The sequence below is a fragment of the Pseudomonas sp. SF2 genome (genome assembly GCF_036858055.1).
GTDB lineage: Bacteria > Pseudomonadota > Gammaproteobacteria > Pseudomonadales > Pseudomonadaceae > Aquipseudomonas.
Genome location: NZ_JAMBDI010000039.1, coordinates 61,627 through 119,297 on the forward strand (window position 1 = coordinate 61,627; position 57,671 = coordinate 119,297).

44 protein-coding genes are annotated in these 57,671 nt (G+C 63.3%); 30 read left to right on the top strand and 14 right to left on the bottom strand.

Annotation, left to right across the window (positions count from 1 at the left end; genetic code table 11):
* Positions 1–131: 131 nt before the first annotated feature.
* A complete protein-coding gene (locus M2S36_RS20580) occupies positions 132–1,091 on the bottom strand; it encodes a flagellar protein MotY (RefSeq protein WP_333957755.1) in 960 nt (319 codons plus the stop codon).
* A 130-nt stretch (positions 1,092–1,221) separates the two neighbouring features.
* On the opposite strand from M2S36_RS20580, the gene pyrC reads away from it, so the two are divergent.
* Positions 1,222–2,268, top strand: a complete 1,047-nt coding sequence (gene pyrC / locus M2S36_RS20585; protein WP_207832935.1) for a dihydroorotase — start codon at positions 1,222–1,224, stop codon at positions 2,266–2,268.
* A gap of 59 nt (positions 2,269–2,327) precedes the next feature.
* Positions 2,328–2,939, top strand: coding sequence for a ribonuclease T (gene rnt / locus M2S36_RS20590; RefSeq protein ID WP_243434194.1), 612 nt, complete (start codon positions 2,328–2,330; stop codon positions 2,937–2,939).
* A 159-nt stretch (positions 2,940–3,098) separates the two neighbouring features.
* Here the strand turns inward: rnt and M2S36_RS20595 are convergent, their stop codons facing one another.
* The gene (locus M2S36_RS20595; RefSeq protein WP_003254945.1) at positions 3,099–3,701 is read right to left on the bottom strand and encodes a peroxiredoxin; all 603 of its coding nucleotides are present in this window, start codon (positions 3,699–3,701) and stop codon (positions 3,099–3,101) included.
* A 224-nt stretch (positions 3,702–3,925) separates the two neighbouring features.
* On the opposite strand from M2S36_RS20595, the gene M2S36_RS20600 reads away from it, so the two are divergent.
* Entirely contained in the window at positions 3,926–4,144 is a 219-nt protein-coding gene (locus tag M2S36_RS20600) for a bacterioferritin-associated ferredoxin (protein WP_003254947.1), read from the top strand.
* A gap of 201 nt (positions 4,145–4,345) precedes the next feature.
* Positions 4,346–4,819, top strand: a complete 474-nt coding sequence (bfr, locus tag M2S36_RS20605; protein WP_063913140.1) for a bacterioferritin — start codon at positions 4,346–4,348, stop codon at positions 4,817–4,819.
* 57 nt (positions 4,820–4,876) lie between these two features.
* On the opposite strand, the gene grxD is transcribed toward bfr, so the two are convergent.
* Both grxD and M2S36_RS20615 read right to left on the bottom strand, forming a co-directional pair.
* Positions 4,877–5,212 (bottom strand): Grx4 family monothiol glutaredoxin, encoded by a 336-nt coding sequence (gene grxD, locus M2S36_RS20610; RefSeq protein ID WP_003254949.1) that lies wholly within the window; start codon positions 5,210–5,212, stop codon positions 4,877–4,879.
* 91 nt (positions 5,213–5,303) lie between these two features.
* Positions 5,304–7,412 (bottom strand): molybdopterin-dependent oxidoreductase, encoded by a 2,109-nt coding sequence (locus M2S36_RS20615; protein ID WP_207832937.1) that lies wholly within the window; start codon positions 7,410–7,412, stop codon positions 5,304–5,306.
* A 398-nt stretch (positions 7,413–7,810) separates the two neighbouring features.
* Here M2S36_RS20615 and argF point away from each other — a divergent pair, with 398 nt between their 5' ends.
* Positions 7,811–8,731: an ornithine carbamoyltransferase gene (gene argF, locus M2S36_RS20620; RefSeq protein WP_207832939.1), complete on the top strand. Its 921-nt coding sequence runs from the start codon at positions 7,811–7,813 to the stop codon at positions 8,729–8,731.
* Positions 8,728–9,837 (top strand): ABC transporter ATP-binding protein, encoded by a 1,110-nt coding sequence (locus M2S36_RS20625; RefSeq protein WP_207832941.1) that lies wholly within the window; start codon positions 8,728–8,730, stop codon positions 9,835–9,837. Before argF ends, M2S36_RS20625 begins: the two co-directional genes overlap by 4 nt.
* Positions 9,838–9,978: 141 nt before the next feature.
* On the opposite strand, the gene ybaK is transcribed toward M2S36_RS20625, so the two are convergent.
* The gene (gene ybaK, locus M2S36_RS20630) at positions 9,979–10,449 is read right to left on the bottom strand and encodes a Cys-tRNA(Pro) deacylase (protein ID WP_016488787.1); all 471 of its coding nucleotides are present in this window, start codon (positions 10,447–10,449) and stop codon (positions 9,979–9,981) included.
* Positions 10,450–10,752: 303 nt separating this feature from the next.
* Here ybaK and M2S36_RS20635 point away from each other — a divergent pair, with 303 nt between their 5' ends.
* From M2S36_RS20635 to glpD, 4 genes are all read left to right on the top strand, one after another.
* Positions 10,753–11,604, top strand: coding sequence for an MIP/aquaporin family protein (locus M2S36_RS20635; RefSeq protein WP_063913144.1), 852 nt, complete (start codon positions 10,753–10,755; stop codon positions 11,602–11,604).
* Positions 11,605–11,655: 51 nt separating this feature from the next.
* Positions 11,656–13,155 carry a glycerol kinase GlpK gene (glpK, locus tag M2S36_RS20640; RefSeq protein ID WP_207832943.1) on the top strand — a complete coding sequence of 500 codons (1,500 nt, stop codon included), beginning with the start codon at positions 11,656–11,658 and terminating at the stop codon, positions 13,153–13,155.
* A 244-nt stretch (positions 13,156–13,399) separates the two neighbouring features.
* Complete coding sequence (gene glpR, locus M2S36_RS20645) at positions 13,400–14,155, top strand: DNA-binding transcriptional repressor GlpR (RefSeq protein WP_207832945.1); 756 nt, start codon at positions 13,400–13,402, stop codon at positions 14,153–14,155.
* Positions 14,156–14,397: 242 nt separating this feature from the next.
* Positions 14,398–15,936, top strand: coding sequence for a glycerol-3-phosphate dehydrogenase (gene glpD / locus M2S36_RS20650; protein ID WP_233687098.1), 1,539 nt, complete (start codon positions 14,398–14,400; stop codon positions 15,934–15,936).
* A 43-nt stretch (positions 15,937–15,979) separates the two neighbouring features.
* On the opposite strand, the gene M2S36_RS20655 is transcribed toward glpD, so the two are convergent.
* On the bottom strand, positions 15,980–19,963 hold the full coding sequence (locus M2S36_RS20655) for an NEL-type E3 ubiquitin ligase domain-containing protein (RefSeq protein WP_333957757.1): 3,984 nt from the start codon (positions 19,961–19,963) through the stop codon (positions 15,980–15,982).
* A gap of 493 nt (positions 19,964–20,456) precedes the next feature.
* On the opposite strand from M2S36_RS20655, the gene M2S36_RS20660 reads away from it, so the two are divergent.
* From M2S36_RS20660 to M2S36_RS20690, 7 genes are all read left to right on the top strand, one after another.
* Positions 20,457–21,374, top strand: a complete 918-nt coding sequence (locus M2S36_RS20660) for a glutamate/aspartate ABC transporter substrate-binding protein (RefSeq protein WP_025340398.1) — start codon at positions 20,457–20,459, stop codon at positions 21,372–21,374.
* A 142-nt stretch (positions 21,375–21,516) separates the two neighbouring features.
* Positions 21,517–22,263, top strand: a complete 747-nt coding sequence (locus M2S36_RS20665) for an amino acid ABC transporter permease (protein ID WP_063913147.1) — start codon at positions 21,517–21,519, stop codon at positions 22,261–22,263.
* Positions 22,264–22,935 carry an amino acid ABC transporter permease gene (locus M2S36_RS20670; RefSeq protein WP_047595781.1) on the top strand — a complete coding sequence of 224 codons (672 nt, stop codon included), beginning with the start codon at positions 22,264–22,266 and terminating at the stop codon, positions 22,933–22,935.
* Positions 22,932–23,666, top strand: a complete 735-nt coding sequence (locus M2S36_RS20675) for an amino acid ABC transporter ATP-binding protein (RefSeq protein ID WP_003258023.1) — start codon at positions 22,932–22,934, stop codon at positions 23,664–23,666. The genes M2S36_RS20670 and M2S36_RS20675 overlap by 4 nt, the downstream gene beginning before the upstream one ends.
* 73 nt (positions 23,667–23,739) lie before the next feature.
* Positions 23,740–25,644: a sensor histidine kinase gene (locus M2S36_RS20680; protein WP_207832950.1), complete on the top strand. Its 1,905-nt coding sequence runs from the start codon at positions 23,740–23,742 to the stop codon at positions 25,642–25,644.
* On the top strand, positions 25,641–26,969 hold the full coding sequence (locus tag M2S36_RS20685; protein ID WP_013973972.1) for a sigma-54-dependent transcriptional regulator: 1,329 nt from the start codon (positions 25,641–25,643) through the stop codon (positions 26,967–26,969). The genes M2S36_RS20680 and M2S36_RS20685 overlap by 4 nt, the downstream gene beginning before the upstream one ends.
* Before the next feature lie 26 nt (positions 26,970–26,995).
* Complete coding sequence (locus M2S36_RS20690) at positions 26,996–27,331, top strand: GlpM family protein (protein WP_333957758.1); 336 nt, start codon at positions 26,996–26,998, stop codon at positions 27,329–27,331.
* 99 nt (positions 27,332–27,430) lie between these two features.
* On the opposite strand, the gene M2S36_RS20695 is transcribed toward M2S36_RS20690, so the two are convergent.
* Positions 27,431–28,426 (bottom strand): alpha/beta fold hydrolase, encoded by a 996-nt coding sequence (locus M2S36_RS20695; RefSeq protein WP_333957760.1) that lies wholly within the window; start codon positions 28,424–28,426, stop codon positions 27,431–27,433.
* A gap of 196 nt (positions 28,427–28,622) precedes the next feature.
* Here M2S36_RS20695 and metR point away from each other — a divergent pair, with 196 nt between their 5' ends.
* Positions 28,623–29,540, top strand: a complete 918-nt coding sequence (gene metR / locus M2S36_RS20700) for a transcriptional regulator MetR (protein WP_207832952.1) — start codon at positions 28,623–28,625, stop codon at positions 29,538–29,540.
* On the opposite strand, the gene M2S36_RS20705 is transcribed toward metR, so the two are convergent.
* Positions 29,524–29,937 (bottom strand): NUDIX hydrolase, encoded by a 414-nt coding sequence (locus M2S36_RS20705; RefSeq protein WP_207832953.1) that lies wholly within the window; start codon positions 29,935–29,937, stop codon positions 29,524–29,526. The genes metR and M2S36_RS20705 overlap by 17 nt on opposite strands.
* A gap of 228 nt (positions 29,938–30,165) precedes the next feature.
* On the opposite strand from M2S36_RS20705, the gene M2S36_RS20710 reads away from it, so the two are divergent.
* Both M2S36_RS20710 and M2S36_RS20715 read left to right on the top strand, forming a co-directional pair.
* On the top strand, positions 30,166–34,434 hold the full coding sequence (locus tag M2S36_RS20710) for a DEAD/DEAH box helicase (protein ID WP_333957761.1): 4,269 nt from the start codon (positions 30,166–30,168) through the stop codon (positions 34,432–34,434).
* 181 nt (positions 34,435–34,615) lie between these two features.
* The gene (locus tag M2S36_RS20715; RefSeq protein WP_333957763.1) at positions 34,616–36,235 is read left to right on the top strand and encodes an FMN-binding glutamate synthase family protein; all 1,620 of its coding nucleotides are present in this window, start codon (positions 34,616–34,618) and stop codon (positions 36,233–36,235) included.
* A 123-nt stretch (positions 36,236–36,358) separates the two neighbouring features.
* On the opposite strand, the gene M2S36_RS20720 is transcribed toward M2S36_RS20715, so the two are convergent.
* Positions 36,359–37,777, bottom strand: a complete 1,419-nt coding sequence (locus M2S36_RS20720; RefSeq protein ID WP_207832959.1) for an amino acid permease — start codon at positions 37,775–37,777, stop codon at positions 36,359–36,361.
* Positions 37,778–38,197: 420 nt separating this feature from the next.
* On the opposite strand from M2S36_RS20720, the gene M2S36_RS20725 reads away from it, so the two are divergent.
* The 3 genes from M2S36_RS20725 to M2S36_RS20735 all read left to right on the top strand — a co-directional run bounded on the left by M2S36_RS20725 (position 38,198) and on the right by M2S36_RS20735 (position 42,736).
* Positions 38,198–41,347 carry a transglycosylase domain-containing protein gene (locus M2S36_RS20725; RefSeq protein WP_207832962.1) on the top strand — a complete coding sequence of 1,050 codons (3,150 nt, stop codon included), beginning with the start codon at positions 38,198–38,200 and terminating at the stop codon, positions 41,345–41,347.
* An 89-nt stretch (positions 41,348–41,436) separates the two neighbouring features.
* Entirely contained in the window at positions 41,437–41,982 is a 546-nt protein-coding gene (locus tag M2S36_RS20730) for a PadR family transcriptional regulator (RefSeq protein ID WP_207832965.1), read from the top strand.
* Positions 41,975–42,736, top strand: coding sequence for a siderophore-interacting protein (locus M2S36_RS20735; protein ID WP_207832967.1), 762 nt, complete (start codon positions 41,975–41,977; stop codon positions 42,734–42,736). Before M2S36_RS20730 ends, M2S36_RS20735 begins: the two co-directional genes overlap by 8 nt.
* 46 nt (positions 42,737–42,782) lie before the next feature.
* Here the strand turns inward: M2S36_RS20735 and M2S36_RS20740 are convergent, their stop codons facing one another.
* Together M2S36_RS20740 and M2S36_RS20745 are read right to left on the bottom strand one after the other, a co-directional pair.
* Positions 42,783–43,418: a Pr6Pr family membrane protein gene (locus M2S36_RS20740; RefSeq protein ID WP_063913158.1), complete on the bottom strand. Its 636-nt coding sequence runs from the start codon at positions 43,416–43,418 to the stop codon at positions 42,783–42,785.
* 1 nt (position 43,419) lies between these two features.
* Positions 43,420–43,641, bottom strand: coding sequence for a VF530 family DNA-binding protein (locus M2S36_RS20745; RefSeq protein WP_003252112.1), 222 nt, complete (start codon positions 43,639–43,641; stop codon positions 43,420–43,422).
* A gap of 165 nt (positions 43,642–43,806) precedes the next feature.
* Here M2S36_RS20745 and M2S36_RS20750 point away from each other — a divergent pair, with 165 nt between their 5' ends.
* From M2S36_RS20750 to M2S36_RS20770, 5 genes are all read left to right on the top strand, one after another.
* Positions 43,807–45,852, top strand: coding sequence for a TonB-dependent receptor (locus tag M2S36_RS20750; RefSeq protein WP_333957765.1), 2,046 nt, complete (start codon positions 43,807–43,809; stop codon positions 45,850–45,852).
* 288 nt (positions 45,853–46,140) lie between these two features.
* Positions 46,141–47,475, top strand: coding sequence for a carbohydrate porin (locus M2S36_RS20755; protein ID WP_333957766.1), 1,335 nt, complete (start codon positions 46,141–46,143; stop codon positions 47,473–47,475).
* A 32-nt stretch (positions 47,476–47,507) separates the two neighbouring features.
* Positions 47,508–49,919, top strand: a complete 2,412-nt coding sequence (locus M2S36_RS20760) for a glucose/quinate/shikimate family membrane-bound PQQ-dependent dehydrogenase (RefSeq protein ID WP_063913161.1) — start codon at positions 47,508–47,510, stop codon at positions 49,917–49,919.
* 217 nt (positions 49,920–50,136) lie between these two features.
* A complete protein-coding gene (gene lon, locus M2S36_RS20765) occupies positions 50,137–52,557 on the top strand; it encodes an endopeptidase La (RefSeq protein ID WP_207832975.1) in 2,421 nt (806 codons plus the stop codon).
* Positions 52,558–52,727: 170 nt separating this feature from the next.
* A complete protein-coding gene (locus tag M2S36_RS20770) occupies positions 52,728–53,120 on the top strand; it encodes a protease inhibitor I42 family protein (RefSeq protein ID WP_207832976.1) in 393 nt (130 codons plus the stop codon).
* A gap of 6 nt (positions 53,121–53,126) precedes the next feature.
* On the opposite strand, the gene M2S36_RS20775 is transcribed toward M2S36_RS20770, so the two are convergent.
* Both M2S36_RS20775 and M2S36_RS20780 read right to left on the bottom strand, forming a co-directional pair.
* Positions 53,127–54,062, bottom strand: coding sequence for an alpha-xenorhabdolysin family binary toxin subunit B (locus tag M2S36_RS20775; protein WP_207832979.1), 936 nt, complete (start codon positions 54,060–54,062; stop codon positions 53,127–53,129).
* 1 nt (position 54,063) lies between these two features.
* Positions 54,064–55,254: an alpha-xenorhabdolysin family binary toxin subunit A gene (locus M2S36_RS20780; protein WP_207832981.1), complete on the bottom strand. Its 1,191-nt coding sequence runs from the start codon at positions 55,252–55,254 to the stop codon at positions 54,064–54,066.
* 214 nt (positions 55,255–55,468) lie between these two features.
* Between M2S36_RS20780 and cmoA the strand changes: the two genes are divergently transcribed.
* A complete protein-coding gene (gene cmoA, locus M2S36_RS20785) occupies positions 55,469–56,212 on the top strand; it encodes a carboxy-S-adenosyl-L-methionine synthase CmoA (protein WP_207832984.1) in 744 nt (247 codons plus the stop codon).
* Positions 56,209–57,165 carry a tRNA 5-methoxyuridine(34)/uridine 5-oxyacetic acid(34) synthase CmoB gene (gene cmoB, locus M2S36_RS20790; protein ID WP_207832986.1) on the top strand — a complete coding sequence of 319 codons (957 nt, stop codon included), beginning with the start codon at positions 56,209–56,211 and terminating at the stop codon, positions 57,163–57,165. Before cmoA ends, cmoB begins: the two co-directional genes overlap by 4 nt.
* 69 nt (positions 57,166–57,234) lie before the next feature.
* On the opposite strand, the gene M2S36_RS20795 is transcribed toward cmoB, so the two are convergent.
* Positions 57,235–57,438 (bottom strand): hypothetical protein, encoded by a 204-nt coding sequence (locus M2S36_RS20795; RefSeq protein ID WP_207832988.1) that lies wholly within the window; start codon positions 57,436–57,438, stop codon positions 57,235–57,237.
* Positions 57,439–57,671 lie beyond the last annotated feature (233 nt).

Below are 57,671 nucleotides of genomic sequence, written 5' to 3' on the forward strand. Positions count from 1 at the left end.
ATGTGGGAGCGGGCTTGTCCCGCGAAGCGCCGCGCGGGCGGCGCTCGATCTCACAGGCGCTGACAATGCTGTGGCGAACACCTGGTGGCCCCGATGCAATCCCCAGCCATGCCCACGGTGGCCAACCCGACTCAGGGCGCCTTCGCCCCCGGCGCGGCAGCAGGCGGACTGGCTGGCGCTGCCGCCGGAGCAGCAGGCGCTGCCTGCTCAACCGGCTTCTCCACCGGTTTCTCAACCACCGCCACCCGATCCAGTTCGATATTCACCCGCCGGTTACGCGCCCGATTGGCCGCACTGTTGTTCTTCGCCAACGGGTAACGTTCACCATGGAAGCGCACGGTAATCTGCTCTTCCGGCACGCCATGAGCCTTGAGGTAGTCGGCCACGGCCAGTGCCCGGCGGCGAGACGTGTCGCGATTGGTCAGGCGGTTGCCGCTGTTGTCGGAGTGGCCGTTGAGCTCGACATGGTTCACCGTCGGGTCGGCTTTCATGTAGTCGAGGATCACATCCAGCCGCGCCTTGGCCGCGCCATCCAGCTCGATACCTCCGCCGGGGAAACCCACCTGGGTCTGGCGCACCTGGTCGTAGTTCATCGGCAGCAGCTTGCCGGCACAGGCTTGGTAGTCGCTGTAGGCCTTGGCGAAACTGACCGGCAGCACACGCACTTCCATCGGCCTGCCCGCCTCGCCGGCGTAATTGCGCACCACCGTGCTGCGCCCGTCGAGCAGGCCGTTGATCAGGCGGCTGGCCTGGCCCTGGGACGAACTGAACAACACCCCGGTGCGAGCCAGGCGCACGCTGCCCAGGCTGATGTCGCTGCGCCCGGGTTGCCACGGCGCAGCGGCTGCCAGCAAAGTGGCCGTGCCCGCACCCAGTACGTTGCTGTCCGAGCGCAGCTGGAACACCGGCTGTTCGCCCGCGCGGCGTACGAACTCACCACTGCCAAAACCGTCGATCGGCTGGATCAGCCGGCATTCGAACTGGTCCCCCTCGACCTTCCAGGCAATGTTCTCCATGCGCGTCTGGAAAGTCAGTGCGCCGGCCGGCAGGCTGGCGAACAGGGTCAACAGGGCTAGGTAACGCTGGCGCACGGGCGGCTCCACAAATTCTGACGGCTTACCTGCAGGCTATCGGGCGCCTGCCGGAAAACTTGATAGCCGTGCTCCACCCAGGGTTTTCCGGTAGCATTGGGGCTTGAGTTCGACCCGCCTGGAATCCCCAATGTCCGATCGCCTGACCCTCCTGCGTCCCGACGACTGGCACATCCATCTGCGCGATGGTGCCGTCCTGCCCCACACCGTTGGCGACGTGGCGCGTACTTTCGCCCGTGCCATCATCATGCCCAACCTGGTTCCGCCGGTGCGCAATGCCGCCGAGGCTGGCGCCTACCGTGAGCGCATCCTGGCCGCCCGTCCGGCCGGCAGCCGCTTCGAACCGCTGATGGTGCTTTACCTCACCGACCGCACCAGCCCCGAGGACATCCGCGCGGCCAAGGCCAGCGGCTTCGTGTACGCCGCCAAGCTGTACCCGGCCGGCGCCACCACCAACTCCGATTCGGGCGTGACCAGCATCGACAACATCTTCCCGGCCATCGAAGCGCTGGCGGAAGTTGGCATGCCACTACTGGTGCATGGCGAAGTGACCCGCAGCGAAATCGATGTGTTCGACCGCGAGAAGCGCTTCATCGACGAGCACATGCGCCGTGTGGTCGAGCGCTTCCCCACGCTGAAAGTGGTGTTCGAGCACATCACCACCAGCGACGCCGCGCAGTTCGTCACCGAGGCCCCGGCCAACGTTGGCGCGACCATCACTGCCCAGCACCTGCTGTACAACCGCAACCACATGCTGGTTGGCGGCATTCGCCCGCACTTCTACTGCCTGCCGATCCTCAAGCGCAATACCCACCAGGTGGCGCTGCTGGACGCTGCCACCAGCGGCAGCCCGAAGTTCTTCCTGGGTACCGACTCGGCTCCCCACGCCCGTCACGCCAAGGAAGCTGCCTGCGGTTGCGCCGGTTGCTACACCGCCTACGCGGCCATCGAGATGTACGCCGAAGCATTCGAACAGCGTAACGCGCTGGACAAGCTGGAAGGCTTCGCCAGCCTGCACGGCCCGGCCTTCTATGGCCTGCCGGCGAACACCGACACCATTACCCTGGTCCGCGAAGAATGGACCGCCCCGGACAGCCTGCCGTTTGGCGAGCAGACCGTGGTCCCGCTGCGTGCCGGCGAAAAACTGCGCTGGCGCCTGCTGGAGGAAAACGCGTGAGCGAAGACCTCTACGAAGATGACCTGGACACCCAGGGCAGCAGCGGCTCGCGCCACCCGATGGCCGAGCGCTTCCGCGGCTACCTGCCGGTGGTGGTGGATGTGGAGACCGGTGGTTTCAACAGCGCCACCGATGCCCTGCTGGAAATTGCCGCGGTCACCATCGGCATGGACGAAAAGGGCTTCCTGTTCCCCGAGCACACCTACTTCCACCGGGTGGAGCCGTTCGAAGGCGCCAACATCGAGCCGGCAGCGCTGGAGTTCACCGGGATCAAGCTGGACCACCCACTGCGCATGGCGGTAAGCGAGGAAAGCGCGCTGACCGACATCTTCCGGGGCGTACGCAAGGCGCTCAAGGCCAATGGCTGCAAGCGGGCGATCCTGGTCGGCCACAACAGCAGCTTCGACCTGGGTTTCCTCAATGCGGCGGTGACGCGCAATGACCTGAAGCGCAACCCGTTCCACCCGTTCTCCAGCTTCGACACCGCTACCCTGGCGGGCCTGGCCTATGGCCAGACCGTGCTGGCGCGGGCCTGCCAGAGCGCCGACATCGACTTCGACGGGCGTGAGGCGCACTCGGCGCGTTACGACACCGAGAAGACGGCCGAGCTGTTCTGCGGCATCGTCAACCGCTGGAAAGAGATGGGCGGCTGGCGCGACTTCAACGACTGAGTCGAAAAAGCATTCGCGGGCATGCCCGCTCCCACAGGGATCGCACCATGGCTGAGGCCTGTGGGGCACCTGTGGGAGCGGGTTTACCCGCGAAGAGGCCGGCACAGGACGGCACAAAAAAACCGGCCACCAGGGCCGGTTTTTTCATGCAGGCGGCAATTACAGCTTGCCAGCGTTCTCGCTCAGGTAGGCAGCAACACCTTCTGGCGAAGCGTTCATGCCTTTGTCGCCTTTTTTCCAGTTGGCAGGGCAGACTTCGCCGTGCTCTTCGTGGAACTGCAGGGCGTCGACCAGGCGCAGCAGCTCGTCCATGTTGCGGCCCAGTGGCAGGTCGTTGACGATCTGCGAACGGACAACACCGTTGGTGTCGATCAGGAAGGCGCCACGGAAGGCCACGCCGCCTTCGGACTCGACGTCGTAGGCCTTGCAGATTTCGTGGGTCATGTCGGCAGCCAGGGTGTACTTGACCTGGCCGATACCGCCGTTGTTGACCGGGGTGTTACGCCAGGCGTTGTGGGTGAAGTGCGAGTCGATCGACACGCCGATCACTTCCACGTTGCGCGCCTGGAAGTCAGGGATGCGGTTGTCCAGGGCGATCAGCTCGGACGGGCAGACGAAGGTGAAGTCCAGCGGGTAGAAGAACACCAGGCCGTACTTGCCCTTGATGGCCGAAGCCAGGTTGAAGCTGTCGACGATCTCGCCATTGCCCAGCACGGCCGGAACGGTGAAATCGGGGGCTTTCTTACCAACGAGTACGCTCATTGTAATCTCCTGATGAGGGTGAAAAACCGTTTGCCGGGCCAGACGGGCTTGCCCGACATCCAACAAAGGCCGACCATCATACACGGCTTCTGATGACAGGCCGACTCCAACGACAAAGCAACCGCCGGTCGCTCAAGCACGGCCCTTCCAGAAACTCCTTTGACAAGAATTCTCATTAACATTAAGCTCCACCCCATCGAGCCCACCAACGATGGTCAGCCTTTATGTATGTGTGTCTTTGTGTCGGCGTTACCGACGGACAGATCCGCGATGCGATCTATGAAGGATGCTGCAGCTACAAGGAAGTGCGAGCCGCGACCAACGTCGCCAGCCAGTGTGGTAAATGTGCCTGCGTGGCCAAGCAGGTGGTCCGCGAGACCCTGACCGAGCTCCAGGTCAGCCAGGCAGCCCTGCCCTACCCTGTGGAATTTACCGCGGCCTGAAAACCCAGAATTCAAAGAACCGGACCTGGCGTCCGGTTTTTTTATGCCCGCAATTCAATAAGTTAGCGCTCCAACGCGGTTCACAAACATTCTTATTTCCATTAATTTTCACTTATTATTCAAGAACTTAGGTTTGACACACCTAAGTATCGGGCTCAAACTTCCCTGCATTGGCACACTTCTACAGGGCAGGAACCCGACATGAAAGGCGACGTAAGCGTCATCCAGCATCTCAACAAGATCCTCGGAAACGAGCTGGTCGCGATCAACCAGTACTTCCTGCACGCACGCATGTACGAAGATTGGGGCCTGAACAAACTCGGCAAGCACGAGTACAAGGAATCCATCGACGAGATGAAGCACGCTGACAAACTGATCAAGCGTATTCTCTTCCTCGAAGGCATCCCCAACGTCCAGGACCTGGGCAAGCTGCTGATTGGCGAGCACACCAAAGAGATGCTCGAATGCGACCTGAAGATCGAACAGAAAGGCCTGGCCGACCTGAAAGCAGCCATCGCTCATTGCGAAACCGCTGGCGACTTCGGCTCGCGTGACATGCTCGAAGATATCCTCGAGTCCGAGGAAGAACACATCGACTGGCTGGAAACCCAGCTGGGGCTGATCGACAAGATCGGTATCGAGAACTACCTGCAGTCGCAGATGGGCGAAGAATAAATATTCGCCCCATGAAAAAACCCGCGATCAGCGGGTTTTTTCATGCTTGCCGGAAAATCAGGCCTCGGAAGCCTTGGCCTTGGCAGCCGCTTCCTTGATCAGGGTTTGCAGCTCACCCTTCTCGAACATTTCCAGCATGATGTCGCTGCCGCCGACCAGTTCACCGGCTACCCACAGCTGCGGGAAGGTCGGCCAGTTGGCGTATTTTGGCAGGTTCGCGCGGATTTCCGGGTTCTGCAGGATGTCGACGTAGGCGAACTTCTCGCCACAACCCATCACGGCCTGCGATGCACGCGCAGAGAAGCCACACTGCGGGGCATTCGGCGAGCCTTTCATGTAAAGCAGAATGGTGTTGTTGGCAATCTGCTCTTTGATCGTTTCGATGATATCCATGTAGCACCTCGGCTGAACTTTCCGACGCGGTCGTCGGCACGGTGACGCATTGTAACGGAAAGCCGAGCAGCATGCTCGGCCTTACCGTTCCTTACGCGGCCTCTACCTGCACGGGTACGCCATTGAGGGCGGCATTGCCGGAAACCTGGTCACGCAGGCGCTCATCGGTGAGGTCGTTGGCACTCACGCCAGGTTGCGCCTGGGCGATCTGCATGTGCACGCCCTGGCGAGAATGACCGAAGCCATGGGGCAGGCTGACCACACCCGGCATCATGTCCTCGCAGGCCTGCACCTCGACTTCAAGGTCCCCGGTACGCGAGCGGATACGAACCCGCTGGCCGTCCTGCAACTGCCGCTGCTGCAGGTCTTGCGGGTGCATCAACAACTGATGTCGCGGTTTGCCTTTCACCAGACGATGGCAGTTGTGCATCCACGAGTTGTTGCTGCGGACATGGCGGCGGCCGATCAGCAGCAGTTCGCCCGGCATCGGGGGGGCTTGTTGGGCCAGCCGGCGCAGGTCGTCCAGCAACACCTGGGGCGCCGCTTCGACAGCCTTGCTGGCAGTCGTCAGCCGTGCGGCGAGGTTGGCGCGCAGTGGCCCCAGGTCAAGGCCATGCGGGTGCTCGTCCAGCACTGCCAGCGACAACTGCCAGGGCGTCGCCTCACCATAGCGCCCCTTGCGCAGGGCCAGGTCGATCATCTGCGCTGGGGCCCAGGTCGGTTTCAACTCCAGCCCGGCGCGCCTGGCGAACGCTTGTGCCAGCCCAACGAAAATCTCCCAGTCATGCAGTGCCCCTTCGGGCTTGGCCAGGATCGCCCGGTTGAAGCGCGTCACGTTGCGCACGGCCAGCAGGTTGAACGTGCTGTCGTAATGGTCGTTTTCCAGCGCCCAGGTGGAAGGCAGGATCAGGTCGGCATGGCGGGTAGTCTCGTTGATGTACAGGTCGATGCTGAGCATGAATTCCAACCCCTCCAGCGCCGTATCCAGCTGGCGGCCATTGGGTGTGGACAGCACCGGGTTGCCGGCCACCGTCACCAGGGCACGCACCTGCCCTTCGCCGGGTGTCAGCACTTCTTCGGCCAACGCCGCCACGGGCAGTTCACCGCCGTACTCGGGCAACCCCGACACCCGGCTCTGCCAGGCGTTGAAATGGCCACCCGAGGTGGTCGCCACCAGGTCGACGGCAGGCTCGGTGCACAACGCGCCGCCTTCACGGTCAAGGTTGCCGGTCACCAGGTTGATCAGTTGCACCAGCCAATGGCAAAGGGTGCCGAAGGCCTGGGTCGAAACCCCCATGCGGCCATAGCACACAGCCTTGTCGGCCGCGGCGAAGTCCCGTGCCAGCTGGCGAATGTCTGTCGCGGCAATGCCACAGTGCGCGCTCATGGCCTCTGCGCTGAACGGCGCGATTGCTTCGCGCACCTGCTGCAGGCCGGTGACCGGCAAGTGCGAGCCACGCGCCAGGCCTTCAGCGAACAGGGTGTTGAGCAAGCCACACAACAAGGCCGCATCCCCTCCCGGGCGGATGAACAGGTGACTGTCGGCCATGGCCGCCGTTTCGCTGCGCCGCGGGTCCACCACCACCAGGCGCCCGCCCCGGGCGCGCAGGGCCTTCAGGCGCTTTTCCACGTCCGGCACGGTCATGATGCTGCCATTGGAGGCCAGCGGGTTGCCGCCAAGGATCAGCATGAAACCGGTCTGGTCGATGTCCGGGATCGGCAGCAGCAGGCCATGGCCGTACATCAAGTGGCTGACCAGGTGCTGCGGCAACTGGTCCACCGAGGTGGCAGAAAAGCGGTTGCGGGTTTTCAGCAGGCCCAGGAAGTAGTTGCTGTGGGTCATCAAACCGTAGTTGTGCACGCTCGGGTTGCCTTGGTACACCGCCACGGCATTGCGCCCATGGGCCTGCTGGATCGCCCACAGCCTGTCGGCGGCCAGGGCAAAAGCCTCATCCCAGCCGATGGCCTGCCAGTGCTCGCCCACCCGCTTGTGCGGCTGGCGCAGGCGGTCGGGGTCGTTCTGGATGTCCTGCAGGGCCACGGCCTTTGGGCAGACATGACCACGGCTGAACGGGTCCTGGGGGTCGCCCTTGATCGAACTGATCAGCGCCCGCCCATCGTCGTCATGGCTGACTTCGATATTCAGCCCACAGATCGCTTCGCACAGGTGACAGGCACGGTGATGCAGGGTCTTGGTCATGGCCGCCTCTGCCTTGTTGTCGTGGAGGTAGTTGTGAAGAGTTGTCGAACATCGACTATGCACCCAGCCCCCACCACCGGCCAGCGCGCTTCGCGGCGTGAATCCACCGACATCAGGCACACGATTTGCGACAGCCATTTGCCAAATTGCCAGCAAGCCGTGTACAACCCTCTGTAGCAAATAAAAAACAGCACAGCCCGTCGGATAAAGACACCCTTTGCAACACCCTTTGGTATTGGGCAGCTGTTTCCCCTCTTGGCTTCAGGCGACATTTACTTATAGTATTGCGCCTTTCCCTATTTCGTCCGCCCCCGTGCGGCTTACGCCGCAGGTCACTCCCGTTGTCAAAAAAAACCATACGGTCGACCTGCATACCGTTGCAGATAAGGTAGTCAATCATGAGCGCTAGGCACTTTCTCTCCCTGCTGGACTTCACCACCGACGAATTGCTCGGTGTGATCCGCCGCGGCATCGAGCTGAAGGACCTGCGCAAGCGAAGCGTGTTGTTCGAGCCCCTGAAGAACCGCGTGCTGGGCATGATCTTCGAGAAGTCCTCGACCCGTACCCGCGTGTCGTTCGAGGCCGGCATGATCCAGCTCGGCGGCCAGGCCATCTTCCTGTCCCCGCGCGACACCCAGCTGGGCCGTGGCGAGCCGATCGGCGACAGCGCCATCGTGCTGTCGAGCATGCTCGACGTGGTGATGATCCGTACCCACGCCCACAGCACCCTGACCGAATTCGCCGCCAACTCGCGTGTGCCGGTGATCAACGCCCTGTCCGACGAGTCGCACCCGTGCCAGCTGCTGGCCGACATGCAGACCTTCCTCGAACACCGCGGCTCGATCCAGGGCAAGACCGTGGCCTGGATCGGCGACGGCTTCAACATGTGCAACTCGTACATCGAGGCGGCCAGGCAGTTCGACTTCCAGCTGCGCATCGCCTGCCCCGAAGGCTACGAGCCGGACCCACGCTTCATGGCCATTGGCGGCGACCACGTGCAGATCGTGCGCGACCCGAAGGAAGCCGTGCGCGGCGCCCACCTGGTGACCACGGATGTCTGGACTTCCATGGGCCAGGAGGAGGAAACTGCACGGCGCCTGGCGCATTTCGCGCCTTACCAGGTCACCCGCGCACTGCTCGACCTGGCGGCACCCGACGCCCTGTTCATGCACTGCCTGCCAGCCCACCGTGGTGAGGAAATCAGCCATGACCTGCTCGACGACCCTCGTTCGGTCGCCTGGGACCAGGCTGAAAACCGCCTGCATGCACAGAAGGCCCTTCTCGAATTCCTTGTAGAACCGGCTTACCACCACGCATGAGTCAACCCCTACTGCTCAACCTGCGCAACCTCGCCTGCGGCTATGGCGACCAGCGCATCGTCCAGAACCTCAATCTGCACCTGAACGCAGGCGACATCGGTTGCCTGCTGGGTTCATCCGGTTGCGGCAAGACCACCACCCTGCGCGCCATCGCCGGTTTCGAGCCGGTGCACGACGGCGAGATCCAGCTGGCGGGCGAGGTCATTTCCCGCGCCGGTTTCACCCTGGCCCCGGAAAAACGCCGCATCGGCATGGTGTTCCAGGACTATGCGCTGTTCCCGCACCTGACCGTGGCGCAGAACGTTGCCTTCGGCATCGCCAAGCACCCGCGCCAGGCCGAGGTCATCGAAGAGATGCTCGAGCTGGTCAAGCTGGGCGGCCTGGGCGGGCGCTACCCGCACGAACTGTCCGGCGGCCAACAGCAACGGGTCGCCCTGGCCCGTGCGCTGGCACCGGAGCCGCAACTGCTGCTGCTCGACGAGCCATTCTCCAACCTCGACGTGGAGCTGCGCCGGCGCCTGAGCCATGAGGTGCGCGACATCCTCAAGAGCCGTGGCACCAGCGCCATCCTGGTGACCCATGACCAGGAAGAAGCCTTTGCCGTCAGCGACCAGGTCGGCGTGTTCAAGGAAGGCCGCCTGGAGCAGTGGGACACGCCCTACAACCTTTACCACGAGCCGCAGACGCCGTTCGTGGCCAGCTTCATCGGCCAGGGGTATTTCATCCGTGGGCAGATGAGCAGCCACGAGGCAGTCAATACCGAGCTGGGTGAACTGCGCGGCAACCGTGCCTACATCATGGCGCCGGGCAGCTCGGTGGATGTGCTGCTGCGCCCTGACGATATCGTCCACGCACCGGGCAGCGCGCTGCAAGCGAACATCGTCGGCAAAAGCTTCCTTGGTGCATCGACCTTGTACCGCCTGCAGTTGCCGACCGGCAGCCAGCTGGAGGCGATCTTCCCTAGCCATGACGACCATCAGGTCGGTGAGGATGTGGGGATTGCGGTAAAGGCCGATCACCTGGTGCTGTTCCCCGTGCCGGGTAGCGTGGCGGCGCAGTTGCCGCGGCAGGAAAACGGCGTGCGTCGATACAGTTCGGCGACCTGATTCAAAATCCTGAGGCCGCTTTGCGGCCCTTTCGCGACACAAGGCCGCTCCCACAGGTACAGCGCACCATTCACGGGCGGCGTTGTACCTGTGGGAGCGGCCTTGAGTCGCGAAAGGGCTGCAAAGCAGCCCCGAAAATTCTCAGCCCCGCCCGATCCCGGCAAACTTGCCCTGGGTATGCTCGGCCAATACCGCTGCCGCCAACTCCACCTCCAGCCCACGCCGCCCGGCGCTGACATGGATGGTTGCAAAGTTCTGTGCCGAGTCATCGATAAAGGTGCGCAGGCGCTTCTTCTGCCCCAACGGGCTGATCCCTCCCACCAGGTACCCCGTGGCCCGCTGCGCCGCCGCCGGGTCGGCCATCTCGCACTTTTTCACCCCGGCAGCATGGGCCAGGGCCTTGAGGTCCAGCGTGCCCACCACAGGCACCACCGCCACCAGCAACTCCCCCTTCTCGCTGCTCGCCAGCAAGGTCTTGAACACCTGCTGCGGGTCGAGACCGAGCTTTTCCGCAGCCTCAAGACCATATGACGCCGACTTGGGGTCATGTTCGTAACTGTGCACACGATGCTCGGCGCGGTGCTTCTTCAACAGGTCTAGGGCGGGGGTCATGCAGGGGCTCCGGTCGGGGACGGCTCGGTGGCTACTTTAGGATAATTCCCACATCGCAGCCAGCGCACAGCAAGCGCACCCCTCTAGTACGCGGATCCGCACCGAAAATCAGCAGCCAGCTCGTGACCGACCGTTCACTTTCGACCTTTGACATCAGCGTTTCTTGTCTATATTTTTTCGTTTCTGAATAAATGGTGCACTTTTAAGGTGCATTTCCTACATCTGCCTGGGGTCAATGGGGATAGACTCCAGGCTTTGCTGTCGAGCGCCACGCGCCTCACAACAAAAAAAACGAGGTCATACATGACGACTGCTCTACGCCAACCCACGCTGTCCAGCCAATGCCTGGCCGAGTTCCTCGGTACTGCACTGCTCATCTTCTTCGGTACCGGCTGCGTCGCCGCGCTCAAGGTCGCGGGCGCCAGCTTCGGCCTGTGGGAAATCAGTATCATCTGGGGCGTGGGCGTCAGCATGGCGATCTACCTCACCGCCGGCATTTCCGGCGCGCACCTGAACCCGGCGGTGAGCATCGCCCTCACCCTGTTCGCCGGTTTCGACAAGCGCAAGCTGCCCTTCTACATGCTGGCCCAGGTATGCGGCGCGTTCTGTGGCGCAGCGTTGGTCTACACCCTGTACAGCAACCTGTTCTTCGATTTCGAACAGGCCCACGCCATGTTGCGCGGTAGCGAAGCCAGCCTGGAGCTGGCCTCGGTGTTCTCCACCTATCCGCACCCGTCGCTGTCCACCGGGCAGGCGTTCCTGGTCGAAGTGGTCATCACCGCCATCCTGATGGCCGTGATCATGGCCCTGACCGACGACAACAACGGCCTGCCGCGCGGCGCCATGGCCCCGCTGCTGATCGGCCTGTTGATCGCCGTGATCGGCAGCGCAATGGGCCCGTTGACCGGCTTTGCCATGAACCCGGCCCGCGATTTCGGGCCAAAACTCATGACCTTCCTGGCCGGTTGGGGCGAAATCGCCTTCACTGGCGGTCGGGACATGCCTTATTTCCTGGTTCCGGTGTTCGCACCGATCCTTGGCGCCTGCCTGGGGGCCGCGACCTATCGCGGCCTGATCGCCCGCAACCTGCCAATGGCAGCCGCCGTGAACCCTGAGACAAATGACAATCGCCAGGGCGATACTCAAGTCAATTGACGCCGGCATCAAGCCCAGCCCTGAACCCCTATTTTCGCAAGGCCTACGACCATGACAGACACCCAGGATAAGAACTACATCATCGCCCTGGACCAGGGCACCACCAGTTCGCGGGCCATCATTTTCGACCGCGACGCCAATGTGGTGGGTACCTCCCAGCGCGAGTTCGCCCAGCACTACCCGCAGGCAGGCTGGGTCGAGCATGACCCGATGGAAATCTTCGCCACACAGAGCGCGACCATGGTCGAGGCCCTGGCCCAGGCGGGTATCAGCCACGCCCAGGTCGCCGCGCTGGGTATCACCAACCAGCGTGAAACCACCGTGGTGTGGGACAAGGAAACCGGTCGCCCGGTGTACAACGCCATCGTCTGGCAGTGCCGCCGCAGCACCGAGATCTGCGCCCAGCTCAAGCGCGACGGCCATGAAGACTACATTCGCGAAACCACCGGCCTGGTCACCGACCCGTACTTCTCCGGCACCAAGCTGAAATGGATCCTCGACAACGTCGAGGGCGCCCGCGAACGCGCCGAGCGCGGCGAGCTGCTGTTCGGCACCATCGATACCTGGCTGATCTGGAAGTTCTCCGGAGGCAAGGTGCATGTCACCGATTACACCAACGCCTCGCGCACGCTGATGTTCAACATCCACAGCCTGCAGTGGGACGACAAGCTCCTGGAAATCCTCGGCATCCCACGGCAGATGCTGCCCGAGGTACGCCCTTCCTCGGAGGTCTACGGCCACACCAAGAGCGGCATCGCCATTGCCGGTATCGCCGGCGACCAGCAGTCGGCGCTGTTTGGCCAGATGTGCGTGGAGCCAGGCCAGGCCAAGAACACCTACGGCACCGGCTGCTTCCTGCTGATGAACACCGGCGACCAGGCGGTGAAGTCATCCCATGGCCTGCTCACCACCATCGCTTGTGGTCCGCGGGGCGAAGTGGCCTATGCCCTGGAGGGCGCTGTGTTCAACGGTGGCTCTACCGTGCAATGGCTGCGTGACGAGCTGAAGATCGTCAACGACGCTCTGGATACCGAATACTTCGCCAGCAAGGTCAAGGACAGCAACGGCGTATACCTGGTGCCCGCCTTCACCGGCCTGGGCGCTCCGTACTGGGACCCGTATGCCCGCGGCGCGCTGTTCGGCCTGACCCGTGGCGTTAAGGTGGACCACATTATCCGCGCGGCACTGGAGTCGATCGCCTACCAGACCCGGGATGTGCTCGACGCCATGCAGCAGGACTGCGGCCAGCGCCTGTCCGAGCTGCGTGTGGACGGCGGTGCGGTGGCCAACAACTTCCTCATGCAGTTCCAGGCCGACATCCTCGGCACCTGCGTGGAGCGGCCGAAGATGCGCGAGACCACGGCATTGGGCGCGGCCTATCTGGCGGGCCTTGCCTGTGGCTTCTGGAGCGGTCTGGACGAGCTGCGCGACAAGGCGATCATCGAACGCGAATTCAGCCCACAGCTGGACGAAGCGCAGAAAGAGAAGTTGTATGCCGGCTGGAAAAAAGCGGTCGAGCGTACCCGTGACTGGGAAGATCACGAGGCCTGATCCACGGCGCGAAAGCATGCCCAAATCCTGTGGGAGCGGCGTTACCCGTGAAGATGACACCGGCTGCGCCGGTGTTCGCGGCTAAAGCCGCTCCCACAGGGACCAGTGCAAGCTTCCGGGTTTTGTGGATGACGGGCGCCGCGGCAGGGACCGCGTGAAACAGCAGGCCCGTTAGTCTACTGGTCGTAGTCCGCGTCCTACGGCATCATTGCAGCATTTGTCCGGCAGCCCCAAAGGACCGCCCATGAATCTGCCCCCTCGCCAACAACAAATCCTCGAACTGGTGCGTGAACGCGGTTACGTCAGTATCGAAGAAATGGCGCAGCTGTTCGTCGTCACGCCACAGACTATCCGCCGTGATATCAACCAACTGGCCGAGCTCAACCTGTTGCGCCGTTACCACGGTGGCGCCGCCTACGACTCGAGCATCGAGAACACCGCCTACGCCATGCGTGCCGACCAGATGCGCGACGAAAAGCAACGCATCGCCGAAGCCGTAGCCCAGCAGATTCCCGACCATGCTTCGGTGTTCATCAACATTGGCACGACCACCGAGTCCATTGCCCGGGCGCTGCTCAACCATAATCACCTGAAGGTCATCACCAATAACCTGCACGTGGCCGCAATCCTTGCCGCCAAGGACGATTTCGAAGTGCTGGTGGCGGGAGGCACGGTGCGTCGTGATGGCGGCGTGGTCGGCCAGGCCAGTGTCGACTTCATCAACCAGTTCAAGGTCGACTTCGCCCTGGTGGGCATCAGTGGCATCGACGAAGACGGTAGCCTGCTCGATTTCGACTATCAGGAAGTACGGGTATCCCAGGCGATCATCGCCAATGCCAGGCAAGTGATCCTTGCCGCCGACTCCAGCAAATTCGGGCGCAACGCCATGGTGCGCATGGGCTCGATCAGCATGGTCGACTGCCTTGTGACCGACCAGGCGCCAGCCCCCGCCCTCACCCAGTTGCTCAACCAGTACAAGATTCGGCTTGAGGTGGTGTGAGGGCTGACAGGCGCATGCCACAGGTTTTGTAGCGCCTGCGAGATCGCGCGGCGCTCGATCTCACAGGCGCCTCACCTTTCACACCGATCACCCGAAATTTTCGTAAATGTTCACTTCATTGTCATCTGATCAGTTTTTTCTATAAAGACTGGCTGGCGACCGGCTTTCTGTTGCGCTAATATTTTCGAAAACGAACATCAATGTTCATAATCGATATGAACAGCTACCAGGAGGCCTTGCCCGTGTCCAAGCCCGTTTCGTCCCAGCCCCCACTCGCTGACTGCTATGACCTCGCTGTGATCGGCGGCGGCATCAATGGCGTGGGCATCGCTGCCGATGCGGCCGGCCGCGGCCTCAAAGTGTTCCTGTGCGAAAAGGATGACCTCGCCCAGCACACCTCGTCGGCCAGCAGCAAGTTGATCCACGGCGGCCTGCGCTACCTGGAGCACTACGAGTTCCGCCTGGTGCGTGAAGCGCTGGCCGAGCGCGAAGTGTTGCTGGCCAAAGCCCCGCACATCGTCAAGCCCATGCGCTTCGTGCTACCGCACCGCCCGCACCTGCGCCCGGCCTGGATGATTCGCGCCGGCCTGTTCCTGTATGACCACCTGGGCAAACGCAAACGCCTGGGCGCCTCGCGCAGCCTGCGCTTTGGCCCCGGCTACCCGCTCAAGCCAGAGATCACCCGTGGTTTCGAATATGCCGACTGCGCGGTGGACGATGCGCGCCTTGTCATACTCAATGCCATGGCCGCCCGTGAAAACGGCGCGCACATCCGCACCCGCACTCGTTGCTTGCGCGCAGAGCGCAGCGAAGGGGTCTGGCAAGTCGAGCTGCAGCACGCCGATGGCAGCCTGCAGACCATCCGCGCTCGCGCCCTGGTCAATGCGGCCGGCCCGTGGGTAGCCAGTTTCATCAAGGATGACCTCAAGCTCGATGCGCCCTATGGCATCCGCCTGATCCAGGGCAGCCACTTGATCGTGCCGCGCCTGTACGAGGGGGAACACGCCTACATCCTGCAGAACGAAGACCAGCGCATCGTCTTCTGCATTCCCTACCTCGACCGCTTCACCCTGATCGGCACGACCGACCGCGAATACACCGGCGACCCAGCCAAGGTGGCGATCACCGACCAGGAAACCGACTACCTGTTGAAAGTGGTCAACGCGCATTTCAACCATCAACTGGGCCGCAGCGATATCCTGCACACCTATTCGGGCGTCCGCCCGCTGTGCAACGACGAATCCGACAACCCGTCGGCAGTAACTCGCGACTACACCCTGGCGTTGTCCGCCGGGGAAGGCCAGGCACCGTTGCTCTCGGTGTTCGGCGGCAAGCTGACCACCTACCGCAAGCTGGCCGAGTCAGCCATGGCCGAGCTCAAGCCGCACTTCCCGCAAATGCGCGGCAGCTGGACAGCCAGCTCGCCACTGCCGGGCGGCGAACGGATGACCACCGTTCAAGCCTTGGTCGATGCCGTGCTGGCCCGTTGCGGATGGCTGCCGGTCGATATCGCCAAGCGCTGGGCTCTGACTTACGGCAGCCGCGTATGGCAGTTGCTCGAGGGTGTGCAAGGGCCGCAGGACCTGGGGCAGTCCATCGGTGGCGGGTTGTTCGCTCATGAAGTGGACTACCTCATGCGGGAAGAATGGGCCATGAGCGCGGACGACATCCTCTGGCGTCGCACCAAGCTCGGCCTGTTCACCAGCGTCACGGAGCAAGAAGCGCTGATTGAGTACCTTCGCCACAAGCAGGCAACCCAGGCCGCAACTCGCGCGGCCTGACATGCCAGGGTAGCCAGCCCGCAACGCGGATGGCCACCCTGCCTCACTCGGCAAAGCGCCTCCACGCCTCCTCGGCCAGTGCCCGCAGCAACTCACGCTCGGCCGCTTCCAGCTCATGCATCAGCTCGTCGGCTTTTTGCAGGTAGAGCTGCTCGCTGGCGCTTGCAGCTTGCGCCTCATACTCGGCCAGGCGCTGGTGGTAAGGCTCCGCAAGCTGCTCGAACCGTTCGGCGTACCGCCGCCTTGTGTAGTCCACCCAGAACGGCCTCTGTGCCAGGGCCTGCTGAATGGCCTGAGGCGTCTCGGTTTCCAGTACCTCCAGTCGAGCTTCGACCAGTTCGGCGTCCGTTATATTGGCATATGACGCGTAATGCATGTCCTCGACATGGATCGGCAGTTCAAGCGCCTGCGCCAGCTGGTTACGGAACAACAGCCTGACCTCGATTTCATCGACCCGGTCAATGGCACCTGCGCGCATGCGCTGCACATGCCGGGCTGCGATCGCGTCCACCAGATCCAGCCGGTAAAGCTGGCGCCCCAGCCGTACCAGGCTTTGTTCCATGATGGCCGGTGGTACACCGGTGACACCCTGCTGTACCAGCACACCGACTTCCAGCTGATTCAATATCAACAGCAAACGGTCTTCACAACTGCGCGGCCCCCCGACCTCGCGGAACAACTGCTCGCGCACCACTTCGCTCTGCTCACAGGCATCCAGGATGCGCCATATGCGCCGACGGTAGTGGCCCGGGTGTTCCGTAAAATCGTCCCCCTGGCTCAGATCAGCCAGAAACCGGAACAGGTCGCGCGACCCGACCTCCTGCTGCAACCGATCCCAGGTCGCCTCGCGCTGCCTGCGCAGCGCCGGGTCACGGGTTTGCGTCCACAGCTCGCGGACCTCCACACTGGCTTCACGATGCTTGTAGGAGGTACTTCCTCGGGTGCCCGGGATTGTGCCGACATGCGCACCGTCGAGCTGCTCATGGCTGGCCCGGCTCAACGGGTTGTCATGCAGCTCGATTCGCGCCAGTCGCAAGTTCAGCCCTTGCATTTCCCGCTGCAGTTCGCGAATCCGGTTTTCTCGTGCGTCAATCAACGCTCTCCAGGAGGCGCGTGCCAGCAACTCCTCCAAATCCACCAACTCGGTCGCACGCAGATGCAGTTGCCGCACATGACGCAAACCTGACAGGTCCGGCGCCTGGCGTAGCGGATTGAAACTCAGCTCGATCGTATCCAGCAACGTTAGCTGGGCAAAGCGATGATTGGCTTCGGCGTTGATCACGATCTGGTTACGTGCAAGGTTCAGGCGGCGCAGGTGTACCAGCCTTTCTATTCCCGGCGGCACCTGAGTGAGGCGGTTTTCGCTCAGGTCCAGTTCGACCAGGTTGGGGAAGCGGTGGAGAAAATCCGCTTCGATGCTCGCCAGGTTCATATTGCGCAGGACCAACCGTTGCACATGCGCAAATTCGAGCCCCGCAGGCAGCGACGGCAGCTCACCGACATGCTCGCCATCGATTACCAGCTCGTATTCGTCGTTGGCATCCACCAGCTTGCGCCGCCAGCTGCGACGCAAGGTTTCGGCGACCCGACGGCGCCTCACGGCATCGGCAGGTGTTCGCCATTGGCCTTGCCATTCGCTCAAGGCCTGCCGCAGCTCCGCAAGCTGGCGTTGCAGCAGCTGGTAGTGATCCCAGAGACTATGGCCTTGCGCCCGCACAGCGTTCAGATAAGCCTGCAGCTGCAACTCGCTGAGCGTCGGAAAGATCTGGTGAATCCCGCGCCTGATCGCTTGCTGGCTGCTCTCCCCACCGCCGCTGAGCCTGTAGCCCAGGCGTCCGTCGCCAAAGCGCCTGGGCAGATGGATGCCTTCACCCGATGGCGCCAAGCCAATCAGCCGGCCAGCCAGTTCGCGATCGGCACTGGCTGCTTCCATCAACCAGTCACGTAGTTGCCTGGCATCGAGGCTACTGGAGCCCAGTGCGACCTTCTGCTCTTCGTCCAGGCATTGCACCACCACCTTCAGCAACGACTGGCCAGCACCCTCCGTGTTCGCACCATCGCCCTTGTCGAGGCGGTAACCTGCCCCGCTCCTCACGATGACCCTGGCCTGGGCTTTCGACTCGGGATGACTGGCAAACTGCACGCGACCATTGCGGCTGCCCGAGCGCAGCTCCACAGGGTGCGAAGAGGGCCATGGCGCCTTCTTCGCAACCAGCCCCATCACCAACTGCTCGCTGTCTGCGTTGATCATGCCATGCAAGCGCATGCCGAGGCAGGCCTTGTCCAGACGGCTGTCCCGAGCATACCGGCGCGCCCGTTCAGCCATGCTCAGCGGCAGGCGCCCGGTGGTACGGAAGCTTTCCAGCTGAGCAGTGCTGGTGTGCCTGATGATTTCCGCAGCCCCATGAGGCGTCAGGCCCTTGAACGCCTGCATCAGAATCACCTGGTCTGAATCAAGGGGTTCGCTCAGGGCGGCGAACGCCTCTTCGAACAATGGGCCTTCAAGCCCGGCTGAACTGCGATGCAGGCCTATGCGCTCATGCATGTCCTGGATCCGTGCCGGGACCGGCGCCAGCTCTACGCACAGGCGCCGCAGCTCATCGGTGCCGTAGCCGGTGACAGCCACAAGCGTGCGCGCATCATCCTCCAGCACACTGCCGAGCGTTTGTGGGGCGAGAGCTTGCAATAGCGCTGCAGGACTTTGCTCCACGTGCGCATGCGTGCTGCCGTGCCTGAGCTTCACCTTGCCCCCTGCGGCCAGTCCAGGTTCCAGCGCATCGACAAACGGAATGCGCGGCAATACATGCATGGTCCCGGAAACCGCCCCGGCCAGTGCCAGGTTCTCGGCAACGCTGAACAGGTGAGCCAGCGCTGCTTGGCGATCCCCTAATCGCCAGGCCTCATAGCCTTCGTAGACCTCGTCCAGCAACTGTGCGGCGTTGATCACCAGCAGCACCTCGCCCAGCGTGGGTATGAAAAAAGCCGCCATCCCCAACAGGTCCAGCCCTGCGGACAGCATCTGCTGCAACCGCTGCTGCCTGCTCTGGCGATCTTCATCATCCGTGGGCACGGCAATGAAACGCGCATCGTCGAAGATCCTGGCCATCTGCTGCGCCTGGACGTGGGCGAACACATCACCCGTGACGGGCAGGTTTCGGCCGTCGAGCTGCAGCGGCGAACCAGGGGCGGATGCTGCAAGCAGACTGGTCAACGCCTGGGTGAATCCGTTGCAGTCGCGTGCCTTGATGAACCGCTCGAAAAACCGGCGGAACGAGGGCGCACGCAAGCGCATGCCCATGTCCTGGTAGACATCCTGCCAACTATCGTAGTGACGGATGGCTTTTTCAGGGTCATCAGGCACCCACAGGATGATTTCGTCGATCACATCGCTGCCGGCCACTCGCCATTCGAAGGCGATTACACCGATGATGCACTTGCCAAGCAAATAGAGCTGACGCGCAATCAGAGTGCCGTTGGCACCATCCTTTCCACTCTGTGAGGTGAAACATGACAGCAATCGCCGCAGGTCCGCTTCGTCCATATGCCCCTTGATCCTGGCCTCGTACAGCGAAGCTTCCAGGCGGGTGCGCTGGCAGTCCTGGAAAAGCTGCTCGATTTCCTTGCGCGCCTGATCCCTGGGTTGACCACGGCCCGACTTGGGCTGCAGCACATTCTTCAGCAGTGCCTGATAGCCCGCACCAACATCCAGGCTGCGGCACAACGCGGCAAAATGCTCGAACGAAAGGGGCAAGGCTACGCCTTGGGCGCCGACCAGCTTTGCCTTGCGCAACAGCCAAGGCCGGGTTTCCTGGTCCTGGAAGTTGTGCAAAGCCGCCGCCAGCAAACTGTGCTGTGACTTGTAGGTTACCGTGGGTTGATACAGTTTCTCGGCGGCCGAAGGCAGTTTGAACTGCTCTTCGATCAAGACGAACGCCTGCCGAGGATCGACCTGCTCCAGCCCCGCGTCGCGCAAGGCCGTTTCCAGCCGCGCCAGGGCAAACGTCTCGATCGAAGGAACAGGCTGCATTACCTGGCGCAAACGCTCGGCGCAGGCCTGCTGGGCTGACAAGGCCTGGCGAAAGGCCCGCGCATGCGCAACCTCGGCATTGACGAGCCATGAAGGTAGTTGTCGCGCTATCAAGTGATCGACAGAGGTTTGGGCGAAGGAATGAATGGCAGCCACAGAGGGATCTCCAGTCTGGAAAGCCCGGATGTGAGCACGTGCGTTGATCCACCCCGCGGTAAATATGTCGAGCTTGATACAGCTCGCCGATCAGCCATTCGGGTTTCCGAACGCCATCCCGGCATTCGTTCGGAAACCCGTCACGACACAGCGAGCCTGCAGCATGAAAAATCGCTTGTATCCCTCGGAATATGCGACGTTATGATCGATATCAGGGCTTGGCACGACTCATGCTCTACACTTGGTAGCCGAATGCACTCGCTTCTTGCGGTATTCGTTGAACGAAAGAGTCCGCCAACGGCTCCATAAAAAAAACAAACACGTCGAGGAAAATTTGATGCGTATCGTTCGTCAATTGCTGGGCGCCGCCATCGCGGCCGCTGTGATCGCTTCGCCGGCCATGGCCGAAGAACTGACCGGCACCCTGAAGAAGATCAAGGATTCGGGCACCATCACCCTGGGCCACCGCGACTCCTCCATCCCGTTTTCCTACCTGGCCGGCAAGCCCGAGCCCGTGGGCTACTCGCATGACATCCAGCTGGCTGTCGTCGACGCCCTGAAGAAGCAACTGGGTACGGACATCAAGGTCCGCTACAACCTGGTCACTTCCCAGACCCGCATCCCGCTGGTGCAGAACGGCACCGTGGACCTCGAGTGCGGCTCCACCACCAACAACGTCGAGCGCCAGCAGCAGGTCGGTTTCTCGGTCGGCATCTTCGAAGTCGGTACCCGCCTGCTGACCAAGGTCAAGGACGGTCAGCCAGCATACAAGGACTTCCCGGACCTGGCCGGCAAGAACGTGGTGACCACCGCCGGTACCACCTCCGAGCGCATCCTCAAGGCGATGAACGCCGACAAGCAGATGAAGATGAACGTGATTTCCGCCAAGGACCACGGTGAAGCCTTCAACATGCTCGAAAGCGGCCGCGCCGTGGCCTTCATGATGGACGACGCCCTGCTCGCCGGCGAAATGGCCAAGGCGCGCAAGCCATCGGACTGGGTCATCACCGGTACCCCACAGTCGTACGAAATCTACGGCTGCATGGTGCGCAAGGATGACGCTGCCTTCAAGAAAGCGGTCGATGACGCCATCGTCGGTTACTTCAAGTCGGGCGAAGTCAACAAGAGCTACGACAAGTGGTTCCAGCAACCAATCCCGCCAAAGGGCCTGAACCTGCAGTTCCCGATGAGCGACGAGCTGAAGAAACTGATCGCCGAGCCGACCGACAAGGCCGCGGACGAGAAGAAGTCCTGATCCCCAGCCAGTGGCCTGCTGCGCTGCAACGCGCGAATTAAACCTGCAGGCCACCTGTTAGTGTCTAACCTTTCATCCGAGGGCATTACGCCCTCGGATGCTGGAAGGTGCCCGTGAAACAACCGTCTGAGGGGAAATCCCGATGAATTACAACTGGGACTGGGGCGTGTTCTTCAAGTCCACCGGCGTGGGCAGCGAAACCTATCTGGACTGGTACGTCACCGGTCTGGGCTGGACCATCGCCATCGCCATCACCGCCTGGATCATCGCCTTGCTGCTGGGTTCGCTCCTCGGCGTCATGCGCACCGTGCCGAACCGTGTGGTAGCAGGTATCGCCACTGCCTACGTGGAGCTGTTCCGCAACGTGCCGCTGCTGGTGCAGCTGTTCATCTGGTACTTCCTGGTGCCGGACCTGCTGCCAGAAGGCCTGCAGGAATGGTTCAAGCAGGACCTCAACCCGACCACCTCGGCGCTGATCAGCGTGGTCATCTGCCTGGGCCTGTTCACCGCCGCCCGCGTGTGCGAACAGGTGCGTACCGGCATCCAGGCGCTGCCCCGCGGCCAGGAAGCCGCCGCCCGCGCCATGGGCTTCAGCCTGTCGCAGATCTACACCAACGTGCTGCTGCCGCAAGCCTACCGGATCATCATTCCGCCGCTCACTTCGGAATTCCTGAACGTGTTCAAGAACTCGTCGGTGGCGTCGCTGATCGGCCTGATGGAACTGCTGGCGCAGACCAAGCAGACCGCCGAATTCTCGGCCAACCTGTTCGAGGCCTTCACCCTGGCCACGCTGATCTACTTCACCCTGAACATGGGCCTGATGCTGCTGATGCGCATGGTCGAGAAGAAAGTCTCGGTGCCCGGCCTGATTTCCGTAGGGGGCAAATAAATGGACATGGATTTCAGCGAAATCATCCCGGCCCTGCCTGCCCTGTGGGAAGGCATGGTCATGACCCTGCAGCTGATGGTCATGGGCGTGGTCGGCGGCATCGTCCTGGGGACCATCCTGGCTTTGATGCGCCTGTCGTCGAGCAAGCTGCTGTCGAACGTGGCCGGAGCCTACGTCAACTACTTCCGCTCGATCCCGCTGCTGCTGGTAATCACCTGGTTCTACCTGGCGGTACCGTTCGTGCTGCGCTGGATCACCGGCGAGGACACCCCGGTGGGTGCCTTCACCTCCTGCGTGGTGGCATTCATGATGTTCGAGGCCGCGTACTTCTGCGAAATCGTCCGCGCCGGCGTGCAGTCGATCTCCAAGGGCCAGATGGGCGCCGCCCAGGCCCTGGGCATGACCTACGGCCAGACCATGCGCCTGATCATCCTGCCCCAGGCCTTCCGCAAGATGACCCCGCTGCTGCTGCAGCAGAGCATCATCCTGTTCCAGGACACCTCGCTGGTATACACCGTGGGCCTGGTGGACTTCCTCAACTCGGCACGCTCCAACGGCGACATCATCGGGCGCTCCCATGAGTTCCTGATCTTCGCCGGTGTCGTGTACTTCCTCATCAGCTTCTCCGCTTCGTGGCTGGTCAAGCGTCTGCAAAAAAGGATCGCCGTATGATTTCCATCAAGAACGTCAACAAGTGGTACGGGGACTTCCAGGTACTGACCGACTGCAGCACCGAGGTCAAGAAGGGTGAAGTGGTGGTGGTATGTGGCCCGTCGGGCTCGGGCAAGTCCACCCTGATCAAGTGTGTCAACGCCCTGGAGCCGTTCCAGAAAGGTGACATCGTGGTCGACGGCACCTCGATCGCCGACCCCAAGACCAACCTGCCCAAGCTGCGTTCGCGCGTTGGCATGGTGTTCCAGCACTTCGAGCTGTTCCCGCACCTGTCCATCACCGAGAACCTGACCATTGCCCAGCGCAAGGTGCTCGGCCGCAGCGAAGCGGAAGCGACCAAGAAGGGCCTGGCCCTGCTCGACCGCGTCGGCCTCGGTGCCCATGCCAAGAAGCACCCCGGCCAGCTGTCCGGCGGCCAGCAGCAGCGCGTGGCCATTGCCCGCGCCCTGTCGATGGATCCGATCGTCATGCTGTTCGACGAACCGACCTCGGCGCTGGACCCGGAAATGGTCAACGAAGTACTGGACGTGATGGTCGAGCTGGCCCACGAGGGCATGACCATGATGTGCGTGACCCATGAAATGGGCTTCGCCCGCAAGGTGGCCAACCGCGTGATCTTCATGGACAAGGGCAACATCATCGAGGATTGCCAGAAGGAAGACTTCTTCGGCAACCCGAGCGCCCGCCACGAACGTACCCAGCACTTCCTCAGCAAGATCCTGCAGCACTGATTTTGCTTCACTGAAGCGGTCGGCGCCGCTGCCCTTTCGGGCAGCAGGCGCTGGTCGTGACAAGGCCACTGTGATGAAATGCGATCCTTCGCTTCTTCTCCCTGCCAAGCCTGCCGTGAAATCCCGCCTCCTCCGCCAATTGCTGTTGCCGCCACTGATCATCCTGCTGATGGTCGGCCTGGGCATGGCTGGCTACCTGATCAGCGAGAGCAACGGCATCCGCACCCTCAGCGAAAACGGCGAGCGCCAGCTGGAGCTGCACGCGCGCACGGTCGAGAGCGAAATCAGCAAGTACACCTACCTGCCGAGCCTGCTGGAGCTGGAAGACAGCGTCTCGCACCTGCTCACCGACCCTGACGGCGGCTCGCGGCAGACCGTCAACGAATACCTCGAAGGCCTGAACCGGCGCAGTCGCAGCCGGGCCATCTTCGTCCTCGACACCAACGGCCGGGTCCAGGCCACCAGCAACTGGCGCGATGCCGACTCGTTCCTCGGCGAGGACCTGTCGTTCCGGGCCTACTTCCAGACCGCCGTGCGCGGCGAGCCCGGGCGTTTCTACGGTATCGGCAGCACCACCGGCGAGGCCGGCTATTACCTGGCCCATGGCCTGGAAGAGCACGGCAAGATCATTGGCGTGGCGGTGATCAAAGTGCGCCTGGACACCCTCGAGGAGCGCTGGCAGCGTGCCCGCCTGGAGGCGTTCGTCAGCGACGAGAACGGCATCATCATCCTCTCCAGCGACCCGGCCCGGCGCCTGAAGTCGGTACGCCCGCTGACCCCGCAAATCAAGGAGCGCCTGGCCCGAAGCCTGCAGTACTACTGGTGGCCGCTGAACGAGCTGCAACCCCTGGCCCGGGAAACCCTGGCCGATGGCGTGGAAAAGCTGACCTTCCCGGCCAACAGCGAAACCGCACAGGGCAAGGCCCACGAAGTGGCCTACCTGGCCCAGACCCGGCGCCTGGCCGATACACCCTGGCACTTCACCCTGCTGACCCCGCTGCAGGACCTGCGCCGCGAATCCATGGTGCAAGGCATCCTGGTGGGCGTGGCCTTCGCCTTGCTGGCGATCCTCGGCATCGCCTGGAACGAACGGCGCAAGGTCATCGCCACCCGCCTGGCAGCCCGCGAGGCCCTGCAGGAAGCCAACAGTCAGCTGGAGCGACGGATCGCCGAACGCACGGCCGACCTGCGCGCCAGCAACGAACGCCTGAAGGGCCAGATTCGCGAGCGCCGGCATGCCGAGCAAACCCTGCGCCACGCCCAGGATGAGCTGGTACAGGCCGGCAAGCTGGCCGCCATCGGGCAGATGTCGACCAGCATCGCCCACGAACTGAACCAGCCGCTGGCCGCGCTGCGCACCCTGTCCGGCAATACCGTGCGCTTCCTCGAACGCGGGGCGCTGGAAACCGCCAGCACCAACCTGCGCACCATGAACGACCTGATTGACCGCATGGGCCGTATCACCGCCAGCCTGCGCTCGTTCGCCCGGCGCGCTGACGACAGCGGCCAGGCCTCGCTGGCCAAGGCGGTGGACGCAACCCTGCAGGTGCTGGCCAACCGCATCAGCGCCTGCCACCTGCAGTTGCACAATCAGTTCGAGGACCAGCAACTGGCCATCGACCAGACCCGCCTGGAGCAGATCCTGGTCAACCTGATCGGCAACGCCCTGGATGCCATGGCCGCCCAGCCACTGCCGCAGCTGTGGCTGGAAGGCGAGCTGCAGGGCGACAAGTACCGTTTGCAGGTGCGCGACAATGGCCACGGCATCGACGCCGAGGCGCGCAAGCACCTGTTCGAACCTTTCTTCACCACCAAACCGGGCGAACACGGCCTGGGCCTGGGCCTGACCCTGTCGGCGAGCCTTGCCGCCGCCGCCAAGGGCAGCCTCAACGTCGAGCACCCCGCCAGCGGCGGCACGGCCTTCGTCCTGGCCCTGCCGCTGGTATCCCCCCCTAGCGAATCGGCAGAGCACCCATGAACCAAGCGCCTCTTACCGTCCTGATCGTCGAAGACGACCCGCATGTGCTGCTCGGCTGCCAGCAGGCGCTGGCCCTGGAAGACATCGCCTGTGAAGGCGTGGGCAGCGCCGAGCAAGCGCTGGAACGCATCGGCGACGACTTCGCCGGCATCGTCGTCAGCGATATCCGCCTGCCGGGCATCGATGGCCTGGAGCTGCTCAACCGCCTCAAGGCCCGCGACCGCAGCCTGCCGGTGGTGCTGATCACCGGCCACGGCGATATCGACATGGCGGTCGGCGCCATGCGCAATGGCGCCTACGACTTCATGGAAAAGCCCTTCTCCCCGGAGCGCCTGGTCGACGTGGTGCGCCGCGCCCTTGAACAGCGCGGGCTGTCGCGCGAAGTGGTGGCCCTGCGCCGCCAGTTGGCCGAGCAAAGCAGCCTGGAGGGGCGCATCATTGGCCGCTCGCCAGCCATGGAGCACCTGCGCGAACTGATCGCCAACGTTGCCGATACCTCGGCCAACGTGTTGATCGAAGGCGAGACCGGTACCGGCAAGGAACTGGTCGCCCGCTGCCTGCACGACTTCAGCCGCCGCCAGGGCCAGCCGTTCGTGGCGCTGAACTGTGGCGGCCTGCCGGAAAACCTGTTCGAAAGCGAGATTTTCGGCCACGAAGCCAACGCCTTCACCGGCGCCGGCAAACGCCGCATCGGCAAGATCGAACACGCCAACGGCGGCACGCTGTTCCTCGACGAAGTGGAGAGCATGCCGATCAACCTGCAGATCAAGCTGTTGCGCGTGCTGCAGGAGCGCACCCTGGAGCGGCTGGGCTCGAACCAGAGCATTCCGGTGGACTGCCGGGTCATCGCCGCCACCAAGTCCGACCTGGATGCCATGGGCCAGAGCGGCCAGTTCCGCAGCGACCTGTATTACCGGCTGAACGTGGTAACCCTGGAGCTGCCGCCGCTGCGCGAGCGCCGCGAAGACATCCTGCAGCTGTTCGAACACTTCCTGCAGCAGTCTGCCCTGCGCTTCGACCGTGAAACACCTGCCCTGGACAGCCAGACCCTGTCGCGCCTGATGGCCCACGACTGGCCGGGCAACGTGCGTGAGCTGCGCAACGTCGCCGAACGCTATGCCCTCGGCCTGCCGGCGTTCAAGAAAGGCCCCAGCGGTGGTGCCAGCCAAGGTCTGGGCTTTGCCGAGGCGGTGGAAGCGTTCGAGCGCAACCTGCTCAGCGACGCTCTGCAACGCACTGGCGGCAACCTGAGCCAGGCCAGCCAGGAGCTGGGCATGGCCAAGACCACGCTGTTCGACAAAGTAAAAAAATACGGCCTCGGCTGACCTCAAACCCAACCTGGAAAGACAACGTGGACCTGGTATTCAAAGCGGCCCTTGGCGCTGGCGTGGTGCTGCTGCTGGCGGTGCTGTCGAAGACGCGCAATTACTACATCGCCGGGCTGGTGCCGCTGTTCCCTACCTTCGCCCTGATTGCCCATTACATCGTCGGCAAAGGGCGCAGCATTGCCGACCTGAAGACCACCATCCTGTTCGGCATGTGGTCGATCATTCCGTACTTCGTGTACCTGGCGACCTTGTATGTGCTGGTCGACCGCCTGCGCCTGGAGGTATCGCTGGCACTGGCCACGGTGGCCTGGCTGATGGCCGCGACCGTGCTGGTGACCTTGTGGGTGCGGATGCACTGATCGGAATCGGCGCTGGCCTCTTCGCGGGTAAACCCGCTCCCACAGGTTCCTCACATTGCCTGAGGTCTGTGCCGTACCCGCGAAGAGGCCAACGCGGATTCAGAGCCCTGCGATATGCGTGACATCCTGCCGATGCGCCTGCAGGTAGGGCAACACAGCCCCCAGCAGCGGCGCCTTGAACGGCTCCTGGAAGCGGTGCGCCAACCTCGGTATCAAACGCAACTGGCTACCTTGAATATGTGCCGCAAGGTGCACGCCATGCATTACCGGCAGCAATGGGTCGGCCGTACCATGCACCACCAATGTCGGCACCCTCAACCGGTTCAATAGCTCGACGCGGCTCGGCTCGGCCAGGATTGCCATGATCTGGCGCTTGGCCCCGTCAGGGTTGAACGCCCGGTCGTAGGCCACGGCCGCCTGCTGCAGCAAGGCTGCACGGTCGTCATGCACCTCGGGGCTGCCCAGCGCCGCCAGCAGGTCGGCCTGCTGTTCGATGGCCACTTCGCGGTTCGGCGCGCTGCGCCGGGCCAGCAGTTGCACCAGCGCCGGATCCGGCGCCGGCAACCCCGCCGCCCCTGAACTGGACATGACCAGCGTCAGGCTGCGCACGCGCTCGGGCGCCATGGCCGCCAGGTGCTGGGCAATCATGCCGCCCATGCTCACCCCCAGCACGTGGAACTGGCGCACGCCCAACGCATCCATCAGGCGCAGACCATCGTCCGCCATGTCGGTCAGCGTATAAGGCGCAACCACCGGCAGGCCCAGTTTGTAGCGCAGCAATTCGACCGTCAGGTTGGCCGACGGTGGCAACTGGCTCCAGCGTGACAGGCCGACATCGCGGTTGTCATAGCGGATCACCCGAAAGCCCTGGCGGCACAATGCCTCGACCACATCGTCCGGCCAGTGGATCAGCTGCCCGCCCAGGCCCATCACCAGCAGCAAGGCAGGGTCGCGTGGCGCACCGACACTCTGGTACACCAGGCTGACCGCCCCCAGCTCGGCCCGCTGCACCGGCACCTGGGCGTCACAACGCTGTTCAGCGAAACTCGCAGGTACGCCGAATACACAGAAAAGAAAAAGCCAAAAAGCCCGCATGAAAGAAACACCAGAATGCAGATCCCCAGTAGAGCGCGAGTCTGATGAATTCTGTTCGGGCGCGCTGCCACAGTTCAGTGACAGTTTGATGACTCCCGCCAGGCGGTGCGACCGAACGCCCAGTCGACAGGCGCGGCAACATGAGGGAAACTCAACTCATTCCCTGTTTCCTCACATCCACACCCCGGAGTCAGCTGTGCTGGAGATCCGTCACCTGAAAACCCTTCATGCCCTGCGCGAGGCCGACAGCCTGGTGGAGGCTGCCGAGCGCCTGCACCTGACCCAGTCGGCACTGTCGCACCAGTTCAAGGAGCTGGAAGAGCGCCTGGGCCTGCCGCTGTTCGTACGCAAGACCAAGCCGATCCGCTTCACCAGCGCCGGGCTACGCCTGCTGCAACTGGCCGATGCCACCCTGCCGCTGCTGCGCAGCGCCGAACGAGACATCGCGCGCCTGGCCGGTGGCACCGCCGGGCGCCTGCACATGGCCATCGAATGCCACAGCTGCTTCCAGTGGCTGATGCCGACCATCGACCAGTTCCGCGATGCCTGGCCGGAAGTGGAGCTGGACCTGGCCTCAGGCTTTGCCTTTGCCCCGCTGCCGGCCCTGGCCCGCGGCGACCTCGACCTGGTGGTGACCTCCGACCCGCTGGACCTGGCGGGCATCACCTACGTGCCGCTGTTCACCTATGAGGCGATGCTGGCGGTGGCCAACCAGCATCCGTTGGCCAGCAAACCCTACATCGTGCCGCAGGACCTGCTCGACCAGACCCTGATCACCTACCCGGTGGAGCGCGATCGCCTGGACATCTTCACCCGCTTCCTGGAGCCGGCCGACATCGAGCCGGCCGCCGTGCGCACGTCGGAGCTGACGGTGATGATGATGCAACTGGTGGCCAGCGGCCGTGGCGTTTGCGGCATGCCGCACTGGGCGCTGCACGAGTACAGCTCGCGCGGGTATGTGAAGGGCAAGCGCCTGGGCGAGAAAGGCCTGTTCGCCACGCTTTACGCCGCCGTGCGCACCGACATGCTCGATGCGCCGTACATGCGCGACTTCTTGCTGACAGCCAAGGACACCTCGTTCGCCACCCTCGATGGTGTCAGCGCGGTGCGCTGACGGCCTGGCGGTACAGCGGCAGGATCAGGTCGCGGGTCAGGGGAGCCAGGTGCATGGCGGGTACCTGGTCAGCGGCCAGCCAAACCACCTCTTCGATCTCCGCGGCCGGGCGCACGGCGGCGGCGCTGTCGACACGGAACAGTTCGGCCTGTACCTCGAAGCCCGGCTCGTTGGCGGCCGGGGCGCTGAACTGGCCCAGGTGCACGGCCTGGGCCGGGTCGAGGTGCAGGCCCAGTTCCTCATGCAGCTCGCGCACCAGCGCCTCCAGCGGGGATTCGCCAGCATCGATCTTGCCGCCAGGCTGCATGAAGGCCTGGGTGCCGCGCTTGCGAACCAGCAAGGTGCGGCCCTGGGGGTCGATCAGCAGGGCGGCGGCGATGCGGATGGTCTTGGGCATGGGCTGGGCTCGCTTGAAACAATGGCCGGGGAGGATCCCATGGGGGTCCTGGCCTGACAAGGCCAGTGTTTCCTGTGCCGGCCCTTTCGCGGGCACGCCCGCTCCCACAAGTCCTGCGCAGCACCTGTGGGAGCGGGCATGCCCGCGAAAGGGCCGCCACAGGATATAGCCGACCTGCCAGACGAACGGCCCCTTGCCAACCCGTCCCACACCCGCCATAACCAACACATGAACCTGCCCGCCAAACACCACCCGGTGCTCGAGCTGTTTCACCCTGCTGTGCGCACCTGGTTCCGTCGCCATTTCGCCACGGTCACCGATGCCCAGGCCAAGGCCTGGCCGTTGATCCACGCGGGCAATTCGATGCTGCTGGCCGCGCCGACCGGCTCGGGCAAGACCCTCAGCGCGTTCCTGGCCGTGCTCGACGAACTGTTCCGCCAGGGCCTGGAGCACCAGGGCGAGCTGCCTGCGCAAACCCAGGTAGTCTACGTTTCGCCACTCAAGGCGCTGTCCAACGATATCCGCCTGAACCTGCAAGCCCCGCTCGAAGGCATTAGCCAGGCCCTTGCGGACCAGGGCCTGAACGCCCCACGCATCACTACGGCCGTACGTACCGGCGACACTCCGCAGAAGGAGCGTGCCGCCATGCGCAAGCTGGCGCCGCACATCCTGGTGACCACACCCGAATCGCTGTACGTGCTGATGGGCTCGACGTCGGGCCGTGAAGGCCTGGCCAGCGTGCACACGGTGATCGTCGACGAAATCCATGCCCTGGCCGGCAACAAGCGCGGCGCCCACCTGGCATTGACCCTGGAGCGCCTGCAAGCCCTGTGCAACCAGCCACTGCGGCGTATCGGCCTGTCAGCCACGCAACGCCCGGTCGAGCGGGTGGCGCAATTCCTGGTCGGCAACGGCCGCACCTGCGCCATCGTCGATGTCGGCCATGCCCGGCAGCGCGACCTGGCCATCGAGGTGCCGCCAGTGCCGCTGGGTGCGGTGATGGCCACCGATGTCTGGGGCCTGGTCTACGACCGCCTGGCTACCCTGGCGCGCGAACACCGCACCACCTTGGTGTTCGTCAACACCCGGCGCCTGGCCGAGCGCATCACCCGTCACCTCAGCGACCGCCTGGGAAAAGAGGCGGTTGCCGCGCACCATGGCAGCCTGGCCAAGGAGCTGCGCCTGGAGGCGGAACAACGCCTGAAACACGGCCAGCTACAGGTGCTGGTGGCCACTGCATCGCTGGAACTGGGCATCGATATCGGCGACATCGAACTGGTCTGCCAGATCGCTTCGCCAGGCTCGATCGCAGCCTTGCTGCAGCGGGTTGGACGCGCCGGCCACCAGGTCGATGGCGTACCCAAGGGGCGCTTGTTCCCGACCTCGCGCGATGACCTGATCGAATGCGTGGCCCTGCTCGACTGCATACGCCGGGGCGAGCTGGACGAACTGCACCTTCCCCGGGCGCCGCTGGATGTGCTGGCCCAGCAGATCGTTGCCGAAGCCAGCAACCAGCCCTGGCACGAACAGGCGCTGTTCGACTGCCTGCGCCAGGCCACGCCCTACGCAGAACTCGACCGGCAACACTTTCAGGCCCTGCTGCGCATGCTCGCCGAGGGCTTCAACGGTCGCCAGGGCGTGCGCAGTGCCTACCTGCACCGCGATGCGGTGAGCGGCACGCTGCGTGGCCGCCGTGGCAGCCAGCTGACCGCTCTGACCAGCGGCGGCACCATCCCCGACAACGCCGACTACGCCGTGCTGCTTGAACCGCAGGCGCTGAACATCGGCAGCGTCAACGAAGACTTTGCGGTGGAAAGCATCGCCGGCGACATCTTCCAGCTGGGCAACGCCTCCTATCGCATCCTGCGCGTCGAGCCGGGCCGGGTGCGGGTGGAGGATGCCCATGGCCTGCCGCCGACCATTCCATTCTGGCTGGGCGAGGCGCCGGGGCGCAGCAACGAGCTGTCTGCCGCGGTGGCCCGGCTGCAGGCACAGATCGACCAACAGCTGGCGAGCGCCAACCAGGCCGAGGTGCTGGCCTGGTTGCAGGACACCTTCGACCTGGGCGAAGCCGCCGCCGGCCAGTTGCTCGACTACCTGGCCCGCACCCGCGAAGTGCTCGGCGCCCTGCCCTCGCAGGACACGCTGGTGATGGAGCGCTTCTTCGATGAATCCGGCGGGACCCAGCTGATCATCCATTCGCCCTACGGCAGCCGCATCAACCGCGCCTGGGGTCTGGCCCTGCGCAAGCGCTTCTGCCGCACCTTCAACTTCGAGTTGCAGGCGGCAGCCAGCGAGGACGCCATCGTGCTGTCGCTGTCCACCAGCCACAGTTTCGAACTGGACGATGTGTGGCGTTACCTGAATAGCCGCAGCGCCGAGCCGATTCTTGTCCAGGCGCTGCTCGATGCGCCGCTGTTTGGCGTGCGCTGGCGCTGGAACGCCAGCGTGGCCCTGGCCCTGCCGCGCTTTGTCGGTGGGCGCAAGGTGGCGCCACAGATCCAGCGGATGAAGAGCGAAGACCTGATTGCCGCCGTGTTCCCCGACCAGATCGCCTGCCTGGAGAATATCGTCGGCGAACGGCAGATTCCTGATCATCCGCTGGTCGAGCAAACCCTCGACGACTGTCTGCACGAGGCGATGGACTGCGAAGGCTGGCTGGCGCTGTTGCGGCGAATGGAAAGCGGCACGGTGCGCCTGCTGTGCCGCGACCTGCCCGCCCCTTCGCCGCTGGCTTCGGCCATCCTCAATGCCCGTCCCTATGCCTTTCTGGATGATGCGCCGCTGGAAGAACGGCGCACTCAGGCGGTGCTCAACCGGCGCTGGAACGAGGTGCACAGCGGCGACGCCCTGGGCGCACTGGACGCCGATGCCATTGCCGCCGTTGCTGCCGAGGCCTGGCCGCAGCCGGGCAATGCCGATGAAATGCATGAGGCGTTGATGGGCCTGGGTGCCATCAGCCAGGACGAAGTGCAGGACAATGCCAGTTGGGAGCTGCTACTCAGGCAGTTGGCCCAAGCCGGCCGGGCCTTGCGCCTGGTGGATGAAAAGCTGTGGCTGGCGCGCGAGCGGTTGAGCCTGCTGCAGGTGCTGTATCCCGGCTCCCGGCTGGAACCTGCGTTGCAGGTACTGCCAGGCTTCGATCAGGCCATCGAGCCGGACATTGCGCTGGTCGAACTGCTGCGAGCCCGCCTGAGCGGCCATGGCCCGCTGACCCGTGCGCAGATTGCGGCAGCACTTGGCAAACCGCTGCCGGCCATCGAACAGGCACTGGCCCGCCTGGAAACCGAAGGCTATGTGCTGCGTGGGCATTTCAGCCCCGGGGCAAGCGAACTGCAGTGGTGCGAGCGCCATTTGCTGGCGCGTATCCACCGCTACACGGTCAAACGCCTGCGGCGGGAGATCGAGCCGGTCAGCCTGCAGGACTTCATGCGCTTTCTGTTCGACTGGCAGCACCTGGCCAACGACACACGCCTGCGCGGCCCGCAAGCGGTGGCCGAGGTACTGGGCCAATTGCAAGGCTTCCCGAGTGCCGCTGGCGCCTGGGAGGCCGAACTGCTGCCGGCACGCATCAAGGACTACAGCCCGCACTGGCTCGACGATGCCTGCCGTAGCGGGCAGTTCGCCTGGAGCCGGCTGGCGGCGACCGTGTCGAGCAACACCTTGTCGAGCACACCGCTGGTGCTGCTGCCGCGCGAGCACCTTGGCCTGTGGCGCAGCCTTGCCCCCGTGCCAGCCCTGGATAGCCTCGGCGCACGGGCGCAACGCGTCCACGAGGTGCTGCATGCACATGGCGCGCTGTTCTTCGACGAGCTGACACAGGATGCCCACCTGCTGCCCAGCGAACTGGAGACGGTCTTGCAGGAGCTGGTAGGTGCAGGCCTGGTTGGGGCCGACAGTTTCACCGGCCTGCGCAGCCTGATCACCCCGGCGGCGAAACGCGCTTCACGCAACAGCCGACGCGGCCACCCGCCGCTGTCCAGCAGCATGTCCCATGCCGGGCGCTGGGCCTTGTTGCGCACGGGCGCGGTGGACGACAGCCAGCGTCTGGAGCACATCGCCCGTGCCTTGCTACGGCGCTATGGCGTGGTGTGCTGGCGGCTGCTGGAGCGCGAAAGCGATGTGCTGCCGCCGTGGCGCGAGCTGCTGCGCTGCTATCACCGGCTGGAAGCGCGTGGCGAGATTCGTGGCGGGCGCTTCATTGCCGGGCTGGCCGGTGAACAATTCGCCTTGCCAGAGGCGGTGGGGCTGCTGCGGCAGGTGCGGCGGCGTGAGCTGGACGGGGCACTGGTAGTGGTGAGCGCCAGTGACCCGCTGAACCTGGTCGGGTCGTTGCTACCGGGGGCGAAAGTGCCGGCGGTCAGTGGCAACCGCCTGTTGTATCGCGACGGGGTACCAGTGGCGGTGCGGGTGGCCGGGCACTATTCGTACCTGGTCGAAGCGCCGGCACAAGAGCAGGAAAGCTGGCGGCAGAAGCTGCTGCGCGACACCATCTGAATGTTTTTGCTGTACGGGCCCTATCGCCGGCAAGCCGGCGATAGGGCCCGTATAGCCTGCACAAGGCTTGGCGAGAATGATTTTCGCTACCCCGATTTTAATTTGCACAGCCGTGCAACTTGGCTATGGTCGGGGTTTGCCCCAGGCCCTGAGCCTGACCGCGCCATCGCAAGGACCCTGTATGAGCCTGTCACTTCTCAGCCGCTATGCCTTCTTCGCCGCCTGTGTGCTGTTCACCCTGGCGAGCCTGCCCTTCACCCACCACGAATGGTTGTGGCCGTTCACCCTGACCACTGCCATCCTCAGCCTGATCGGCCTGTTCGACCTGCTGCAGCAACGCCACGCAGTACGCCGCAACTACCCGATCCTGGGCAACATCCGCTACCTGGTCGAGGCCATTCGCCCGGAAATCCGCCAGTACCTGCTGGAGGCCGACAGCGACGCCCTGCCGTTCTCCCGCGCCCAGCGCTCGCTGGTGTACGCGCGGGCGAAGAACGAAGCCTCGGACAAACCTTTCGGCACCCTGATCGACGTGTACGAGTCTGGCTTCGAGTTCATCGGCCACTCCATGCGTCCGGCGCCATTGGCCGACCCGGCCAGCTTCCGGGTCGTCGTCGGCGGGCCGCAGTGCAGCCAGCCCTACTCGGCGTCGATCTTCAACATATCGGCGATGAGCTTTGGCTCGCTCAGCGCCAATGCCATCCGTGCCCTCAACCAGGGCGCCAAGCTGGGCAATTTCCACCATGATACTGGCGAAGGCAGCATCAGCCCCTATCACCGCGAGCACGGCGGCGACCTGGTCTGGGAACTGGGCAGCGGCTACTTCGGGTGCCGCACGCCGGATGGGCGCTTCGACCCCGAACGCTTCGCCGCCCAGGCGCGCAGCCCGCAGGTGCGGATGATCGAGATCAAGATGAGCCAGGGCGCCAAGCCCGGCCATGGCGGTATCCTGCCCAAGCACAAGGTAACCCGGGAAATTGCCGAAACCCGTGGCGTGCTGATGGGCGAAGACTGCATCTCGCCGTCGCGCCACAGCGCCTTCTCCACCCCCATCGAGATGATGCAGTTCATTGCCCGGTTGCGTGAGCTGTCTGGCGGCAAACCGGTGGGCTTCAAATTCTGCCTGGGCCACCCGTGGGAGTTCATGGGTATCGCCAAGGCCATGCTGGAAACCGGCATCCTGCCCGACTTCATCGTCGTCGACGGCAAGGAAGGCGGCACCGGCGCGGCGCCAGTGGAGTTCACCGACCACATTGGCGTACCGCTGCGCGAAGGGCTGCTGTTCGTGCACAACACCCTGGTCGGCCTGAACCTGCGCGACAAGATCAAGCTGGGCGCCAGCGGCAAGATCGTCAGCGCCTTCGACATTGCCAGCGTGCTGGCCATTGGCGCCGACTGGGCCAACTCGGCACGCGGCTTCATGTTCGCCATCGGCTGTATCCAGTCGCAGAGCTGCCACACCAACAAGTGCCCGACCGGTGTGGCCACGCAAGACCCGCTGCGCCAGCGGGCGCTGGTGGTGCCGGATAAAGCCCAGCGGGTGTTGAACTTCCACCACAACACCTTGCGGGCCCTGGCCGAAATGCTTGCGGCAGCGGGCCTGGAGCACCCTGCGCAACTGGAAGCCAAGCACCTGGTGCGGCGCATCTCGGCCACCGAGATCAAGCTGTTCTCGCAGATGCATGTGTTCCTGAAGCCGGGTGAACTGCTGACTGGCGAGGTGAACGGGCAGTTCTATTCGCGCATGTGGCAACTGGCGCGGGCGGACAGCTTCGAGCCGCACAGCGAGGTGGCGGCCTGATTGAACCTGGGGCTGCTACCCAGCCCACCGCGACACAAGGCCGCTCCCACAGGAGTACGCGATCTCCTGTGGGAGCGGCCTTGTGTCGCGAAAGGGTCGCAAAGCGGCCCCAGCCATTTCAGATCAGGAAGCAGTACTGGCCACACCCTGCGCGTCTTTCGGCGCCAGGCGCAAGGCGTAGTACAGCACCGTCAGCAGCACCAGGAACGCCGGGCCGATGTACAGGGCCACGCGGGTATCCTCGAAGTAGGCCATCAGGCCGACCACCAGCACCAGGAAGGCCAGCGCCAGGTACGAGCTCAGCGGCCACAGCCACATGCGGTACTTCAGTGCCTTGCGCTCGGCAGTGGTGAGGCCGGCGCGGAACTTCAGCTGCGCCAGCAGGATCATCACCCAGGTCCAGATCGCGCCGAAGGTGGCGATGGAAGTAACCCAGACGAAGACCTTCTCCGGCACCAGGTAGTTGGCCAGCACGCCCAGCAGCAGCGCGCCGATCGACAGCAGCAGCGCATTGCGCGGTACGCCGTTCTTCGAGGTGCGAGCGAAGGTCGCCGGGGCCTGGCCGTTCTGCGCCAGGCTGTAGAGCATGCGCCCGGTGCTGAAGATGCCGCCGTTGCACGACGACAGCGCTGCAGTGATGACCACGAAGTTGATGATGCCGGCGGCGGTCTTGATGCCGAGGCGCTCGAAGGTCATGACGAACGGGCTACCCTGGCTGCCGATCTCGTTCCACGGGTAGATCGACAGGATCACGAACAGCGCACCGACATAGAACAGCAGGATGCGCCAGAACACCGAGCCGATGGCCTGCGGAATGGTCTTTTGCGGGTTGCGTGCTTCACCGGCGGTCAGGCCGATCATTTCCACGCCCAGGTAGGCGAACATCACCATCTGCAGCGACATCAGCACGCCGGTCACGCCGTTGGGCATGAAGCCGCCATTGCTCCACAGGTTGGAGATACCCATTGCCACGCCGTCATTGCCGAAGCCAAAGGCAATGATGCCGATGCCGCCAAGGACCATGGCGATGATGGTGACAATCTTGATCAGGGCGAACCAGAACTCGAATTCACCAAAGGCCTTCACTGCCACCAGGTTGACCGCACCCATGCTGCCCAGCGCCGCCAGGGCCCAGATCCAGCGCGGTACGTCGGGGAACCAGATGCCCATGTAGATGGCCACCGCGGTGATTTCGGCAACGCAGGTCACCAGCCACAGGAACCAGTAGTTCCAACCGGTAAGGAAGCCCGCCAGCGGGCCAAGGTAGTCCTGGGCATAACGGCTGAACGAACCGGCGACAGGGTTGTGCACGGCCATTTCGCCAAGGGCGCGCATGATCACCAGAATGGCCAGGCCGCCGATGATGTAGGACAGCATGATGGCGGGGCCGGCCATTTCGATGGCCTTGGCCGAACCGAGGAAGAGACCGACACCGATACAGGCGCCCAGCGCCATCAGGCGGATGTGCCGTTCGCCCAGTTCACGTTTGAGCGGGCCGCCTTCAGTGGCCTGGCCGTGGGCAGGGTGGTTGCCGACTGGCATAGCAATACAACCTCATTTTGTTATTGGATTTGACCTTCGTGCAGCACCGGCCAGGCCGATAGGCGTGGCGTTGGCTTGCCGGGCTGGCCTCGTGGGCCGGCCCGTGTACCGGAATAGAGCGGCCGGCAGGGCGAAGGGGGCAAGCAGTATAGGAAGACCGTTGTAGGAGTTTTCACTATAAATATGCAGAAATTTGGCAAGAAATCGGGCTCTGTGGGAGCTGGCTTGCCTGCGATCAGGCGCAAAGCGCCCGCAAAATTTCCTGCGGCACCATAGCAACATCGCCGTATGAAGAAACCCACACCAAAGCCGCATAGCCCTACACCACTTTTCTCCACCTCTTACAAAATTTTCACCTCACCCGCTCAACGTCTAAGCTTCAGACAAGCAAGACGAAAATACCTGGCCGGATAGAAGACTATGGGCGCACTGTGGCAATCGGAACCAAGCAGAACGGAAGCACCCGAGATACCTCCGGCCGAGACGCCACAACCCGAATCCCCCCGTCAGCGTCGGCTATGGTGGCGGCTGATCATCCTCATCCTGCTGGTGGCGCTGGTGGCCATCGGCTTCGCTGCGTATGACGAATTCCGCACCTCCAACCTGCAGTCGCGGGAATTCAGCAAACTGGCCAGCACCCTCACCTATTCGCTGCAGCCAGGCCCCAGCGATGCCATCGTCTACCCCGGTGAGGGGCCGTTCGACAAACGCCTTGGCTACAGCGCCCTGGGCGAGTTCCTGCCGCGCCTGCTCAAGCGCGACTACCTGATCAGCGAGCAGGTGAGGTTCTCGCCGGCGTTGATGAACTACGTCGATCATGGGCTGTTCGCCCCCTATATCGAGAAAATCCAGGCGGGCCTGTCGATCACCGACTGCCGCGGCGACATGCTGTACCAGTACAACTACCCGCAACACCTGTACCCGGACTTTGCGGCGATCCCGCCGGTGATCGTCAACAGCCTGCTGTTCATCGAGAACCGCGACCTGCTCGACACCAAGGACCCGCGTAACAACCCGGCCGTGGACTGGCCGCGCTTCGCCAAGGCCGCCTACAGCCAGGTGGCCAAGTACCTGGCCTTGCCCGGCCAGTCCGCTGGCGGCAGTACCTTGGCCACGCAGCTGGAAAAGTACCGCCATTCACCGGACGGCCTGACCGTGTCCGGCGCCGAGAAGATCCGCCAGATGATTTCCGCCAGCGTGCGCGCCTACCAGGGCGGCCCGGACACTACCGAGGCGCGCCAGCGCATCGTGCGTGACTACCTCAACAGCGTGCCGCTGTCGGCAGTGCCTGGGCATGGCGAAGTGCATGGCATGGCCGAAGGCCTGCGGGTGTGGTACGGCGCCGACTTCGACCAGGTCAACCAGGCCCTGAGTTCCACCGCCAGCGACCCCGAGAGCATGGCCGCGCGCGGCCTGGCCCTGCGCCAGGTGCTGTCACTGATGATTGCCCAGCGTCGGCCCTCGCACTATCTGTCCAAGGGGCGGGTCGAGCTGGCCGAACTGACCGACGCGCACATCCGCGTACTGGCCGCCAACAAGGTCATCGAGCAGCCACTGGCCGACGCAGCACTGGCCAGCAAGGCGGTATACCGCGACTGGGTGGCGCAACCGACCATCGTGCCGATCGTCACCAACAAGGGCATCAGCCTGGCACGCAACCGTCTGGCGGCCATGCTCAACCGCCCGCTGTACGACCTCGACCGGCTCGACGTGTCGGCCACCAGTACCCTGCAGTCCGACCTGCAGTTGCAGGTCAGCCAGTACCTGAAAAACCTTGCCGACCCTGAATTCGCGGCGCAGATCGGCCTGATCGGCGAACGCCTGCTCACGGCCAAGACCACCGACCAGGTGAGCTACAGCTTCACCTTGTTCGAGCGCACCGCCGACGGCTCGCGGGTGCGGGTGCAGACCGACAGCACCGACCAGCCCTTCGACATCAACGAAGGCAGCAAGCTGGAGCTGGGCTCCACCGCCAAGTTGCGGGTGCTCACCACCTACCTGGAGATCATCGCCGAGCTGCACGACAAGTACGCCGGCAAGCCTGCCGCGGAGTTGAAGAAAGTCGAAGTCGCCGAACTCGACCGCATCAGCCAGTGGTCGCTGGAATGGCTGGCGCAGAACAGCAAGAACCAGAGCCTGGACGCCATGCTCGATGCCGCTCTGGAACGCAAGTATTCGGCCAACACCGGCGAAGCCTTCTTCACCGGCGGCGGCATGCATGTGTTCAACAACTTCCGCAAGGAAGACAACAGCCGCAACCCGACCCTCAAGGATGCGTTGCGCGAATCGATCAACCTGCCGTTCATCCGCCTGATGCGCGACCTGGTGCGCTACGTGACCTACCAGCAGCCGTATAACCGTGTGCCGCTGCTCAAGGACGACTCCGACCCGCGCCGCCAGGAATACCTGGCCCGTTTCGCCGACAAGGAAGGCACCAACTACCTGATGCGCTTCTGGAAGAAATACCAGCGCAAGACCTCGCAGCAGCGCCTGGACACCTTCCTCGACAGCATGCGCGTGACCCCGCAACGGTTGGCGGCCGTGCACCGCTACCTGTTCCCCGAGGCTGGCCAGGAAACCTTCAACGCCTTCGTCCGCGCCCACCTCAAGGGCGACAAGATCGTCCTGGGCAAACTGACCGATGGCCGTCTGTCGGAGATGTACGACGCCTATGGCCCGGGCAAGTACGACCTGCCCGACCAGGGCTATATCGCCAAGGTCCACCCGCTGGACTTGTGGCTGCTCGGTTACCTGCTGAAGAACCCCGGCTCGACCTTGACCGAAATGGTCAATGCCAGCCGCTTCGAGCGCCAGGAGGTCTACGGCTGGCTGTTCAAGAGCCGCCATCAGGGCGCCCGTGACAGCCGTATTCGCACCATGGTCGAGATCGAAGCGTTCCTCGACATTCACCAGCGCTGGAAGCGCGTGGGCTATCCGTTCGACCACCTGGTGCCTTCGCTGGCCACCGCCATCGGCAGCTCGGGCGACCGCCCTGCCGCCCTCTCCGAACTGGTTGGCATCATCCAGAACGACGGCGTGCGCCTGCCGACCTTGCGTATCGACACCCTGCACTTTGCGGCCAACACGCCTTACGAGACCAAGCTGGTCACCGACCCGGACCGGGGCGTACGGATTCTGCCGGTCGAAGTGGCGCGCGCCCTCAAAGGCGCCATGTCGCAGGTGGTGGATGCGGGCACCGCGCGGCGTATTTCCGGCAGCTTCAAGCTGCAGGACGGTACGCCATTGGTAATGGGCGGCAAGACCGGTACCGGTGACAACCGCATCGAAAGCTTTGGTGCTGGCGGCCGGCTGATCGGCTCGCGCTCGCTGAACCGTACCGCCACCTTCGTGTTCTTCCTGGGTGACAACCACTTCGGCACCTTGACCGCATTCGTGCCGGGGCGCTCGGCAGAGGCCTTCAAGTTCACCTCGGCGCTGCCGGTGCAGGTACTCAAGGGCATGGCGCCGATTCTCATGCCATACCTGCAACCGGGCAATCCGAATGAGTGCAAACCGCCGCAGGTGGCCACGCACACAGCCACGCCACAAGGGGATGCATCGAACAACTAGATGATAATCATCTGCAATTAAGGGCTTGTCTTTAGATATATCTTGAGTAATATCTTACGATATATCGCAAACGACGGAGCCCTTTCCCCATGCGCGAACCTACCCCCCATGACCCCTTCGAGCGGCGCCCCGGCCGTGGCGAACGCGGCCCTCGCGTCTTCGCCCCCGGCGACCTCAAGCTGCTGATGCTGGCCCTGCTCGCCGAGCAGCCAGGCCACGGCTACGACCTGATCCGCCAGATCGAGAACCTGTTCGACGGCAGCTACAGCCCAAGTCCCGGGGTGATCTACCCCACCCTCAACTTCCTTGAGGAGGCCGAGCTGATCAGCGGCCAGGTGCAGGGCAGCAAACGCCTCTATGCCATCACTGAAGCCGGCCGCACCGCCCTGGCCGAACAGGCCGTTGCCCTGGACGGCGTGCGCATGCGCATCGAAGTCAGCAAACGCGCCCTGCGCGGCCACGACCGCCCGCCAGAGATTCATGAAGCGGTCGGCAACCTGCGCCACGCACTGCACATGCACAGCGGCCGCTGGACACCGGAAGAAATCGAGCGGGTCCGCGACCTGCTCAACCACACCGCCAAGGCCATCGCCTCCGGGCCGGCCGAACCTGTCAGGGAGACACCCCATGAGTGACACCATTCACCGCGTCAACCACGAGATCCGCCAACGCCGCCTGCAGGTGCTGCGGGTCACCGAACTGACCCCGCGCATGCGCCGCATCACCCTCGGTGGTGCCGAGCTGCAAGGCTTCACCAGCGTGGGCAGCGACGACCATATCAAGCTGCTGTTCGCCGAAACGCCGGAGCAACAGCAAGCCATCGAGGCCCGTAATCTGGGCCGAGAAGGTGGCGCACGGCCCACCATGCGCGAATACACGCCGCGGCGCATCGACCTGGTGGCCAATGAGCTGGATATCGACTTCGTGCTGCACGGCGATGGCCCTGCCTCCACCTGGGCCGCCCAGGCCGCACCCGGGCAAACCCTGGACATCGCCGGGCCGCGGGCTTCGATGGTGGTGCCGGACATCTTCGACAGCTATCTGCTGATCGGCGACGAAACCGCCATTCCGGCCATTGGCCGCCGGTTGGAGGAATTGCCGGCAGGCCGCCAGGTGCTGGCGGTTATCCAGATCGAAGACGAGCAGGAACGCCAGCCACTGCCGAGCAAGGCACAGGTGGAGGTGATCTGGGTACGTCGCCAACAGGAAGACTTGCTGGCACTGGTGAAGAACCTGACCTTGCCAAAAGGCCGGTTGTACGGCTGGGTGGCGCTGGAAAAAGCCCTGACCCGCCAGGCCAAGGCGCTGTTGCTGGAGAAAGGCCTGCCTGAGGATGCGCTGAAGGCTGTGGCCTACTGGCGTGCCGACGGGACTGCGGACGACGAATGATTGTTTATTGCCTGCACTGGCTTGCCGGCGAGAGGGCCAGTGCAGCTCAAGCCAATCTGTGCAGCCCCCGCCACCGATCCAGCCCCAGCAACACCAGCCCAATCCCCCAGAACCCCGCCAGCACTCCCAGGGCATTGAGCATCACCTGCCCATACCCCAGGCTCGCCACATCGATGAACGGGTAGGCATATACGCCAATCTCGCTCCCTCGCCACAGCGCGTAGGCAAAATACACCGCCGGGTACACCGCCCAGACCAGCAAGTGCCATAGCCGCAACCTGCCCTTGGGCACTTCGCACCACCAGTACAAGGCATAGAGCACGGGCATCACATCGTGCAGCAACTCGTCCGCCAGCCATTGCCAGCCCTGCGGTTGCCACAAGTGACGCAACAGCACGCTGTAGGCCAATGCCACCAGCACGATGCTGGCGGCCACCGCGGAACCCACCGAAGGCGACAGGAAAAAACGCTTGGCACGGCCTTCCCGGCCGAACGCCGCATAACTGAGCACCGTTGCCACCAGGGTATTGGTCAATACGGTGAAATACCCGAACACATTGATCAGGCCGCCAACCAGGCTGGCCTGTTCCTGCCAACGCGCCAGCAGCACCAGGTACACCTGCACGGTCAAACCGAACCAGCCCAGCACGGCCATGCCGGTCAGCCAGGTACGACGCGGCATGTCAGGCCTGGCGCTGCAGTTTCACGTACAACTGCTCGACCTTTTCCCGTGCCCACGGTGTCTTGCGCAGGAAGGTCAGGCTCGACTTGATGGTCGGGTTGCTCTTGAAGCAGCGTACATCGATGCGCTCGGCCAGGCCCTGCCATTGGTAGTGCGCCACCAGCTCGGTGAGGATCTGTTCGAGGGTCTTGCCGTGCAGCGCGTTGTGTTGGGCCGTGCTCATGCCAGTGCTCCATAGGAAAGATGCGCACCTTACACGAGTGTAGTGGTGGGTGGGATCAGGCGAGTCGACAGAAAAACCGCTGGCCAGGCGCAAAACCTCTGTGCTGAAATAGAGATGTTATATTGTAACAATACAAAAGCATCTGCCAAGGAACGCCCCATCCCCATGCTGTACACACCGCTTCGCCTCTCTCCCCTCGCCGTCGCGCTGTGGCTGGCCGCAGCACCCGGCCACGCAGTGGAACTCGAACCCCAGGTCATCACCGCCAACCCTTTGGGCAACCGCCAGCTGGCCGCCCCCAGCAGCGTGCTCGAAGGCGACAACCTGCTGCAACAGCAGCACGGCAGCCTCGGTGAAACCCTGAACAAGCAGCCCGGGGTCGCCTCCACCTGGTTCGGCCCTGGCGCCAGTCGCCCGGTAATTCGTGGCCTGGATGGCGACCGCATTCGCATCCTGCGCAATGGCGTCGGCGCCCTGGATGCTTCGTCGCTGTCCTACGACCACGCCGTGCCGCTGGACCCGGTCACCGTCGACCGCGTCGAGATCGTCCGTGGCCCGGCTGCCCTGCTCTACGGCGGCAACGCCATTGGTGGTGTGGTCAACACCTTCGACAACCGCATCCCGGACACCCCCATCGAGGGCATCCACGGTGCCGGTGAACTGCGCTACGGCGGCGCCGACACCACCCGCAGCAGCGCTGGCAAGCTGGAGGCCGGCAACGGTGCCTTCGCCCTGCACCTGGATGCCAACAGCCGCCAGTTCAACGACCTGCGCATCCCCGGTTACGCGCGCAGTTCCAAGGTGCGTGATGCCGACGAGCCCGGTAGCAAACACCGCCTGGAAAACAGCGACGGCCGCCAGGACGGTGGCGCCGTGGGCGGCGCCTACCATTGGGACCAAGGTTACGCCGGCCTGTCGTACAGCCACTACGACAGCAACTATGGCTCGGTGGCCGAACCAGGTGTGCGCCTGGGCATGAAGCAGGACCACTACGCCTTCGCCTCCGAGCTGCGTGACCTGGACGGCCCGTTCACTTCGCTCAAGGTCGATGCCGGCTATACCGACTACGAGCACCGTGAAATCGAAGAAGGCGAAGTCCACACCACCTTCAGGAACAAGGGCTATGAAACACGCATCGAAGCCCGCCACCAACCGTTCGGGCCGGTGGAAGGCGTGATCGGCGCCCAGGTCAGCCGCAATGAATTCTCCGCCCTGGGCGAGGAAGCCTTCGTGCCGCACACCGACACCGACAGCCTGGCGCTGTTCATGCTGGAACAGTGGCAAGCCACCGAGCGCCTGAACCTGAGCCTGGGCGCTCGCATGGAGCACACACGGGTCGACCCGGATGCCAAAGGCAACGAGAACTTCGTCGATGCCGACAGCGCCAGCAGCTTCAACGCCTTCAGCCTGTCTTCCGGGGCGGTGTACCAGCTCGACCCGATCTGGTCGCTGGCCGCCAACCTCGGCTACACCGAGCGCGCCCCGACCTTCTACGAGTTGTATGCCAATGGTGCCCACGTGGCCACCGGGGCCTTTGAAGTCGGCGATGCCAGCCTGAACAAGGAAAAAGCCATTTCCGCCGACCTGGCGCTGCGGTTCGACAACGGCACCCACAAGGGCAGTGTCGGGGTGTTCTACAGCCACTTCCGCAACTACATCGGCCTGATCGGCACCGGCAACATCCGCGAGGGGCATGACCACGACCATGATGAGGATGACCACGACCACGATCATGACCATGATGGCTTCCCGGAATACCAGTACCAGGGCGTGCGGGCGCGCTTCTATGGCATCGAGGCCCAGGACCGCTGGCAACTGGTCGAGAACCGTTATGGCAGCTTCGCGCTGGAGCTCTCCGGTGACTACACCCGGGCGAAGAACCTCGACAGTGGCGAGCCACTGCCCCGCATCGCCCCGCTGCGTCTGAACAGCGGCCTGGTCTGGGAGCTGGAGCGCTGGCAGGCGCGGGTCGATGTGCAGCATGCTGCGTCGCAGCACCGCAAGCCGGCCAACGAAACCAGCACCGATGGCTACACCACGCTGGGGGCCAGCGTTGGTTACCGCTTTGACGTTGGCCAGAGCCAGTGGCTGGCGTTTGTACGCGGCGAGAACCTGACCGACCAGACCGTACGCTATGCCAGCTCGATCCTGCGCGATATCGCCCCGGCGCCGGGGCGTAGTGTGGAAGTGGGCCTGCGTACCACCTTCTGATTGCAAATGAGTATCTGTGGGAGCGGGCATGCCCGCGAAGAATCCAACGCGGTGGATGGCACCGGNNGGGCACGCCCGCTCCCACAAGATCTCGCAAGCTTTGGACTGTTGCCAGATCGGCAACAATCCACTGCGACAATTTGTCTTTTTTTCTTACAACTTCCCCTATATCCTCCCCGCCGCAAGCTGAATCGCTTCATCGAAACCATCTTGTCGCCATATCCATCGGAGGGCCCGCCCTTCGATGCGCTTGCCGTTTGTTCAACAATCAAAAGATAGCGCTATCTCATGCTCCAACTGCCCAAAACCTGTTACATCGGCCTTGCCTTCAGTGCCCTGGCGACCTCCACCAGTGCCAGCGAGATGTTCGCCAGCGACTCCCCATGGATGCTCGGCGACTGGGGCGGCAGCCGCAGCGAACTGCTGGAAAAAGGCTACGACTTCACCCTCGGCTACACCGGCGAGATGGGCAGCAACCTGCACGGTGGCTACGACCACGACCGCACCGCGCGCTACAGCGACCAGTTCACCTTCGGCAGCCACCTGGACCTGGAGAAGATCCTTGGCTGGCACGACACCGAATTCCAGCTGACCATCACCGAGCGCCACGGCGACAACATCAGCAACGACCGCATCAACGACCCGCGAGTCGGCGGCTTTACCTCGGCCCAGGAAGTGTGGGGCCGTGGCGAAACCTGGCGGCTGACGCAAATGTGGATCAAGCAGAAGTACTTCGATGGCGCACTGGACGTGAAATTCGGCCGTTTCGGCGAAGGCGAGGACTTCAACAGCTTCCCCTGCGATTTCCAGAACCTGGCCTTCTGCGGCTCGCAGGTAGGCAACTGGGTGGGCGGCATCTGGTACAACTGGCCGGTCAGCCAGTGGGCCCTGCGCGTGCGCTACAACCTCAGCGACGCGCTTTACGCCCAGGTCGGCGTGTTCGAGCAGAACCCCTCCAACCTGGAGTCGGGCAACGGCTTCAAGCTCAGCGGCAGCGGCACCCAAGGCGCGGTAATGCCGATAGAACTGGTATGGAGCCCACAGGTCAATGGTCTGAAAGGGGAATATCGCGCCGGCTACTACTACAGTAATGCCAAGGCACAGGATGTTCTCAAGGACAGCAACGGCCAGCCGGCAGCCCTCAGCGGCGCCGCCTACCGCAGCAGTTCGAGCAAGCACGGCTTGTGGCTCGGCGCCCAGCAGCAGGTGACTTCGCTGGCGTCCGACCAGTCGCGTGGTCTGAGCCTGTTCGCCAATGCCACGGTACACGACAAGAAAACCAATGCCATCGACAACTATGTGCAGGCAGGACTGGTGTACAAAGGGCCCTTCGACGCCCGCGCCAAGGACGACATCGGTTTCGCCCTGGCCCGCGTGCACGTCAACCCTGCCTATCGCAAGAACGCGCGCCTGGCCAACCAGGCCGCCGGCCTCGACGACTACGACAACCCCGGTTTCCTGCCAGTGCAGGACACCGAGTACAGCGCCGAGCTGTACTACGGCATCCACCTGGCCGACTGGCTCACGGTTCGCCCCAACCTGCAGTACATCCGCCACCCGGGTGGGGTGTCGCAGGTCGATGGCGCCCTGATCGGCGGCCTGAAGATCCAGAGCAGTTTCTAACCCCCCCTTTTTGACCTGACGGAGAACCTACGATGAGCACTGAAGGTGCCAACAATGGAAGCCGCTGGCTACCGCGCCTGATCGGCGCGCTGCTGTTGCTGATGGGCCTGGCTCTGCTGGCCGGCGGCATCAAGCTGAGCCAGCTGGGCGGATCGCTGTACTACCTGATCGCCGGTATCGGCTTTGCCCTGTCGGGCATCCTGCTGCTGGCCCAGCGCCGCATCGCCCTGGGCCTGTACGGTCTGGTACTGTTGGGCAGTACCGTGTGGGCCCTGCTCGAAGTGGGCCTGGACTGGTGGCAACTGGTACCGCGCCTGGCCATCTGGTTCGCCATCGGCGTGGTCCTGCTGCTGCCCTGGGCGCGTCGCCCGCTGAGCGGCCCGGCCAGCAAGGCCAACACTGCGCTGCTCAGCGTTGCAGTGATCGCTTCGGGCGCTTGCGCCGTGGGCAGCCAGTTCACCCACCCCGGTGAAGTGTTCGGCGAACTGGGCCGCGACAGCAGCGAAATGGCCAGCGCCGCCCCGGCCATGCCCGACGGTGAATGGCAGGCCTACGGTCGCACCGAACACGGCGACCGCTATTCGCCGCTGCGCCAGATCACCCCGCAGAACGCCTACCGCCTGGAAGAGGCCTGGCGCATCCGCACCGGTGACCTGCCGACCGAAAACGACCCGGTGGAGCTGACCAACCAGAACACCCCGCTGAAGGTCAACGGCATGCTCTATGCCTGCACCGCGCACAGCCGCTTGCTGGCCCTGGACCCGGACACCGGCGCGGAAATCTGGCGCTATGACCCACAGGTCAAGAGCCCGGTCGGTACCTTCAAAGGCTTTGCCCACATGACCTGCCGTGGCGTTTCGTACTATGACGAAAACCGCTATGTCAGCCGCGACGGCAGCCCGGCACCGAAAATTACCGACGCAGGCCAGGCCGTGGCCCAGGCTTGCCCGCGCCGCCTCTACCTGCCGACTGCGGACGCCCGCCTGATTGCCATCAACGCCGACAACGGCAAGGTCTGCGAAGGCTTCGCCAACCAGGGCGTGATCGACCTTACCACCGGCATCGGCCCGTTCACCGCTGGTGGCTACTACTCCACCTCGCCTGCTGCGGTCACCCGTGACCTGGTAATCATCGGTGGCCACGTCACCGACAACGAGTCGACCAACGAGCCGTCCGGCGTGATCCGCGCGTATGACGTGCACGATGGCCACCTGGTGTGGAACTGGGACAGCAACAACCCGGACGACACCCAGCCACTGGCTCCCGGCAAGATGTACAGCCGCAACTCGGCCAACATGTGGTCGATCGCCAGCGTCGACGAAGACCTCGGCATGATCTACCTGCCGCTGGGCAACCAGACGCCCGACCAGTGGGGCGCCGACCGTACCCCGGGCGCCGAGAAGTACAGCGCCGGCGTGGTCGCCCTGGACCTTGCCACCGGCAAGGCCCGCTGGAACTACCAGTTCACCCACCACGACCTGTGGGACATGGATGTGGGTAGCCAGCCGACCCTGGTCCACCTGAAGACCGACGACGGCGTGAAGCCGGCAATCATCGTGCCGACCAAGCAAGGCAGCCTGTACGTGCTCGACCGCCGCGACGGTACGCCGATCGTGCCGATCCGCGAAATCCCCACCCCGCAAGGTGCGGTGAAGGGCGATCACACCTCGCCGACCCAGGCCCGCTCCGACCTCAACCTGCTCGGCCCCGAGCTGACCGAACAGGCCATGTGGGGCGCCACGCCGTTCGACCAGATGCTGTGCCGCATCCAGTTCCGCGAGCTGCGTTACGAAGGCCAGTACACCCCGCCGTCCGAGCAAGGCTCGCTGGTGTACCCGGGTAACGTCGGTGTGTTCAACTGGGGCAGCGTGTCGGTCGACCCGGTGCGCCAACTGCTGTTCACCTCGCCCAACTACATGGCCTTCGTGTCGAAGATGATCCCGCGTGAGCAGGTGGCCGAAGGCAGCAAGCGCGAAAGCGAAACCAGCGGCGTGCAGCCGAACACCGGCGCGCCGTACGCCGTGACCATGCACCCGTTCATGTCGCCACTGGGCGTACCGTGCCAGGCCCCGGCCTGGGGCTATGTCGCCGCCATCGACCTGTTCACCAACAAAGTGGTGTGGAAGCACAAGAACGGCACTACCCGCGACAGCACCCCGGTGCCGATCGGCTTGCCGGTTGGCGTGCCGAGCATGGGCGGCTCGATCGTCACCGCCGGTGGCGTCGGCTTCCTCAGCGGCACCCTGGACCAGTACCTGCGCGCCTATGACGTGAACAACGGCAAGGAACTGTGGAAAGCCCGCCTGCCAGCGGGTGGCCAGGCCACGCCGATGAGCTACAGCGGCAAGGATGGCAAGCAGTACGTGCTGGTGACTGCCGGCGGGCATGGCTCGCTGGGCACCAGGATGGGCGACTACATCATCGCCTACAAGCTGGCTGAGTAATCCAGGGATGCGGCAGTGAACCTGCTGCCGCATTTGCGGGTAAACCCGCTCCCACAGGTACGGCGCTGTTCCCAAGCTCGGCGCCATACCTGTGGGAGCGGGTTTACCCGCGAAGAGGCCGGTACAGGCGTCACTCCTCTCTACACCCATCATCTACCATTGAAACCCATCCCCCCGCGCCCCATCTAAGCACCATAGTCATTCACGCAGGTGCCCCATGAGCGACCAGCAGGATTTCCCGGAACATCCCGACGAACACAGCGAAGTCGAGCACACTCCCCACCAGGCCGAAGCCGGCCACGCCCTCGCCCTGCCCGGCCAGCAGCTGCCGGACAAGGTCTACGTGATCCCCATCCACAACCGTCCGTTCTTCCCGGCCCAGGTGCTGCCGGTCATCGTCAATGAAGAGCCTTGGGCAGAAACCCTCGACCTGGTCGCCAAGTCACCAGACCACTGCCTGGCCCTGTTCTTCATGGACACCCCGCCAGAAGACCACCGTCACTTCGACACCTCGGCGCTGCCGGAGTACGGCACGCTGGTGAAGGTGCACCACGCCAGCCGCGAAAACGGCAAGCTGCAGTTCGTCGCCCAGGGCCTGACCCGGGTACGCATCCGCACCTGGCTCAAGCACCACCGTCCGCCGTACCTGGTCGAGGTCGAATACCCGCGTCAGCCCGCCGAGCCGACTGACGAGGTCAAGGCCTATGGCATGGCGCTGATCAACGCGATCAAGGAGCTGCTGCCGCTCAACCCGCTGTACAGCGAGGAGCTGAAGAACTACCTCAACCGCTTCAGCCCCAACGACCCGTCGCCGCTCACCGACTTCGCCGCCGCCCTCACCTCGGCCACCGGCAGCCAGTTGCAGGAAGTGCTCGACTGCGTGCCCATGCTCAAGCGCATGGAAAAGGTCCTGCCGATGCTGCGCAAAGAGGTGGAAGTCGCGCGCCTGCAGAACGAGATCTCGGCCGAGGTCAACCGGCAGATCGGTGAGCACCAGCGCGAGTTCTTCCTCAAGGAACAGCTCAAGGTCATCCAGCAGGAGCTGGGCCTGACCAAGGACGACCGCAGCGCCGACCTCGAACAGTTCGAGCAGCGCCTCGAAGGCAAAACCCTGCCGGAGCAGGCGCGCAAGCGTATCGATGAAGAGATGGGCAAGCTGGCCATCCTCGAAACCGGCTCGCCCGAATACGCCGTCACCCGCAACTACCTGGACTGGGCCACCGCCCTGCCCTGGGGCGTGTACGGCAAGGACAAGCTCGACCTCAAGCACGCGCGCAAAGTCCTCGACCAGCACCACGCCGGTCTCGACGACATCAAGGAGCGCATTCTCGAATTCCTCGCCGTAGGCGCCTGGAAAGGCGAGATCAGCGGCTCGATCGTGCTGCTGGTGGGCCCGCCCGGGGTGGGCAAGACCAGCATCGGCAAGTCCATCGCCGAATCGCTCGGCCGGCCGTTCTACCGCTTCAGCGTCGGCGGCATGCGTGACGAAGCCGAGATCAAGGGCCATCGCCGCACCTACATCGGCGCCCAGCCCGGCAAGCTGGTGCAGGCCCTGAAGGACGTCGAAGTGATGAACCCGGTGATCATGCTCGACGAGATCGACAAGATGGGCCAGAGCTACCAGGGCGACCCGGCTTCAGCGCTGCTGGAAACCCTCGACCCGGAGCAGAACGTCGACTTCCTCGACCACTACCTGGACCTGCGCCTGGACCTGTCCAAGGTGCTGTTCGTGTGCACCGCCAACACCCTGGACTCGATCCCCGGGCCATTGCTCGACCGCATGGAAGTGATTCGCCTGTCCGGCTATATCACCGAAGAAAAACTGGCCATCGCCAAGCGCCACCTGTGGCCCAAACAGCTGGAAAAGGCCGGCGTGGCCAAGACCAGCCTCGGCATCAGCGACAGCGCCCTGCGCACGGTGATCGAAGGCTATGCCCGCGAAGCCGGGGTACGCCAGCTGGAGAAGCAACTGGGCAAGCTGGTGCGCAAGGCCGTGGTCAAGCTGCTGGAAAACCCCGATGCCAAGCTCAAGATCGGCACCAGGGACCTGGAAGCCGCGCTCGGCATGCCAGTGTTCCGCAGCGAGCAGGTGCTGGCCGGCAAAGGCGTGATCACCGGCCTGGCCTGGACCAGCATGGGCGGCGCCACGCTGCCGATCGAAGCTACCCGCATCCACACCCTCAACCGCGGCTTCAAGCTGACTGGCAAGCTGGGCGAGGTGATGAAAGAGTCGGCCGAAATTGCCTACAGCTACGTCAGCTCCAACCTCAAGCAGTTTGGTGGCGACCCTGGTTTCTTCAACGAAGCGTTCATTCACCTGCACGTGCCCGAAGGCGCCACGCCCAAGGACGGCCCGAGTGCCGGCATCACCATGGCCAGCGCCCTGCTGTCGCTGGCCCGTGACCAGGTACCGAAGAAGGGCGTGGCCATGACCGGCGAGCTGACCCTGACCGGGCAAGTACTGCCGATTGGTGGTGTGCGCGAGAAGGTGATTGCGGCGCGGCGGCAGAAGATCTTCGAGCTGATCTTGCCGGAGCCTAACCGTGGCGATTACGAAGAACTGCCGGACTACCTGCGCGAAGGCCTGACCGTGCATTTCGCCAAGCGCTTTGCCGACGTGGCCAAAGTTCTGTTCTAGCCAGCACCGGCCTCTTCGCGGGTAAACCCGCTCCCACAGGGATAGCGCAGGGCTTGAGCCCAGTGACCCCCCTGTGGGAGCGGGTTTACCCGCGAAAGGGCAAGTACTGGCAACACAAAAGCCCACCAGCATCGGTTATCCTCAGGCCATCGCCAGCCTACGGAGCCAACATGACCGCCCTTCGTCTGCTCGTTCCCCTGAGCTTCGCCCTGCTTTCTGCCTGCGCCCAACAGCCCACGCAACCTGTCGCACTGGACGCCGAAAGCGAATGCCCGACGCGCCTGCAAGTTGGCCAGACACTGACCCTGACCTTGCCCAGCAACCCCTCCACCGGCTATCGCTGGCGCGTTGAAGACCCCGCCGCGAATGTGCTGCAAAGCCTGGGCCCAGAGGTGTACAACGCCCCCGAAGAAGAAGACGTGGTCGGCAGCGCCGGTGTATCCACCTGGCGCTACCAGGCCAACAGCGTCGGCACCTCCCAGTTGGTGCTGGTTTACCAACAACCCTGGGCTACAGATGTCGCCCCGGTGCAGATCTTCGAATGCAAAGTCATCGTCCGTTGAGGGCAATCAGCTGCGGTCATACGCCATCTGAACCACCATCAGATATTCGCAGAACTCTTGCAAAGCGGCCGTGCCATCCGGCAACGCCATCGTCGGGTCGAGCTTTGCAGCTTGAGCCTGCCACTGCAGTTCCAACTTGCGAAGCTCTTGCAGCCACTCATTCTTGAGTGGCTCGACCCGGACCAACGCCTTGACGGCATCGCGCTCATCCAAGGTGCTTTCCAAGGTTTGCTGAACATGCCGCCGGTCACTCAGCGCCCCCTCGATTCTTGCATCAAGCCTGCTGCAGGCGTCACTCAAGTCACTGAATGTCTTGACCCCCTCCAGCACATCGGCATGCTCGCGCAGCTTTTGTGTTGCTGCCTTGATCACACTCAAATCGATTTTCGGATCCGTGATCAAGCCTGCTATCTGGTCAATGTCGTCATCTTTCGGTATCAGCCCCTTCAAGGCACTGGCAACAGAAGGCTTTTCCAACACCTCGATAGCCGCGACAATATCTGACTGTTTTTGCCGCAGTTCAGCCAAACGCTCATCGAATGCCACGACTTGTTGCCTATGCAGGTCGACGCGGCTTTCGAGTTCCGGCAGTAACTCAATCAAGGTGGCTAACGAGAAGAGCTCCAAGCGCTGATTTTGCCTGGCCAATACCGAGTGAAGCTGACTCAGACGATTCAGAACAGTTGCAAGTCTGTGGTGGGGATCAGCGCCTGGTTGGCTCGAAACAAACTGCCGATCCTCCAGCAACACGATAGCGCCTATCAGGCTTTCCTTGAAAGAACGCTCGACCGCAAGCAACAGTGTTCGCAAATCACCAAGTTGCTCACGCGCCCGCGGGAGCACTTTCATGCCCCATGCGTCTACAAGGCTGAATATCTGATCTTGCACTTGCTGCATGCGTACAAAATCGGGTACAGCGGCTTTAATATCTATTACGTCCATGTCAGGCATCCTCATACTCTTCAACGAGTTCATCAAACAGTTCAGACAGCGTGTGGCAGATGCTTCCTATCTTTGTCCAGGGCTTGATAACTTCCGAAAAATCATGAACGAACGCCTCCAACTGGTTCATATCCTTCAACTCGTTTGCTTCGTTTACCGAATTGTTGGCATACGAGGCCAGGAACAACCAGACATCCGCCAGACGCCGGGTTGCCGATGACAGGTCCTTGCACCTGAATTGCAAATCCCTGACCAATGTCGAGATACGCTCGAAGTCTTGGAGGGCTGGCAAGAGCTTTGCCATTTCTTGCGTCAGCTCATCACGCTTTTCGATCAGTGCATTCTTTTCTGCACGAATGCTTTCGGCTTTCGAGCCGAAGACGCCGCCGGTCACGGCGACCCCAATCGGTCCGAACCAAAGACCAGTGAATGCATAGCCCACGTTGGTAGAATAATCAGACGCCAGCTGATCGATCTTTTCATCCCATTCATCGAGTTGCTGCCGTTTTTGCATGATGACTTCACTGGAAGCCTTTTCATCGAAATGCGCGATCAAGCGCCCCAGGCGCGGCTTGATCTCGCGCTTGATTTCACTATTGAACCAATTGGCGCGGGCGTCCACTTCATCGATGCGGCGCCGAGTGCCTTCGATTTCCCTTACCAATTCGGTAATGCCGGGTGCCAGCACACTCTTTAGCTGCGCCTGCTCCTCTTCACTCAACGCCGTGATATACACGTCGTCACCTTGTTCGGCCCTGGCTCTCTTGATCGTCAGAAATACATCGCTGCTTTCCAGGTTGTTCAACAAGGTGCCACCACGCTGAACCAGGCTCTCAGCGAACAGCTCGATTTCCGGGCCCAGTTGCTTGACGCTACGCTCGAGTTTGTCCCATTCATCGATATGCCTGTGTAGCGCACGATAAAGTTCATACACAAGCGCAGCGTCCAGCCCCAAGGCTGCGTAATCAACTTCCTTCTCGACCTGACCCAAGGTACGCGGCAACTGACTCACCACATTGGCGTACCTTTTTATTGCTTTCAGGTTCTCCGCAGTCAACAAGCCCCCTGCTTGCTGACCACTGCTCAGCCGGCTTTCAAGAAACTCAAAATAGCGCTCCGGTAGCATTTTAACTTTGCTAAGCGGATCCATTTCATCTACGGTACATTTTTCCAAGTCAGTTGCGACAGCCATTACTCACCTCAAGCTATTGACTACAGCATGCACAGTCATGCGCTTGAATTTTGTTTCTTCGTCGGCCTCGATACTGTCGCTTTGATAACGTATCGATGTGGGAAACTTCGATTTATGCTGGGCTAACTGTCCAGCCCTCTCGTAGCATTGCCATGGCAAGACGCGTGGCCTTTGGCTAAAATGCGCCTCCGTTTCACCCTGTATCGAGCCTGCCGTGAGCAAACAACCCGACCGCCTTTTCGCCCAGCCCCTGGAGCAGGTGCCCGACTTCGTCTTCAACGAGGATGTGGTGCGCGTGTTCCCGGACATGATCAAGCGCTCGGTGCCGGGCTATCCGACCATCGTCGAGAACCTCGGCGTGCTGGCTGCACGTTTTGCCCAGCCGCATACCGCGCTGTACGACCTGGGTGCTTCGCTGGGGGCCGTTACCCAGTCGCTGCGTCGCCATGTGCGCAGTGACGGCTGCCGGGTGATTGCCGTGGACAACTCCGCAGCCATGGTCGAGCGTTGCCGTCAGTACCTCACCGCCCAGGACTCGATGTTCCAGGAACTGCTGCCGGTGCAGGTGCTGGAAGCCGACATCCTGGCCCTGCCCTTCGAGCCCGCCTCGGTGGTGGCGATGAACTTCACCCTGCAATTCATCGCCCCCGACCAGCGCCTGGCGCTGCTCGGCCGCATCCGCCAGGCGCTGTTGCCCGGTGGCGCGCTGATCCTCTCGGAAAAACTGTGCTTCGCCGATGCTGAACAGCAGGACCTGCTCAATGAACTGCACCTGGACTTCAAACGTGCCAATGGTTACAGCGAACTGGAAATTGCCCAGAAGCGCAGCGCCATCGAGAACGTGATGAGGCCCGACACCCTCGAAGCCCACCAGGCGCGCCTGCGCGCAGCCGGCTTCTCGAAGGTGGTGCCTTGGTTCCAATGCCTTAACTTCGCCTCTTTGATAGCCCTGCCATGATCGATCTGTCTCCCCTCGTCCGCCGCCTGGCGGGTACGCCCCTGGCTTCCTGGTCGCAAGGCCTGCAAGCGCAACTGGAAGCCAAGCTGGAGAAGGGCCACGGTGACCTCGACCGCTGGCGCGGTGCGCTGGAGGCCCTGCCCGCCCTGCAGCCAAGCGAAATCGACCTGGTCAACGGGCTGCGCCTGGACTGCGATTGCGACGACGCAACCCGCACACAGATGCGCCAGGCACTGATGGGCCTGTCGCCCTGGCGCAAAGGGCCGTTCGACCTGTTCGGCGTGCATGTGGACACCGAATGGCGTTCGGACTGGAAATGGTCCCGGGTTGGCCCGCACCTGGATCTCAAGGGCAAGCGCGTGCTCGACGTGGGCTGCGGCAACGGCTACTACCAGTGGCGCATGCTCGGTGCCGGCGCCGACATGGTGATTGGCGTCGACCCCAACTGGCTGTTCTTCTGCCAGTTCCAGGCCGTACAGCAGTACCTGCCCGAGCTGCCCGCCTGGCACCTGCCGTTCGCCCTGGAAGACCTGCCGGCCAACCTCGAAGGTTTCGACACGGTGTTTTCCATGGGTGTGTTCTACCACCGCCGCTCACCCATCGAGCACCTGCTGGCGCTCAAGGACTGCCTGGTCAAAGGTGGTGAACTGGTGCTGGAAACCCTGGTGATCGAGGGTGACGAAAACCAGGTGCTGGTACCTGAGGACCGCTACGCGCAGATGCGCAACGTCTGGTACCTGCCGTCGGTGCCGGCCCTGGCGCGCTGGTTGCGCCGTGCCGGTTTCAGCGATGTGCGTTGCGTCGATGTCAGCGTGACCAGCGTAGAGGAACAGCGCAGCACCGAGTGGATGCGCTACCAGTCACTGGGCGACTTCCTTGACCCGAACGACCACAGCAAGACCATCGAAGGCCTGCCGGCCCCACGCCGCGCCACCCTGCTGGCGCGCAAATAAAAAAAGCGCCCGGATGGGCGCCTGAATACACCTGCGCCGAGGAGCTGTCACGGCGCAGGTGCTGTTAACTCAGTCCTTGGCCAACTCGCGGGCCTTCTCCTGTGCTTTACGCTCACGCTCGACAACGGCCTGTTGCTTGTCGCCGTACAGGCGCTGCTGGTCTTCGCGGAACGCTTGCCAGAATTGTTTCGAACGTTCCGCGCCGCCCTCGGCATAAACACTGGCGCTGCCCAGGGCAAGGGTGGCCAACAGCAGGTACTTGGTCAGGTTCATCGTGGTTGCCTCGTGATAACCGATCAGACAGGTCCATCCTAGCGAGGGTTAGCTAACGGCAAGGTGAGGCGGGGATTACAGTCTTGCAATGTGGCCCTGTGTTGTCTGTGCTGGCCTCTTCGCGGGTAAACCCGCTCCCACAGGAACTGCACAGATTTCAGCGTCTGTAAGTTCCTGTGGGAGCGGGTTTACCCGCGAAAGGGCCGCAACAGACAGCCAGATAACAGCAGCAT

Excerpts from the sequence above, each read along its gene's own strand:
- pyrC (WP_207832935.1), top strand. The coding sequence starts at position 1,222 with ATGTCCGATCGCCTGACCCTCCTGCGTCCCGACGACTGGCACATCCAT.
- rnt (WP_243434194.1), top strand. The coding sequence starts at position 2,328 with ATGGCCGAGCGCTTCCGCGGCTACCTGCCGGTGGTGGTGGATGTGGAG.
- M2S36_RS20595 (WP_003254945.1), bottom strand. The coding sequence starts at position 3,701 with ATGAGCGTACTCGTTGGTAAGAAAGCCCCCGATTTCACCGTTCCGGCC.
- M2S36_RS20600 (WP_003254947.1), top strand. The coding sequence starts at position 3,926 with ATGTATGTGTGTCTTTGTGTCGGCGTTACCGACGGACAGATCCGCGAT.
- bfr (WP_063913140.1), top strand. The coding sequence starts at position 4,346 with ATGAAAGGCGACGTAAGCGTCATCCAGCATCTCAACAAGATCCTCGGA.
- grxD (WP_003254949.1), bottom strand. The coding sequence starts at position 5,212 with ATGGATATCATCGAAACGATCAAAGAGCAGATTGCCAACAACACCATT.
- M2S36_RS20615 (WP_207832937.1), bottom strand. The coding sequence starts at position 7,412 with ATGACCAAGACCCTGCATCACCGTGCCTGTCACCTGTGCGAAGCGATC.
- argF (WP_207832939.1), top strand. The coding sequence starts at position 7,811 with ATGAGCGCTAGGCACTTTCTCTCCCTGCTGGACTTCACCACCGACGAA.
- M2S36_RS20625 (WP_207832941.1), top strand. The coding sequence starts at position 8,728 with ATGAGTCAACCCCTACTGCTCAACCTGCGCAACCTCGCCTGCGGCTAT.
- ybaK (WP_016488787.1), bottom strand. The coding sequence starts at position 10,449 with ATGACCCCCGCCCTAGACCTGTTGAAGAAGCACCGCGCCGAGCATCGT.
- M2S36_RS20635 (WP_063913144.1), top strand. The coding sequence starts at position 10,753 with ATGACGACTGCTCTACGCCAACCCACGCTGTCCAGCCAATGCCTGGCC.
- glpK (WP_207832943.1), top strand. The coding sequence starts at position 11,656 with ATGACAGACACCCAGGATAAGAACTACATCATCGCCCTGGACCAGGGC.
- glpR (WP_207832945.1), top strand. The coding sequence starts at position 13,400 with ATGAATCTGCCCCCTCGCCAACAACAAATCCTCGAACTGGTGCGTGAA.
- M2S36_RS20655 (WP_333957757.1), bottom strand. The coding sequence starts at position 19,963 with ATGCAGCCTGTTCCTTCGATCGAGACGTTTGCCCTGGCGCGGCTGGAA.
- M2S36_RS20660 (WP_025340398.1), top strand. The coding sequence starts at position 20,457 with ATGCGTATCGTTCGTCAATTGCTGGGCGCCGCCATCGCGGCCGCTGTG.
- M2S36_RS20665 (WP_063913147.1), top strand. The coding sequence starts at position 21,517 with ATGAATTACAACTGGGACTGGGGCGTGTTCTTCAAGTCCACCGGCGTG.
- M2S36_RS20670 (WP_047595781.1), top strand. The coding sequence starts at position 22,264 with ATGGACATGGATTTCAGCGAAATCATCCCGGCCCTGCCTGCCCTGTGG.
- M2S36_RS20675 (WP_003258023.1), top strand. The coding sequence starts at position 22,932 with ATGATTTCCATCAAGAACGTCAACAAGTGGTACGGGGACTTCCAGGTA.
- M2S36_RS20680 (WP_207832950.1), top strand. The coding sequence starts at position 23,740 with ATGAAATGCGATCCTTCGCTTCTTCTCCCTGCCAAGCCTGCCGTGAAA.
- M2S36_RS20685 (WP_013973972.1), top strand. The coding sequence starts at position 25,641 with ATGAACCAAGCGCCTCTTACCGTCCTGATCGTCGAAGACGACCCGCAT.
- M2S36_RS20695 (WP_333957760.1), bottom strand. The coding sequence starts at position 28,426 with ATGCGGGCTTTTTGGCTTTTTCTTTTCTGTGTATTCGGCGTACCTGCG.
- M2S36_RS20705 (WP_207832953.1), bottom strand. The coding sequence starts at position 29,937 with ATGCCCAAGACCATCCGCATCGCCGCCGCCCTGCTGATCGACCCCCAG.
- M2S36_RS20710 (WP_333957761.1), top strand. The coding sequence starts at position 30,166 with ATGAACCTGCCCGCCAAACACCACCCGGTGCTCGAGCTGTTTCACCCT.
- M2S36_RS20715 (WP_333957763.1), top strand. The coding sequence starts at position 34,616 with ATGAGCCTGTCACTTCTCAGCCGCTATGCCTTCTTCGCCGCCTGTGTG.
- M2S36_RS20720 (WP_207832959.1), bottom strand. The coding sequence starts at position 37,777 with ATGCCAGTCGGCAACCACCCTGCCCACGGCCAGGCCACTGAAGGCGGC.
- M2S36_RS20725 (WP_207832962.1), top strand. The coding sequence starts at position 38,198 with ATGGGCGCACTGTGGCAATCGGAACCAAGCAGAACGGAAGCACCCGAG.
- M2S36_RS20730 (WP_207832965.1), top strand. The coding sequence starts at position 41,437 with ATGCGCGAACCTACCCCCCATGACCCCTTCGAGCGGCGCCCCGGCCGT.
- M2S36_RS20735 (WP_207832967.1), top strand. The coding sequence starts at position 41,975 with ATGAGTGACACCATTCACCGCGTCAACCACGAGATCCGCCAACGCCGC.
- M2S36_RS20740 (WP_063913158.1), bottom strand. The coding sequence starts at position 43,418 with ATGCCGCGTCGTACCTGGCTGACCGGCATGGCCGTGCTGGGCTGGTTC.
- M2S36_RS20745 (WP_003252112.1), bottom strand. The coding sequence starts at position 43,641 with ATGAGCACGGCCCAACACAACGCGCTGCACGGCAAGACCCTCGAACAG.
- M2S36_RS20750 (WP_333957765.1), top strand. The coding sequence starts at position 43,807 with ATGCTGTACACACCGCTTCGCCTCTCTCCCCTCGCCGTCGCGCTGTGG.
- M2S36_RS20755 (WP_333957766.1), top strand. The coding sequence starts at position 46,141 with ATGCTCCAACTGCCCAAAACCTGTTACATCGGCCTTGCCTTCAGTGCC.
- M2S36_RS20760 (WP_063913161.1), top strand. The coding sequence starts at position 47,508 with ATGAGCACTGAAGGTGCCAACAATGGAAGCCGCTGGCTACCGCGCCTG.
- lon (WP_207832975.1), top strand. The coding sequence starts at position 50,137 with ATGAGCGACCAGCAGGATTTCCCGGAACATCCCGACGAACACAGCGAA.
- M2S36_RS20770 (WP_207832976.1), top strand. The coding sequence starts at position 52,728 with ATGACCGCCCTTCGTCTGCTCGTTCCCCTGAGCTTCGCCCTGCTTTCT.
- M2S36_RS20775 (WP_207832979.1), bottom strand. The coding sequence starts at position 54,062 with ATGGACGTAATAGATATTAAAGCCGCTGTACCCGATTTTGTACGCATG.
- M2S36_RS20780 (WP_207832981.1), bottom strand. The coding sequence starts at position 55,254 with ATGGCTGTCGCAACTGACTTGGAAAAATGTACCGTAGATGAAATGGAT.
- cmoB (WP_207832986.1), top strand. The coding sequence starts at position 56,209 with ATGATCGATCTGTCTCCCCTCGTCCGCCGCCTGGCGGGTACGCCCCTG.
- M2S36_RS20795 (WP_207832988.1), bottom strand. The coding sequence starts at position 57,438 with ATGAACCTGACCAAGTACCTGCTGTTGGCCACCCTTGCCCTGGGCAGC.